This is a genomic window from Afipia birgiae 34632, assembly GCF_000308295.2.
GTDB lineage: Bacteria > Pseudomonadota > Alphaproteobacteria > Rhizobiales > Xanthobacteraceae > Afipia > Afipia birgiae.
Map to the genome: position 1 here is coordinate 1 of NZ_HG326654.1, position 57,671 is coordinate 57,671.

The window sequence follows — 57,671 nt, forward strand, 5'->3', positions numbered from 1 at the left end:
ACAGTATCTGTCGAATGGCCGACACAATAATCCACGCCTGCCACTCGCCAATTGGGGCGAAATCTATATCGCTTCAAAAGAAAGGGATGCTGAATCATACAAGCGGACGTTTGGGATGAACCGTCGTTGGTGTATGAATCTGCGGAAGCAGCAGTCTCGGTTCGTTGAACTATAGAGCTCGCTTCGAAAGTCGTTCCAACGGTCATTTCGGCTGCGCCAGCACTCATACGGCCAGTATTATCGGATTGAAAGCCGTTAGTGCGTCCCACATAGAGCCTGTCAACGCCGAGCACGTGACCAACAATTATCAATGAAACGAGTAGTGCCCCGAAAAATGAACTTACGCGGCGGAGCTTCACGGCGAGTACCTGTCAGAGCGCTGCACCTGGTGGCCCGCCGCTTGAGGTGAAACTCTCCGAGCTGCTTGTCCAAAACGGAGAGCGCGAGCTTTGCTTCGACGATCGGGAACCAGACTTCTTTGTGACCTAAAATACTCCTCTTGAAGCGAGGCGCGGATTCCTATGCATATTCCCCAGAATATCCAAACATTGTTCCAATAGTGAACCGTAATTCCGATGAACATGAACATGACAACCACCAATGTAAATCCCGTACGCATATTGTTCATGTAGGTGTCGTTACGTCGAACGCTTACGCCCCCTCCGGACCAGCAAAATGACGTGATACTCGCCAGAATTACAAAGATGACCAAGGGCACTCCGAAGCGGAGCGCCAACACTAGCCAGACGCTATCCACCGAGGCACGGCCAAAAAAGTCGTCTTCAGCCGCGTAGGCAGCGAAGCCGTAGCCAAAAAGAGGAGACAAGCCGATATATTGAAAGGCATTATCCCATGTCGCCACACGGAAATATCCCGTGGCAGGATCAAGCGTCAGATTTGCGATCATCCATGAGATCGGCTTGTTCGCTACGACAAAAACGGCAACGAGAAAGGCGGCTAAGCTCGCCATCAAGGCCTGCCACCTCCAAGGGTATCGTTGCATGGCACAATCATAACAATAGATCGCTATCACAATCATAAATGACATCAGCGGCCCGGACGACATCGCCATCAGACATCCCAAAAAACATAGTCCTCCATACAAAAAAGTGCGTTCGGAGTATAAGAAAATGGCGCCGGCAATGACGCAGAACGTCCCGTACAAGATGGGATGAGGAAATGTTGAGAATGCCCGTAGCATCCCATACCTATATTCGGGGTGCTCGTTCGGCAAACCCCAAAGCGCTCCGATAGTATTGATGGTAACAATCTGTTGAGTGAGGTGATCGATGGCGGCAAGAACAACGATTGCAACCACTATGACCTTAAACACCCGAACAAATGTCTGTAGCGCAGGGCGCCCGAAGAAATATGCGCGCGCGACTATGTAGCCACCACAAAATTCGAGCACCAAGGCGACCGTGGAAGACCAGGATTGATCCGCCGATTGGGATATCGCTGCAAGCATCCAAACCGATACAGCGCAAACAAAGAAATCAGTTGCGCCCAAACGGCGCCCTCTTCGAAATAACTCAAAGAAGGCAGGGATAAGAAGTAGACATATTACAATACGAGCCGGGATAAATTTTATCCCGGCCAGGAAAATAGTCATGGACGAAGGCATGGCGATCCCGATCAGTACCAGCCAGGCCACGAAACCGTTTGAAGGAGCTGCAGGACTTCCGCCGACAGGAATCACGCTGCCATCCGCTGCCTGGCGGCGCGCAGTCCCAACCCTGCCAAGGCTGTCTACTGACAATTCGTGCTCCCGGACAGACATACCAAATTCGAACGGGAAGAAAACGATAGTTATATTAAATGATTAATGTTGCCGCGCAATTTAATACTTGCGCGTGAGCGCATTATCGAGCAATCCTTAAAGTCTATTTTAATTAATGATCGTCGGCCAGTTAAATCAATTAAGGTGCGGGCGATGGCATGCTCGATACAGGTATACTGCGTCGCCAACCACCAACCGACGCTCACCCACAACCTACAACGATCCCCCGAGATTGCCGATGGCGACGTTCAGACTTCGATTATCTGGGGCGCATCGGCAGCATCGGCGGCCTACTGCAGCGCCACTAGCGGCGCTGATGCGGATATCCTCGTATTCGCTCACCAGGACGTCTATTTTCCCGACGGCTGGTTTGCGAGACTGCAGACCATCTGTCAGAAACTGAGTTCGATTGACCCGTCGTGGGCTGTTGCTGGCCTTTGCGGTAGAACGCGCGACGGGCAATTTGTTGGACATTTGTGGGATTCTGGAGTGGGCGCCGTATGCGGCGGACGATTTGACCCGCCTCGCGATGCAGCGACTCTTGACGAAGTTGTTTTGATCGTACGCCGAGCTTCAGGGATCAAATTTGATCCGGCTTTACCGTCGTTCCATTTATACGGAACAGACATTGTGCTTGAAGCACGAAAAGCGGGCATGAATTCTTATGTGATTGACTTGCCGATCATTCACAATAGCAAGGCGGATGTTCGCCTCGACCACACTTATCTTGCTGCTTACAGATATATGATTCGCAAATGGAAGGCTGTACTCCCGTGGCCGACAGTGATCGTTGAATTGACCAACAATCCTTTGCCGTTACTGCTGCGCCGCATGCGGATGAAATACAAATCCGTCTTGCGGCAGTCTACGTTACACCCCCCAGTCAAATGCCCTGAAATGAAGGCTAATGAACTCGGATTTTTGAAAGAGAGCGAAAACGCGCACGTGAGTGCAGGCGGCGCCTTTTGCGATGATAGCAGCAAAATTCCCGCTACACCGCCTTCGATGACAGTCGTCGTCTGTGTCGAATCTGGGCTTCTGGAGCCGCTCACCGTACGGATGGTTGATAGCCTTCGGCGCTTCGGTGGCCGCTTCGCAAATTTAGAAGTTGTTGCAGTGACACCGCGGATGACCCCCCCACTCGCGCGAGAAACGCGGCGCCGGATGGCGGAACTGGGGATCAAACATCTCCAAGTGTCCCCAAATAACCCCTATTCTTGGCACCATTATATGAACAAGGCGGAGGCGATAGCAGCCGTAGAAGACCGAGTCACCACGGAAGCAATCGCGTGGGTCGACAGCGACATTCTTTTCACGCGCGAGCCAAACGGTCTTGAACTATTGCCCGGAGTCGATTTCCTCGCGAGCGCACCCGACGCCGGCGTGATTGGCTCGAGGGGGGTCACCGACCCGAACGATCCGTTCTGGCAGCGATCTGCTGAGCTCATCGGGAAAGATGCTGACGATCTTCCATGGCTACAGACAGGTGACGGGCATCGGATACGATTCTACTGGAATGCCGGCCTCTATGTGTACCGGCGTAAAGCTCGGTTCGGTAGGGAGTTTCTCGCAGATTTCAAAACCTTTCTTGATCGGCGGGTGGCTAGAACACACTCCCAAGTGCATTTCATGGACCAAGTCGTATTGGGCCTGACTGTGGTCAGGCTCGGATTGGCCTGGAGAGCATTGCCGGATTCGAGTAATTTTCCCGTGTGTAGTTTTCTGCCTGAAAACTATGATGGCGCCAAAGTCGCAGATGTGAGTGTACTTCACTTTCATGACTCGATGAATCCGGAGCTTTGGGACAAACTTCTCAGCACCCTCGCTCCCGCACATCCGCTGGTCCATCAATGGCTCGCACCGCAAGGTCCTGTGGTCCCGCACCCGTCGGTTATATCGTCGCTCGCGCGTGAAAGTCTTCGAATAGCTCGTGGCTTAGAAAGGAGATTTTACTACGCACAATCCGGCTTCACCAAGACACGGAATCCACTTCCGCGATGATCCTTCTCCAACGGTAAGGCCAGTATGAACTGCTACTTTCACCACGAGCGTCGCGAAATACGGCCACTCTTGCCGAAGACCGCGACCAACATTCTCGAGATCGGCGCCGCATCTGGGCAAACACTGCGCTGGATGAAGACAATTTATCCGAATGCCGGCACGACCGGAGTGGAAATAAATGAAGCCATAGCTGCTGAGCTGGGCCGGAACGTCGATGTGGCAATCATTGGCAACATCAGCGAGTGCCTGCCTCGACTCAAAAAGTACGACCTCATACTGTTACTCGATGTCCTTGAACATCTCGTCGATTCGACGGATGTTCTTCGAAACGTCCGACAGCTCCTTGTGCCCGGCGGTCACGTCGTAGTCTCGCTACCGAACATTGCGCATCTTAGCGTTACAATCCCCCTCCTCCTCAAACGGCAGTTTCGATACCAAGACGCCGGCATTCTCGATCGCACACACGTGAGGTTTTTTGTCGAAGATACAGCTATCTCGCTTATGAACGACGCACATTTCAAAGTTTCAAAAGGGCTTATTTCCGGCATACAGGGCCCCAAAGCAAGAATGCTTGATCGTCTTTCATTGGGTCTGCTGCGGCATCATTTAACCAAGCAGTACATTATGCTCGGAGAGCCGGCTGACGAGGAAATTCGGCAACAGCCGGTCAAGTGGGCGATCGCTGAGTGAACTTAGTCGTTCGCAAAGAAAGGCTAAGCGCGCTCAATCAAGAGCCCATGGCGCTGCAGTAATTGCGCAGTCCTCCGGATCACGGCGAAGGGCAAGTCGGCGCGTTCGGCAATGTCGAGCAACGAGTGCGTTCCATCCGAAAGATTGAGTATCCAAAGCATGGCCATGTTAGACGCTGCGGTGTCCTTGTCTCCACCAACCATCCCATAAAGTCCGCGACGTCCTAACTGAGGTTCGCATTTCGGCATCGTGTTGCGATACACTGCGTCATTTTCCACCAGGTCCATCGTCTCGGCAATCAAACGATAAGAAGCGGTCAGATGCTTCGGATGGATGAAATCGAGATTATCGGCCGACGTATGATACTGGGGAATCTCGCCGAACTTGCTGCGCTGGAACAAGCCCACCGGCAGGTCAAAGCCCGGCGAGCAATACTGGCGCTCATCGTAACCGTATGGAGTAAAATCGAGGATCGATGGTGCTAACCCCGAATGGCGGAGGGTATGGACCATCGCCCGATCGACCTTGGTATCGCCGCGTCGGCTTTTCTTATAAGTCGGGCCGCCACAATCGCCAACCATGGAAACGACAAGTCCATACTTGATGCGCTGACTGCGATGCTCATTTTGGGCCAGCCATGTGATCGCGCCGATCGTGCCGGGTGCAAACAAAAAGCGATAGCTGTACCGCGTCTGCACGCCAGCCATTCGCTTCGCAAGGTGCGTCAGCAGCGCCACGCCCGAACAGTTATCGTTAGCAAGCGAGGGGTGGCAGACGTGAGCCGAGAGCAGAAACTCTTCCTCGGTTTCACCTTTGTGCAGATACTCGCCATACGTTAGGTACCCGTCCGCAAGGCTCGAGTCGATGACCACTTCATAGGTTTCGTCCCGGAGGCTTTCGAGCAGGCGATGAGGCAGGCAGAACGCCCAATTCTCAGCATAATAAGATGTTCGATACGGAATCAGATCGGGCTGGTCGGGCAGCGTGTAGACGTGCTTCTTGAGTTGGGCCAGCGACATATGCTGTCGCACCGGTACACTATAACTCATCACGTGCAGATTTGATTGAGCGAAGTCGACGATCTTCTCGCCACTTCTGTTCTTGATGTACGCTTCACGAATATTCCACTCTCGCGGGATGAACCAATCGAAGACGGCTGTCCCCGTCGGAACCTCGTGAATCTTTAGATCGATGTGCGCACCAATCGCATGCAACGTCTGCCGTACGCCCTGACCAGTGATGCTGCGGCAAATTGGATATATCTGGGAAGCAAAGGCAAATATCGCCTCGCCGATATCCTCCGTCACCACCCGATCGCGAAGATCCCATTTCACATTCATGACATCGCTTGGAGTTGGGGCTGGGAATGTCGCAATTCGGGGTCCAGAATTCCTTCCGCCAACAGCTTTTTTATATGGCCGATACGTTGATATCTCGGTCCCTCGAATTCTTCCAACGTGAGGCCCGACGAGCGATAGGCCAGATAAAGCTGTTCAGCGCCCTTACGAGCGTCCCACTGCGGCTTGAACTCAGGCAATTTGCGGCGGATTTTCTCGAAGCTCACGCGATACGATCGCTTGTCTGGGCCGGCGTCGTCTGCGAATTCGATGGTGCATTTTGGCACAACACCAGCGACGATTTCTGCCAAATCTCGAATGCGATAGTTGTGTGCCGTCTGACCGACGTTGAAGGCTTCATTGAATACTTGATCGGCAGGCGCCTCAAGCGCAGCAATGAACGCGCTGGAAATATCCTCGATATGCACGATCGGGCGCCATGGCGTGCCGTCTGACTTCAGATGGATCTTCCCTGTCGTGATGGCCCAGGCGACAAGATTGTTCAGAACAATGTCGAATCGCAATCGCGGCGACAATCCATAGGCTGTTGCCGGTCGCAAATAGACCGGACAAAAATTGTCGTCAGCCAGGCGCGCTATATCACGCTCGGACATCACCTTCGACTCGCCGTAGGCTGTTACGGGGTTAAGCGCACCGGTTTCATCAATCATGCCCTCGCCAGCCTGTCCGTAATTGCTGCAAGATGAGGCAAATACAAACCGACGGACACCCGCTAGCTTGGCCAGTTCGGCGATCCGCACGCTAGCTAGGTGATTGATCTCATCGGTGAGGCCCGGTTTAAGATCACCGAGCGGATCGTTCGATAGAGCCGCCAGATGCAGAACCGCATCGAATCCAGCAAAGTCACCTACCCTCACGTCGCGCACGTCCTTGCGGATTGCAGCAACCTCGCTGACTTTTCCACCAGCTGCATATGTGCAGCGGGAATACAAATCACTATCAAGCCCGGTCACCTTGTGACCTGCCCGAACCAGCATCGGCACAAGAACGGTGCCAATGTAACCGAGGTGCCCTGTCACAAGAACGCGCATGAATACTCTCCCGTTAGATGGTCACACGCGTGGGCCGCCTGGATCGGTGGTCTGCGGAGAATCTCCCCAAACGACATTGGCGAGTGTGACCTAAACATCAACGCAAAATCGGCCCGGTACATGGATTATATTATAGCTCACTATGTTGCCGGCAAAGCCGGAAAGCCGCCGCCGGAACCGGTAGATATAGTCCCGTCGAACCTCATGTTCGAACCGGCATGTCTTGCCAAATGCCGCGCGTATCTATCACATCGAGGTGACGGCGCTCCGCCAATGGCGTCATTTTGAATTCGTCGTGGTCGACAAGGAGAATCGCTATTTCGCAGGCATGAAGGGCCTGATCGATGCTCATCATCTCCGCGCCGTGTCTTTCCAGTTCAGACGGAAGTTGGCGTATATTCGGCTCAACAATCTTGATGCGCGATCCATATTTTTCCGCAAGGTGCAGCGCGATTTCCAGCGCAGGACTTTCTCGCAAGTCATCGACGTTCGCTTTAAACGCGAGACCGCAACAGGCAACATTTGCATAAGGATGATCATCGATCAGTGCGATAGCGCGCTCGACGATCAGCGCTGTCTTGCGATTGTTCACCTCGCGGCTGGTTTTCATGACTCTCGCGAGATCCGGCACAGCATCGATGATGAACCACGGGTCGACAGCGATGCAATGGCCTCCGACGCCGGGCCCTGGTCGTAACACGTTTACACGCGGATGGCGGTTGGCGAGATCGATGACCTCCCACACGTTGATTTCATAATGATCGCAGATGATGGAAAGCTCGTTTGCAAACGCGATGTTGGTGTCGCGATATGCGTTTTCGGTCAGCTTCACCAACTCGGCGGCTCGGGCTGTCGTCGCCACACATGCTCCGCGGACAAACATCTTGTAGAAGCGCTGGGCGCGCCTGGCGCACATCGTGGTGATGCCACCGATGCAGCGGTCGTTGTTGACCAATTCGGAGAGAATGCGCCCTGGCAGCACCCGCTCCGGACAATAGGTGACCGAGATCGACGCGCCGCCATTAGGTGGCCCAACGCTTAGATCCGGACGCCGCTCCATGATCTTCTTTGCTATTCTTTCCGTTGTACCAACCGGCGATGTCGACTCAAGAATGATCAGATTTCCGGGGGCAAGGAGATCGGCGATACGTTCGACCGCAGCCATCACGCAGCTCAAATCCGGCCGGTTCGCGGAATCGATCGGGGTCGGCACCGCGATCATAAACACGTCTGCCTTCTCAGGCTCCATCGTGACGATCAGCGAACCGTTGGATACAACTTTTTGCACCAGGCCATCGAGATCCGGTTCGGCAATGTGGATGGCACCGGACGCAACCGTCTTGACGATATCCGGGTTTGTATCGACGCCAACAACCTGCATGCCGCGGCTGGCAATAAGCGCCGCGGTAGGCAGGCCGATGTATCCCAAACCGATGACCACCACCTTCTGAAACTCAGGCATTGAGAACTGCCCTCACGATACGTTCGCTCGCGTGACCGTCTCCGAAAGGGTTGTGGGCATGGGACATCGCCAGATAGTGGTCGTCGTCGTCGAGCAATCGGGCTGTCTCATCAACGATTCTGCCGGTGTTTGCCCCGACAAGGCGGGCAGTGCCCGCTTCAACGCCTTCAGGCCTTTCCGTGGTATCGCGCATCACAAGAACGGGCTTGCCAAGCGTCGGCGCCTCCTCCTGAACACCGCCGGAGTCCGTCAGCACAAGATAGGAAAGCGACAGCAGGCTGACGAAATCCGTGTATTCCTGAGGGGATATCAGTTCAACGCGGGGGTGATCGGAAAGGCGAGCCGACAGCACATCATGGACGTTCGGATTGGGATGAACGGGAAGAACAACTGCGACGTCTTCCCGACGGAGAATTTCCAGTATCGCGTCAACAATGTTGAGTAACCCGGATCCGAAATTTTCGCGGCGATGGCATGTCACCAGAATGATGCGCCGATTTCCATGCTTTAACCTGATGCTGTTCCAGCGCGATGCCAGATGCGGGTCGGATTCGACAATGGATTTGGCGGCCAGCAACGCATCAACGACGGTGTTTCCGGTGACATGAATGCGCTCCTTCGGCACATTCTCACGCCGGAGCGCCTGTGCAGCTCGCTCAGTTGGCGCGAAGTGCTGATCGGCAATTGTTGCGACAATCTTGCGATTCACTTCCTCGGGCCAGGGCGCGTAGATATCGCCGCTCCTTAGCCCCGCTTCAACATGCGACACCGGAATCCGGCGATAGTAGCAGGCAAGAGCTCCCGCCATCGCGGTCGTCGTGTCGCCCTGAACAATGACCCGGCTCGGGCGCATCTTGTCGAGAACGTCACCAATTCCTTCCAGCAACCGTGCCGTAAGCCGATCCAGCGATTGATTGACCGTCATAACGTTGAGGTCAACGTCGGGCACAATGTGCGTTAACTTGAGAACCTGATCGAGCATATGGCGATGCTGCGCCGTCGCGCACACGGTTACGATCGCGCCCTCTTCGGCCTTCAGGCGGTTGATGACCGGGAAGAGCTTGATCGCTTCCGGGCGCGTCCCCAACACAACGAAGAAGTGTCTCATCCCTACCCCCGTAGTCGGGTAGAGTTCGAGTGCGCACTGCGCTGCCCGAGCATGACCTGAACCTGTTGCTGAACGAGCGCGCGCAACAATATCGCGGCGAACAGCGTGTTTGTTCGCGCATATCGCCACCACATCCGCCCTGGCTCCTGATAGACGCGATATAGCCATTCCAGCCCCAGCGCCTGCATGCGAACTGGCGCGCGCGCGATCTGGCCGGCGAGAACATCGAAGGAGCCACCTACTCCCATGATAAACGGAACTTTCAAATCGTCACGGTGTGCCGCAAGGAAGCGCTCCTTGCGAGGTGTAGGCATGCCGATAAACAGGCAATCCGCAGCGCTGTTCCGGATGTCGCTGACGACCTCAGCCTCCTGTTCCGGCGAAAAATAGCCGTCTCTTAGCCCGGCAAAACGGAGATCCGGATACTGCTGATGCAGCTGCGCTGCTGACCGCTGTAGCGTCTCACGTGTCGCACCAAGAAAGTACGGCTTGAAGCCCTCTTTGGCGCACACCGCAAGAAGCCCGATCAGCAGATCGATCCCGGCTACTCGTTCCTTCACAGGCAGGCCGACAAGTCGTGCAGCCCAGACAATCCCCATCCCGTCAATCCCCACCACATCGCTGCTGGCGACATCGCTTGACAGAACAGGATCCCGGCGCGTGTTGACGAGCTTGGCTACATTTAGCGCGACATGCTGCAACCTGCTGCGATTACGCATGGCCTCGCGTGCAAGGTCGACGGTCTCAGCCATCGTGAGAATATCAATGGGGCAACCTAGAAAACTCTCCCGCATTTTCTCGCCTCAAAAGCACGAGCAAATTAATAATTAATACAGACCACAAAAACCGCGCTACTCTGGACCTCGTCGTTATTAACTGACACAATATAACACGAAATATTTAATTACAAGAAATCTTGATTTAATTCTATTATTTAAAACGCTGCATCAAAATCACCTTTTGGTACAGGATTGGAAGGGAGCTCGGCACCACACCATTTCTGCCAGCTGTTTCAGTCTCTGGGCAATGTCGGGCGGCTCCGCGGCTTACCCAGCCAAATTCAGCGGCCTGGCATAGGAGGCCCGCCATGGATTTAAGTTAAATATGTCGCTCCTTTCCGTCATCATTCCTCACCTCAATCAAGCTGCAGAGCTTGAGGCCTGCCTTTCCAGCCTCGACGCACAGCATCTGGATCATGCGCTCTACGAAATCATTGTGATTGATAACGGCTCGACCGTTCCACCAAGTGCTATCGTTGCGCGTCACCCCGGCGCACGCTTGCTGTATGAATCGCGGCCCGGTCCTGGTCCGGCGCGCAATGCAGGAATTCAGGATGCCAAAGGCGAAGTTCTTGCGTTTATCGATGCCGACTGTCGCGCGCACGCCGACTGGCTCCGAAGTGCTTTGCAAGCTCTGCCATCACCGCCAAATGGAACTATTCTCGGGGGTGACGTTCGTATTTGGCACGACGACGGAAGCCGCGTAACGGCAATCGAAGCCTACGAAGTCGTCTTTGCATATCGTTTCAAGCTGTACATTGAACAGCACGGCTTTTCCGGCACAGGCAACCTTGTCGTGAGGCGCTCTGATTTTGCAAAGATTGGCCCGTTTGCCGATATCAACGTCGCGGAGGATGTCGATTGGGGGCAGCGCGCCTGTCGTGCGGGATTCAAGTTCCGATACGTCCCCGAGATGATCGTCTTTCATCCACCTCGCCGAACATTGCACGAGCTATGTGTGAAATGGGACCGTCAGATACAGCACGCCCTCAATAAAGCGCGAGAGAAACCTGGATGGCAGATTCGATGGATCGCTCGCGCCCTGGCGGTTCTGGCTTCGCCAACCCTCGATTTCATGAAGGTTTTTAGCAGCAATCGGATCCATGGCGCCACCGCCCGTATTAAGGCGATTTTGGTCCTCGTAGCGATCCGCACTCACCGCGCGCGAAAAATGCTCAGTCTAATGGGTGAAAGCCAAACGATTGTCTGGAATCGTGACACATCGGTCTAGCGCACGGCCGAACCAGCCTGACTGTCAGCCCTGGGATGCAGAGCCTACAAATATCTGATTGTGCGTCAATTCAGAAAGATCGGATCGGCAGCCAAAAGACCAAAGGATCCAACCAAGTTCGTAACTTCGGCATTCGAGACGAAGCCCTACATTGCCGGGATCGATCAAGCCCGCCACTCGCGGCAAACAGACGTTCTGAATGGCGCGCAACATGCGCCGTCTATTGGTGTGATGTTCGCCTTTCCGAATATGCGAGCGAATGGATAGTTGCAGCTCAGGCAACAACGTCGGCTTCCGCAACTGGTTGCGGCCGAGCACCCAGTTAAAACCCTTGATAAGGGCGTCGCGCGCCTCACGAACATCATGACGCTCCGCGCACTCGAGGAACGCGGGTGCCATACCATACTGGTGGACGGAGTAGACTTCATAAAAATCAAGCACCCGCCCCTGCTCCGCATCAAAGAACCAGGGCCACTCGCCTTGCGGCCCCTGCAATCTGATCAGCTTGCGTGTGCACTCCACAGCCATGCGGATTGCGCCGAGATCTCCATAAAACTCGCCATACTGATAACAGGCAAGCGTCAGATATGTTTGGCTCGCGAAGGATGCAAATCGCCGACGCAACCCCGACGGGGTATCAAAAAAAGTCCGGATTGACTGTGGAATTTTTCGGCGAGGAATTCAAAGAGCGCGTTCGCATGTCGAAGCCATCGCTCATGACCTGCCTTGGCCTGAGCGATGATTCCGGACAGAAGCATCCCGAGATCCTGCGCTCTAAAATTTTTCCAATTTCTCTTGTCCGAGAGCAATAACTCGATGTGCCGCGCAACGTCAGCGGGAATATCCAGTTTCAGTTCTGCTGCCGTCCATAGCGCCATCCCGTATGCGTATACGGGGACGGGCAATCCCGTTAGTTGAAGTACGTTCCGCTGGAAAATTGCCGGTGCATCGACAGTCTCGGGGATGCCCTTCAGTCGCGAGAGACCGAGCAGCACATTGAGGGTGTAGAATACATCACTGTGGGGGACGGACTCATTTGGTTGAGGGCGACCATCCAGATGATAGATGTGCGACCATCGGCCATGTTCTGGCATCCAGCATCTCTGAAGACCGCTCAGAGCAAAATCCACCAGTGGTGAATTGAGAGATGGCTGCTTGCTTGAGTGCATCACATTCGTCCGACTCTCGGTATCCGGCCGATGTTCGTCAAGGATGCACTTCATAGCAAGAAAAGCCAGTTGTAATGAAGGCCGCCGAATGCCGCACCAACAAGGTGATTACACCGGAGGCAGGAGAAAACGACGGCCGGTGCCGAATATTGAAATTTAGGCAGTTAAACCCTGCTTGCATTTCAAATAGACTCTGCAAGATCAATTAAATAGCGGCCATAGCCGCTTTTCTCCAATGGCTTTGCCAGATTCATCAGCTGGTCGCGATCGATGAACCCTTGCCGGAATGCGATCTCCTCAAGGCACGCGACCTTCATGCCTTGTCTGGTTTCAAGCGTTTGCACGAAGCTCGCCGCATCAATGAGGGATTCGAAAGTTCCGGTGTCGAGCCATGCGAACCCGCGCCCCATGCGTTCGACCTGCAGCGTCCCCGCCGCCAGATAGCGTGATTGCACATCCGTGATCTCCAGTTCGCCCCGCCCTGACGGTTTGACCTCGGACGCATAGCGCACGACGTCGTTGTCGAAAAAATAAAGGCCGGTCACGGCCCAGTTCGAACGGGGATTCGCAGGCTTCTCTTCAATGTCGACCGGGTTGCCATTTTCATCAAAGTTCACGACACCATACCGCGCGGGGTCGCGGACGTGATAAGCGAAGACCGTAGCGCCCGATTGCCGCTTGGCGGCTGTGGTCAACATCCGGGCCAGCCCGCTGCCGAAGAAAATGTTGTCCCCAAGCACCATCGCGACGCGATCACGTCCAATGAAGTCAGCTCCTATAATGAATGCCTCCGCCAGTCCGGCCGGCTTTGATTGCTCGGCATAACAAAGGCGAAGACCCCACTGACTTCCGTCGCCGAGCAACCGTTCGAACTGGTGGCGATCCTCCGGCGTGGTGATGATGAGAATCTTGCGAATGCCGGCAAGCATGAGGGTCGACAGCGGGTAGTAAATCATCGGCTTGTCGTAGACCGGCAGCAACTGCTTACTTACGCTACGCGTGATCGGATAAAGCCTCGTTCCACTGCCACCCGCTAGAACAATTCCCTTCAGCATGCGGGCGATTCCATTTGCATTGCGAGGTGATCAAGGCATCTTTCGAGCGAGGCCTGCCAGGGCGCAAGGCGAACACCAAAGACGCGTCCTGCGTTGCCGGAATCGAGGCAGGAATTTTGCGGGCGCCTGGCTGGGGTCGGATATTCGTCGGTTGTGATGTCCTGAAGCCTGGGCACAGGCTGACCGCGACGGGCAAGATTCGCGAAGATTGCCTCCGCAAAGCCATACCATGTGGTCTCGCCCTGACCGGCCAGGTGATAGATGCCGGCTGTATCGCCGCCACGATCCACATCGAGCTGCTGGACAATATCCAGCAGACCGTTCGCCAGATCCGACGCTGACGTCGGCGTGCCCCGCTGATCATTGACGACCCGAACACTCGTCCGCGTGGTGGACAATCGAAGCATGGTCCGCACGAAATTGTGTCCGTACGGGCTGTAAAGCCATGAAGTCCGTATCACCACCGCGCGCGGATATGCATCAAGCACCGCGATTTCACCTTCGCGCTTTGATCGGCCATAGGCATTCAGCGGCGCTGGGATATCTGCTTCTTGATAGGGCGATAGCTTGTCGCCACTGAAAACGTAGTCGGTCGAGATGTGAACGAACGGGATTGCTCGCCTTTTCGCAGCAGAAGCAAGGCGAGCTGCGCCGTCGCGATTGATCATGGACGCGGATTCCGGCTCTGCCTCAGCTCGGTCGACTGCCGTGTAAGCAGCGGCATTGATAATTGCCGTTGGTGCAATTGCGGCAACCAGGTCATCGATGCCTGCGCTGCTTTCCAGATCAAGATCGGGGCGGCCAACGGTCGCCAGCCAAACATTGCGTTGTGTGGCCGCATCTCTCAGGCAGCGAGCCAGTTGCCCACTCTTCCCGGCGACGAGAATGGACCTGTCGGCAACTGCTGCAGTACTAGGCTTCCGCGAGGCCAAGGCGCTCTCCCTTGTATACCTTCGCGCGCGAAGGTTCCCACCACGCACGGTTTTCGAGATACCAATCGATGGTTCGTTTGATGCCATCTTCGAAGGTTTTCTGCGGCGCCCATCCCAGCTCACGGTGCGCTTTGGATGCATCGATCGCATAGCGCTGATCGTGTCCCGGTCGGTCCGTCACAAACCGGATCAGTGATCGTCTCAAGTCCGGCCGGGGGACGATGCGGTCCAAAATATCGCAGATCAGTTCTACGACAGAGAGATTGGTTCGCTCGCAATCGCCGCCAAAATTATACTTCTCTCCGGGTCGCCCTCGCCGCAAAAGCGCGATGAGCCCTTCGGCATGATCGTCGACGTAGAGCCAGTCGCGAACATTTGACCCCTGCCCATAAACCGGCAGCGGCTTGCCCTCGATCGCATTGAGGATAACCAGCGGGATCAGCTTTTCCGGGAATTGATAAGGCCCGTAATTATTGGAGCAGTTCGAAACCATCACCGGAAGACCGTAGGTCCTGAACCATGCATGCGCGAGGTGATCGGAGGCGGCCTTGCTGGCCGAATACGGCGAACTCGGCTGGTAGGGCGTGTCTTCGAAAAATCGGCCCTCCCCTCCTAGCGAGCCATAAACTTCATCCGTGGAAACGTGCACAAATCGAAACTGGGTGCGGCGATCCGGCGCTAGCCGACCGTAGTAGTGGCGCGCGGCCTCGAGCAGTTGATATGTTCCAACGACGTTCGTGTTAATGAAAGCCGCCGCACCGGTGATCGAGCGATCGACGTGGCTTTCGGCTGCAAGATGCACCACCGCCATAGGACTATACTTGGAAAATATCGCATCGAGGACGGCACGGTCGCAAACGTCCGCCCGTTCGAACGCATAGTTCGGATCGCTGGAGACGGCATCGAGCGAACGCGGATTAGCCGCATATGTCAGCTTGTCGACATTGACAACGGCCATGCCATGGACACGGAGCAAGCGACGGCACACCGCCGACCCTATGAACCCTGATCCGCCGGTCACCATAACGCGCATTCGAAATGCTCCGTCGGGTTAGTCGAACACAGGAGAGAGATCGCGAAGCATGGGCAGTTTCCGATCCTTGTCCGAAAGGATCGCATCCTCGGGCGCAACCGGCCATTTGATCGCCAGCCCAGGATCAGCCCAATTTATTCCGTGGTCGTGCGTCGGCGAATAGGCCGCATCGACCTTGTAGAGGACGGCCGTATTCGGCTCCAAGGTGCAGAAGCCATGCGCGAAGCCGCGCGGCACGAAAAGCTGCTCGCCACCGGTTGCGCTCAGTTCAACCGACAGATGCTTTCCAAAGCTTGGCGATGAAGGCCGAATGTCGACCACGACATCAATGATCTTGCCGCGAAGCACGCGAACGAGCTTGGCTTGGGCAAAGGGCGGCTTTTGATAATGAAGACCGCGCACGGTTCCGACCCGATCGGAACTCGATTCGTTGTCCTGCATGAAGTCGTGATCGAGACCGTGAGCGGCAAAGTCCGATCGCACATAAGCCTCGCAGAAGTAGCCACGGGCATCTGCCATTCGCGAAGTCATTATCAGCTTCACGTCGGCGATCGGCAGCGGGCGAACATTTAATTGCATGTCAGGCCTCGCGCACGCACTCGAAAACACAGCCGAATCTTGCGATGGTTAATTTAAACAATATTAATTCCACTATCGCTTATTTATATTATTGGATATAATTCGATTAAATGCAATGATCGCTCTCGTGATAGTATTAAAATCGCTCCGCCAGCCGGAAGCTCAGCGGTAATGGACCATCCTAGATGCTTCAAATGCTTCAAAGCGAAAGATCGCGCGTCGCACTAGAGAATGAGCTGGCGGGCGACCGCGAGGGGCAAGGCGGCCCGGGCGATCTCATAAATTTCGCACAGGGTTTTTTACGCAGACAATATGTACTCATCCTGTTTGTCACCGCACTCGCGGTCGTCATCAGTCTGATTTATCTGCGTGTAACGCCGCCAACCTACACAGCGCAGGTCAAGGTTCTCTTTGGAGGTGCGAAGGCTCAGTTCGTTCAGCAACAGTCCATGCTGGCGGAATCCCCGCTCGACGTTGCTCAACTGGAAAGCCAGATCGAAATCATTAAGTCGAAGGCCATTGCGACCTCCGTGATCAATCAAATCAATCTTGCGGATGATCCCGACTTCAATGCATCGGTTCGACCACTGCAGAAGCTGCTCAGCATCTTCAGGGGCTCGTCCGGTGCTGAACCGGCTAAGCGCCACGACAAAACAAGCGCCGAAGCAAAGGACGGCCTCGTCGCTGCATTTCAGGGCAACCTGAAGGTCTTCCGGGTCGGCGTGAGCAATGTAATCGAGATCAGTTATAGTTCCAGAAATCCTCAGCACGCGGCCCAGGTCGCCAACGCAATCGCAAATACCTACATTGCCGATCAACTTAACGCCAAATTCGAGGCCAATCGCACCGCCACGTCCTGGCTCCAGGATAGACTACGCGAATTGGGACAACAGGCGCTGACGGCTGAACGCGCCGTCAATGCCTTCAAGGTCCAGAACAACATCGTAGCTGCTGGCGGACGGCTGATGGACGAACAGCAGGTGACTGATCTGAATGGCCGCTTGGTCGCCGCACGCGCACAGACATCTGACGCACTGGCACGTCTGGACAGATTTCAGATTATTCTTCGCCAGAACGAAGCAAATAACGCAAATGCCAGCCTTGATGCCTCAGTTTCGGATGCATTGAGCAGCCCCATCATCAACAATCTGCGACAACAATATCTGGAACTTTCAAGACGCGAGACAGACTGGTCTGCCCGCTTCGGCCACAATCACCTGGCGGTCGTGAACCTGCGTACCAGAATGCGGGATCTGCGTACGTCCATTCTGGATGAGGTGCGCCGGCTCTCCGAAACCGCCAGGAGCGACTACGAGGTGGCAAAGCAACGGCAGGAGGAAATTGAAAAGCAGCTTACGCAGGCAGTAACGCAATCCCGGACGACAAATTCAGCTGAAGCGACCATGCGAGAGCTCGAGACGAGCGCCAAAGGCTATCGTAGCCTCTATGAGAGCTTTCTGCAGCGTTACATGGGGGCGGTTCAGCAAGAGTCCTTCCCCATTACCGAAGCGCGAGTAATTTCACCCGCATCGCCACCAGAAATTAAAAGCAAACCCAAGACGACCCTCATTCTCGCATTTGGTTTCCTCGGCGGCCTGGCTCTGGGAACAGGGCTGGCGCTCCTTCGCGACATGCTGGATCGGGTTTTCCGCACCAGTGCACAAGTCGAGGCAACGTTGCATATGCCTTGCATTTCCCTGGTGCCGCTCTTGAAGGATGTCGAACCCAAGCAATTGCAGAGTCGACGTGAACCCGCTGACAGGGCATCTGACCAGGGAATGATCGTGCGCCATTCCGGGGTGTATTGGGCCGCGTCCGAAATGCCGTTATCCCGCTTTGCCGAGTCAATTCGCTCGATCAAGCTGGCAATCGATCTGAATGTGACAAATTCATCCAACAAGGTCGTTGGCATCACTTCCTCACTCCCGAATGAGGGCAAATCGACGATCGCTGCCGCTTTGGCCCAACTCATGGCCCATGCGGGCGCGCGCGTTATCGTCGTCGACTGCGATCTCAGAAACCCGTCGCTGTCCCGCAGCCTAGCCCCTCACGCAAGCGTCGGGCTCATTGAGGTGATTTCCGGCAAATGCCCGCTGGATCAAGCAATCTGCAAGGATCCCAAGACGAACCTCGCCTTCCTGCCGACGGTTAAAAAGCAGCCGCTATTCCACACCAGCGAGATGCTCTCGGCCGCAACCACCAAACAGTTGTTCGATCACCTGCGGGCGACCTACGATTATGTCGTGGTCGATCTTCCACCACTGGCTCCGATTATTGACGTGCGAGCGACAGCGCCGCTGATCGATTCCCTCGTTTTGGTAATTGAATGGGGACGCACGAAGACAGATGTCGTGCAGCACGCTCTCCATACCGCCCCAAGTCTGCATACCGCCCTCATCGGCGCCGTGCTCAACAAGACGGACATGCAGGCCATGAGGCGTTACGACAATTATCACAACGATTATTACAGCAATAAGCACTTTGCCCGGTACGGCTACACAGCGTAACCGGCGTTATTGTCCTCATTAAATCAGAGGCCGGCGCACCAATCTCCCGAATTAATTAGTAAATTCGGTCCAAGCTGGGTGTGGCAGACAGGCAACAAGGTTTGGTTTCTCGCTCCGCGATGGCCATGAAGCACTGGCCTGAATCGGTCTGGAATGCCAAGCTGTTGCTGGGTACCGCTAACGCAGGGGATTTGACTCTGTCCGGCACGAAGCCTCGGTGGGCTAGAATCAGAAAGATCAGCATGGTTGTCGCCGCGCTTTCTTGCGGCGGTTGCACAATTATGCCCACCAGCGGCCCGCAGAGCATGGACATCCGCATGTCCCAGGCGGGCGAGCCTGAAAGCCTTCCCTATGCGCTTGTGAAGCTGTCGCCGGAGGTTGTTCGGGTTCTGGGTCAATTTACGCCAAGGCTGTCCAGCGCATTCGCAAACCGAACTCCTCCCAAGGCATTTCGCTTCGGGATCGGCGATACGGTCAGCGTGACGATTTTTGAGGCTGCCGCGGGCGGCCTGTTCATTCCCGTCGAAGCCGGCGTTCGTCCGGGTAATTTTGTTACGATTCCTAACCAGGCGGTCGATAACAACGGCAATATCTCAGTGCCCTACGCGGGGGCCATTCGCGCAAAGGACAAGACACCCGTCGAGGTTCAGCAGGCGATCGTCGCAGCCCTTAGCAACCGCGCCATCGAGCCTCAGGCGGTGGTGTCGCTTGTCGATCAGCGGACGTCGCTGATCAGCGTGCTGGGCGATGTTCGTTCCGCCGGGCGTTTCCCTGCAAGCGCCTCAGGCGAACGCGTTCTGGATGTAATCACGCGAGCGGGCGGCCCCAGCACGCAAGGTTATGACACATGGGTAACACTTGAACGCGCGGGACACCGCGCAAGCGTCCCATTCGGCGCGCTGGTCTATGAGCCGTCGAACAATATCTTCGTTCTTCCCAACGATACGATCTATCTTTACAGTCAGCCGCAGACCTTCGTCGCGTTCGGCGCCGCCGGGACGCAGGGACAATACAAGTTCGATGCGTGGCGGATTTCATTCGCAGAAGCCGTCGGAAAACATGGCGGCCTCAGCGATTCGCTTGCCGATCCGGCCTCAGTATTTCTCTATCGCGGTGAAACGCGGGAGGTCGCCGAGCGACTTGGGGTTGATTGCTCGAAATTTCAGGGCCCGATTATTCCGATCATTTACAACGTGAACTTCCGGGATCCTTCTGGATACTTCCTGGCTCAGACATTCGACATTCGGAACAAGGACGTGATCTACACGTCGAATTCCGCTTCGGTGGAAACGACGAAGTTCCTGAATTTCCTGAGAACGATTATGGCCACCGCCAACGACCCGATCATCTACGCAACGAATGCCTATGCGTTGAAGGCGGCGATCAGGGGGGTTGCTCCAACAACGATCATCAATCCGCCGACACCCGTCAATCCTTGAGGGCTTCGGATGCGCCACCCCGCTGGGTGGCCATGAATCTCACGTCTGGCGACTTGATTTCCCAACAAGCTGACGACTTGCCCATTTCAAACGTCAAAAGTCGCCGCCGACTGTGACTTGTGGGAGTTCGATTTTTTCGGCATGCTGCTATTCCGCCAATGATAGCGGTGATGCCAGTGATAGCTGTCTTCACAATTCTGATCTCGCTGATCGTGATCACCCCAGTGCTCGCGATCGTTGGCAGCCTCTTCCTGGAGGGTTTTGTTCTGGCGATCGCCGCCACGGCAATCGCACTGGTCGCCCTTGCCTTACACAAGGGTGATGCCCACAGGCTCACGACGCTCTTGAAGCCGATAACCCCCTTCTTGTTGCTTCCCTGCGTTTGGATGTTGTTTCAAGTCGTTCCGGTTGCAAGCCAATGGCTAGCCCACCCTGCCTGGATGAGTGCATCGGCAGCTTTGGGAAAGCCGTTTCTCGGCACCGTCAGTCTGGACATCGGTGCCACCCTGCTTTGCATCGCACGGTACTCTCTGATGCTGGCCATTGCAGTCGTGACCACGGCAACGGCGCTCGATCGGCAACGCGCAGAAGTCATTCTTTTTTTGCTGACAACGGCCGCGGTCTTGATAGCCGCAGGTTTGATTGGCTTGAGCTACTTCCCCGCCAGCGGTTTCGACCTCATTGCCGAACGCGCGCAAATGGCGACCATCGCCGTAATCGGCGCAATCCTGTCGTGCGCGACGGCAATCCGGGCCTACGAGAGCAACGAAATGCAGCGTGTAAGGAGCCGGAAATCCAGCGGCCAACCGGCCTACGCAATTGCATTTTCGATAGCAAGCTTCGCGATCTGTCTGCTAGCGATCATGACCGCCCCGGACTCCGCGTTGCTTCTCGCCGCCGCTTGCGGCGGCGGCGTCTTGATAAGCGTGACTGCGATCCGCCGATTGCGGCTTGGACCGTGGGGACGATCGGGGATCGTCGCGGCCGCCATCGTTGGCCTGATCGGATTTTTTGCTGCTAACCCGATAGCCAGGGATGCCGATCTAACACTTGCGCTCGCAGGCCCATCCCAGACCCCGACCGCCGAACGGATTCTGGCTGATGCAAGATGGGCCGGAACCGGCGCTGGCACCTTTAGAGTCCTTTCCCCGATATATCGCGATGCCAAGGACGCAGATTCATATGCGGCGCCCACTGCCGCTGCTGCAATCGCGGTAGAGATGGGTCGACCATTTCTTTGGGCTCTCGTTATTCTGGCATTGATCAGCGCATGGATGCTCTTCAAACGCGCGCTGACGCGCGGGCGCGACTACTTCTATGCCGGCGCTGGCGCCGGCTGCATCGTTGCCATTCTTATCTCCTCGTTCGCAAGCGCAGGCGCGTTCGGCCTGGTCACACCTCTTTTCATCAGTGTAGTTTGCGGATTGGCCCTTGCGCAAAGCAAGAGCTGGAGCAACTCGGATCAAGCAACCTCGGGCGTGAAAATCCCTTCGGAGATGCGGGGAAGCCAAGCGGATAGAGGACTCCGCATTGGACTACTTGCGTTCGCCTCCATCTTGGCCGTGCAAGCAACCTGGATCATTCTGGCTGAATATTATCACCAGCACCGCATCCATCTCCCGGTCGATCCGCAGGCAAGCCGCATCGCCAATCACGAGCATGAAGGTGCACGACGAGCAGCAGCACTCGCAATGTTCCGGGGAGATTTGTGGGCTGAAACCGCATTTACCCATTCGGATCTGCTTTGGAAAGAGCCGACGACTGCATCAGAGGTCAACGAGAACGCCCGCAAAGAGTGCAAGATGGATATTGAGCGTGCGCTGAGGTATTCGCCGCATCGCGGAGACGTCTGGCTGATGCTCGCTGCGATGGCCGATCGGTACAACTGGCAGGAGTACCAACCGAACGCCTTGCTCAAAATGTCATACTTTACAGCGCCAAGTGAACTCTCGCTGTTTCCGCTCCGCATCAAGGCGTCGCTTCGCCCCCGTGCTATACAAGACCCCGAGATTCAAGACATGATCAGACGCGACATCCGCGTGATTGTCACCAAATCGCCTGCGCTCAAGCCAGCTCTTGCGACCGCCTATAGAGCGAGCTCCGTCGAAGGCAAGGCGTTCCTCGACCACACGATTTCGGAGATCGACCCAGTCTATCTCGCGGTCATACGCGCCGGCTTGCGATGACTCCCCTCAACGGGCGCTTGATGTTCCTTTAGCTGCCGGTATCAATCAGCAAGCGGCCGTCGTTGTGGCTACCGGGTGCGCCTGACCTGGGTCTCCGGTTCGCTGAGAAGGCCGACCTTCTCAAGAACGCTGCGAGCGTAGACCCCGCCAAGATATCCCATCTGGATAGCCACCAAACTCGTCAACGACCACAACCCGGCCTGAACGCCGGATATGGCCGCGGCGGCAACGCACTCGATCAGAACGATGATTACCAGGCCCAACAAGGCTCTGACGCGGAAGATGGACCCCGTCAAAAACCCGGCCAGAAGATGTATGGCGACAAGAAATGGCAAAGCGCCCAGCCAAAAATGGAACTGCGACAGGCGCAGCTTAGGCGGCCAAAGGTTAACGGGAATTTAATCCAGCGACATACCTCAAAATCATTAAATATTATTCTCTTGCTAAATTAAATGCCGCTGGCATATTTAATTTTATTAAATAAATCGGAGCCGGTCCCCTTCCCGAGGACCCACCAAATGAATTTTGTAAAGCGTGACATAAACGTAGTTGATAGTGCTGTTGTTAGCGAACTGACGGAGCAGTCGGTTTCGGCGCAAAAATGGCCCATCCGTTACGATTCTATCGAGTTCATTTCCATTGCGGCTGATGTTGCTGTCATTTTTTCGGCGAGCACGCTCGCTGGAGTGATCTATCATATTCAGGCTTACGGCACGCCGGGTGATATCGTCCAGTATTTCGGTTCGGCCGCGCTTGTCTCCGCCCTCTTCGTTTCGCTGATGATCAGCCGCGGAATGTACAAGCCAGCAGCCTTGCTGGCCCTCCGCAACCAGCTCCGCACCATTTTCCTGCTTTGGATAGCCGTGTTCTTTCTGCTCGCCGGAACGGTCTTTGCGCTGAAGGTTGGCACCGAGGTTTCGCGAGGCGCCAGCCTGCTCTTTGCGGCGTTCGGCCTGACCACGCTGACCGTCCTTCGCATTTTTTGGCGGAGCATCCTGACCAAAGGTATGACGAACAGGCGGCTTTCCGGCCGCAGGATCGTATTGATCACCGATTGCGGTCATCGCGCGGAAACGGACCTTGCGCAGACCCTGACGAGTCTCGGTTTCAGGTTGGAGCGGCATTTTACCCTGCCGCCTCCGGAACGAGGCGGTCGTCGTCGCGCGGACGTCATTTCAACTGCGATCGAGTGTGTCCGCGGGTCCGAAGTGGAAGAAATCATTGTGGGTGCCGACCTGAAGCACTGGACCGAATTGCGCCGCCTGATCGCGAAGCTTCGGATACTGCCGTTCCCGGTCAACGTGATCCCTGTCGGCACCGCCTCGGAGATATTCAACCACCCCTCTCACGGGCTTGGAAACTCCGTCTGTGTGGAGGTCCAGCGCGGGCCGCTGACGCCCATGGAGTATGCGGCGAAGCGATGCATTGACGTTGTAGCCGCCGGAGCAGGCCTGCTGGTACTGTTCCCCCTGCTTGCGGTCGTCGCGATCACAATCAAACTGGACTCACCAGGGCCCGTTCTTTTCCGGCAAAGACGGTGCGGGTTTAACGGGAGGTGCTTCCAGATCTACAAATTCCGGACAATGTCTGTGCTTGAAGACGGCCCGACGATCGCGCAGGCGCAATGCTCGGACAGCAGAGTTACACCCTTGGGAAAATGGCTGCGCCGCACCAGCATTGATGAACTACCACAACTGCTCAACGTGCTGGAGGGCAGCATGTCGCTTGTCGGCCCCCGTCCCCACGCATTGGCGCACGACACCCATTTTGACAAGGTTGTTCGAAATTATGCGTTTCGACATCGCGTCAAGCCGGGACTGACGGGCTGGGCTCAGGTGAACGGCTGTCGGGGGCCGACTCCGACGCCGGAAGATATCGAGCGGCGCGTCGAGCATGATCTCTGGTACATCGACAACTGGAGCTTCGGACTCGATCTCGCCATCCTGCTTCAAACTATCGTCGAAGTCATGCGCAGCCGCAACGCATACTAAGATAGCTGAGCGTACAGTCGCTTCGTCGTCGCAGCCTGCCCGCCGCGCTGGCGTTGCCCGAAGAGACTATCCCCGCCGGGTGCCGGCTTGATCGGGGGGCATTGCATCCATCCGCAGCGCATCTTCGATGTGCTTCAGCAAATCGATTTCGGACGGCTCGGACGCCTCGCGATCCTTCCTGGGCTTCGGAGCAGACGTGGCGTTCAACTCCGCCCCGACAAGATTCCAGTCAACTTTACTCATCACACTCTCCGCGCTGCGTCGCGACCTCCGATTAAATACAGCGACTTTCCCGCAGGCGATTGAAACGACGGCTTATGGTTAAAAACCTCCTGCCCAGTGATGACTCGGGTTAACCGGCGAGTGTCGAACGATCGACAAAACGGGCGCTCCGTTTGCCCACACGATCTTGGCTAACCTGGCTGAAGTTCGATGCGAGCGCAGCAGCCTCAGGTCGCCGGGGACCGGAGCAAGGGAACATCGCAAGAGATGAGCATTATCGCGCGCCCGTCAGCTTGAATCCTGTGATCAGACAAACACTCACTGGATTGGAAAATCCGCCCCATCCGGAACACCCCGGAAGCTTTCGGGCGCACTATCGATACAATTTATTGAAATGACCGCGCATTTGCGGGGCGGGTTCACGCCCTCTGGCGCGCCTTGGAGCTTCCGGTCGCCCCAATCTTGAAATCGTCAATCTTGCGACCGGACTTGATGGCCGCAACCAGCCATCGCGGCTGCTTTCCTCGTCCGGACCAGGTCTCCGACGGGCTCGACGGGTTGCGATACTTCGGCAGAACCCGTGGATATTTACGACGGGGTTTGCCCTCGACGACGCCGCGAGTTGTTAACTCAGCCTCGCGTGCAATCGCGGCCGAGCCGCTATTGAGGTAAGCCAGACGCCTTTCAAGCTCGCGCTTTTCCGACGCTATTCGTATCGACAGAACCTTGCTGACTCTTTCATGAAGCGTCCAGAGGTCGTCAATCGACATCGTTTCCAGATCGGTTTTCTTCATCACCGTGCGGCCCCGTATTACTGATTCCGCAATAAGATGTAGGCGACAAATAGGTTCCTTTCAATGCGCTGGTGGGTCGCATCAAAATCTGGATGCCCATGGTCTTCTATACCGGAGACGCGCCGAGAATTTCTATCAAGGCAGCTCGGTCGGATTAACTGACTGGAATCGCTGTGCGATTTTCACCTTTCGATCAGGGGACCTGGCCGAGGTCAATCTTGTTCTATGCAAAATCGAATGGCGCAAGCGGCGGCGATCTGAACACCGATCCGCGTGATACCCGCGTCCGCCGCCCCTGAAATCCTTAAGCCGCGAGCGGACGAGTTCAATGTCCTCCAATAATCGAGCACGCAACTCTATCTGAAATTCGAGCGCGCAACGTGAGAGGTCCACAGATGGAGCGACAAGCTGCTTACCACTCGCTCCTATGCGGGCGAGCGAAGGGGCGACAAAATTAAGCGCGCTATCGAAGGTTTTCATTTTAATCTCCGAACAATTAATCTCGAATGAATTAATCAGCGCCCCCGGTATGCTGGCTCAACAATCTCCATGACTAGCGACAGATATTACAGCCGGAATTTTTGTTTAATACTTCACGATCCAATTTAATATCTCATAAGAATCGCCACAACTACGTCGCCCCCCGGTCGATTTAGACATAATCATCATCATTATTATGGATGTTTTCGGTTTTGGCTTTTAAACTTGCCTTACTGCGTCATATCGTCCCTATTCTGGCACATTATCGACCAATTTCCAGCCACTATTTTGAGCAAATTAATTGAAAGACTGGTCACTTTCTGTGGACGGCCTCCTTTTGTCATAAATTAAATTCGTCACTTTAAATTGAATCGACGTATTATGTCGCTCGTTAAAGGCATCTCCGATGCCGATGACGAACTGGAAATGTATTTTGAAAACTGCATGTTGGAGAAATGACAAAGAGACAGCAACGAACGAGATAACCCTATGCGAAGAACAGATCTGGTTTCGATGCAGTTTAACGAGCTCTGGCGTCTCCACGAGGAAATCACGAAGGAATTGGCGGAAAGGATTGTCGCCGAAAAGCGTGAGCTTGAAAAACGTTTGGCTCAGCTCAATCGCAGCGATTTGGCGGGCAAAGTCGATGCTTCCGAGCTGTCGCCGGCCCTTGCAGGCAGCACTTCACGTCGGAAGTATCCGAGAGTACTGCCCAAGTACCGCAATCCTCTATCGCCTTCGGAGACGTGGTCAGGTCGTGGAAAAACGCCTCATTGGCTCGCTAACGCATTAAAAAAGGGCCGCAAGATAGACGATTTCAGAATCGTCCACGCCGACAAGAGCAGCGAGTAGCCGCTCGGCTATTGGCTATCTTGTTGAATAACTCGCGCTTCAAACGACGCTCCAGCCGTGCCCATTCCGTTTCGTTCCGGAACAGCGATGCTCAGTCGCATCCTCCGGAAACGATGTGTCGTGCCAAGGGATGCTGAAAGCCTGAACCGCGGCGGGACAAGTCTCTACTCCAATCGGCCGAGTGATTGGGCAAGTCCAAGATCGCCCGCCGGGGAAGTCACCAGTCGTTAGCGGCGTCATTTGTGTGGAGTACCGCCGATGGGCGAAGACAAACAACAACCGCGCGACATCTCCGGAAAGCTGAGCGAGTATCGGGAGCGGCACAACTTCGCTGGTCCTGGCCGGCTGAAACCGCGTGAACTATCCGCGCCGCCGCCTCCCCCTTCGGACGAACTGGCAACCTCAATCCAGGCCAGTGTCACTGAAGTCGCGGTCATGTGGATCCTGCACAACTGGTCACGCGCCAGAGAACATCGACTTGAACCTCTCGATCAGGAGATCAGACACTTCAGCACCACGGCTCTTGAGGCAATCGCCGCCCACGGCCCAATGCTCCGCAATGCAAAGCAGGAGCATCTATGGTTGATCTATCTTAAAGGCCTCCTGGCCGCAGACACTCATCCTCGCGAGCAGATGATAAAAGCCATCAAAGTCGTTGGTAAGCGAAGCTGGATTCATGCAGCGGAACAAGTGCCAGCTGACACGGCTGCGAAGCCGATGGATCACAATGTGAAGCCGGCGCGTGGCAATCTTTCAGATCTGGATGCTCTGGAGCACATCAGAGAAGCCTTGGCGGCAGATTAACCGCTGCGATGTCCAGACAAGGCGATCTTCAGCTTACTTCAAAAATTCGCCTATCCATTTTCAGTCGGGATCCATCGCCTTTTCCAAGGCGATGCACTCCGATGCGCGGGTGACACGCTTTGATCGATTTGGCGACTGGAGAGTCAACGACATCCCGCTGTTCCAGAATTTGAAATCCGTATGAGCACTGGCGACACGCAAAGCCTCATTCGCCGCCAGCCAGCGGTAGCTGGTTCCAGAATTAACTCGGTCCGGACACATTAAGCTTGATCCTTCAGCATAACAGCCGAGTTTCGTTGCGATGTGAAGGCAAGACAATAGCATTCCCTTACAGGAGCACCGTCTGCCGGACGGATCACATCGGCGTCGTCGGCATCAATGACCTGAAAACAGGGGTTCACGTCGAAATGACACAGAGCCGGGGAAATAAAAATAAGCGCAATGGCGGCAGCACGAGTGAGCCAGCCAGCGATCTCAATGCTAACATGGCAAAAATCAGAGCACGCCTGAAGCTGCTAGATTTTCGCCTTGAATCGCTCCAGAGGGACTTTGTCAGTCTGACTGTAAGCCGCCGGCACGTGGCGCTCGCTCGATCACAATATCGAACCCGATTGGACCTCAAGTCCGTGGATCGGAGATCCGGCAAAAAACGAGAGGCGGATTAATTCAAGATGGGATCACGGATGAAGGCGTAAACCCAAGCCAGCCGAAAACTCAGGCTCACCGTCAACGACCTCACCCGGGAATACCAGGCAATCACAGCAGCCCATCGCATGAATCAGACCGCGCCGGACATCGACCGATCAAACGTCTCCGCTTCCATTCAAACCGTTCAGGCAGCTGTCGCCATTGCACGCGCCGCGATCCGGTCATACGCAATTTGGATTGGATCCCGCACGTCGACGAAGCGAGAGGCTGCCAGCCGGAGCAAGCCACGCACCTCTGCGCGGCCCCCGGTGTAGCGGCAAACCGGCGCAAACGCCGGCATCACCCCAGGCTCGGTGCCGTAAAGGTCTTGGTAGTCGCCGAGATTATCCCAGGCGATCTGGCCACCCCAGCGTCGAAATGTTTCGACGGCCAGGCCTTCTGCGAAAATCACTTCATGCGTATCGAGCTCGACGCCAAAATACTCAATGGTTTCGGACATCTCTGCATCGTCGTCGAAGGCGATCGAGTGTCCATTAACAAGGTATTTGACCGGGATAAGAACCCCGTCGACAAAGAGACAGTGTTCCTGCGACAGATACAAATCCCGGTGCGGTGTTTGATCGTCAATCGCGAAGCGCGAAACGCGAACCGGCACAACGCTCGGATGCCAGGAAGCCGACGCATTTTTTCTCATGGCTTGTCGGCCTACCCATTTGACCGGCAATGCACCGTTGGTCGTCATGACCAAAGCACCAATCGCCAGGTTTTCTACAGGCACTTCGCCGTCCGCCGTCAGGATAAGCGTTCCGCGCGCAAAGCATTGGGGATTGGGACCATTGTGATCGTCGTGGGGAAATAAGCCCATTGCGTTGGCATCTTTGGTTTTGGTGATTGAAACCAAAGACGATGCAATTGCGATCGTCGACAGTCGACCCGCGCCGGCGGCAACGATACTCATAAAATGACGACGCGCAGGACTTGTGGGAGGAAGGCGATTCATGAGTATCACTCCGCAATATCTGACCTGAAAGGGCGCTCAACGAACCAGCTTTATTAAATGAAATTAAATACCTCATTTAATCGATATTCAACCGAAATTATATGGGCCTGTCGCAACGGTTGCGGCTCGCCACTCGTCCGGGATCGGATCGCCAGGCCGCGCGGGTTTCGCCCATCGCCATTCCACCCGTGAATACCGTCGTGATCACGCTCATGATGATGGACCGTTCGCCGCGCCCTGCATCTGTCGCGCGTCCCGTCCTACATCTTTCAGCACAGCGACTTGGCAACGACTGGCGCGGTAACAAACACCCCGACCGGCACCCGGCTGCGGATATATCGGGGCAAATGGTCGCGCGAACCTTGCGGAAGATACAACCCGTAATTTAGAATGGCTAAAAATTGGGCAGGCCATGACGCGCATAGCAAAAATATTGATCTCGCTTGTTCTCTTGGGTTCCGCAGCATGGTTTAGCCTCCGCGAGATCGACTATGCGTCGCTCGGCACGTCTGTTGCCAGCTTCAGCATCGAAACGCTGGCCTGGATTTGTGTAGCAATCGTCCTCAGTTCGCTGATCGCGGCCCAGCGGCTGCGCACCATCGCAGCCGACTACGGCTATCCGTTGGGGATGCGAGATGCGGTCGCAGCGCTGTCCCTCGGGCAGGTCGGTGGCGCGCTGTTGTTTCAACTCGTCGGTCAATTGATGGCGCGAGGGTCGTACCTCAAGCAGCACAATATTCCCGTCGCCGGCACAGTGCTGATTACCGTGCAGGAGCGCGCCGCAGCCGCAATCGTTTCGCTCGCGCTGGCCGCGGCCGGCGCGCTGTATCTGTTCAATCGCATCACGTTCGATGTTGTCGGCGGCGGGCGCGACCTGATGGTCCTGCTGCTGGGAATTAGCGTTGCCACGGGCGCGGGTGCGGTCGTGTGGCGAGACAAGCTGCAGGCCGTCATGGCTCATGTCACGCCCAGCGCTGTTCTAAGATTTCTGCGCGCCGTTTTTTTTTCGCTCGGCGTGCAGCTGGCGATGATGGCTGCTTACGTCTACGCCGGCTCGATCATCGAGCCCGGCATCAGACTGCCGCAACTGGCCGGTGCCGCCGCGCTGGTGATGTTCGCGGCCAGCATACCGATCAGCTTCGCAGGCTGGGGCATGCGCGAAATGAGCGCCGTTGCGGCCATGAGCACGATAGGCATGCCGGCGGATCGTGCGTTGACGATTGCCTTATTGATCGGCCTGCTGTCGCTTGCCATAGCCGCCGTGCTCGCGCTCCTGTCTGCAAGGCGAACGGTAACAGCGCCGAAGGAAGAACCCGCTGCGCAGCTTTCGCGGCGCGATCTCGACAGCAGTTTGATGGCAGTGCTGCCCGTGCTTGTTGCGATGCTGGTTTTCTTTCAGGTGCATCTGCCGACAAAGGCGGGCGGGCTGAGCGTCAATCTTGCGGATCCGCTGGCGCTGCTCGCCGGCGCTATGTTTGTCCTGCACTTGCTTCGTCGGGGCCGGCCCGTGTGGAGAGTGCACAATCTCGGCTGGATGATCGCGGGCTGCACTGGAGCAATGACTATCGCTCTCCTGATCGGCGCGACGTCGTTTGGCTGGACCCAATGGGCCCTTACAAACAAATATCTCGGCTGGTTTGTACTGCTGGCATACGGCGCGACCGGCGCGCTCGCAACGCGCGCCGGGATCGAGCGGGTGCTGCAGACATTCGTTGCCGCAGGCTGCGCCATCATTGTGCTATGCGCCGTTCTCAATCTTGTCGGCTACGTCTGGCCCCTGGAGGACGGCAAATATCCGGGCTTTGCTCAAAACTCGAATGCGTTCGCTTTTCAGTGCCTGATGGTGCTGGCGGCCGCGCTCGCCCTGCCCTCACGGCAGGTGATCTCCATTCTGATCGCGCTGATTGGTGTATGGCTGACTGGATCCCGCGCGGGCCTGGGGGCCGCGCTGGTTGTACTCGTGGTCGCCGTCATTTTTGCAGGCCGCGGAACCGCGATCTATCGTTCCGCAACTCGTCTTGTCGTCGCGGCTCAACTGATCGTCGCCGCGGCGTTGACCATCTTCGCGGCATGCAGACTTGGAGACGCAACGACAAGTCCGTGGTGCGGCTATCTCGGCTACGCAAAATTAGCGATGTTGTCCTCCAATTCCGAGCATCTGCTGTCGTCGATCGCCGGCCTGCGGATGTTTTGGCAAGACCCGCTCTTTGGCGCAGGCCTCGGCGCGTTCATTCACGACAGCGCCGCAACCGGGCCGCGGCCGTTGGCGCTTCATTCAACCCTGATCTGGCTATTCGCCGAGTTCGGCGCGATCGGCGCAGCCTTCTTTGTGTGGCCCATTGCCGCTATCGGTATCAGTGAAATCCGCCGGTTTCGGGATAACGACACCGCCGGCCGCCTGCTGCTATTGGCGATCGCCGCGTTCGCGACAATGTCGCTGGTGCATGAACTGATGTATCAGCGCACGTTCTGGATTTTGCTCGGCGCGGGTGTGGCGACGGTCGCCACAGTGGAGAGATCAAATTCGCAACAGGCGCGCGGCCACATCACCGCGTGATCGTTGCCCGCTCGAGGCGGCCCTCAATCCGCTGTACGCTTTCCTTGACTGCGGCCCCCTCCCGCGCCGCGATCGAACGAATTGTCCTGCCGCGCCGGGTAGTTGCGATAAACGTGGCTCATGTGGCGCATCACCACGCGCATCAGCGGGCGATCCGCGACAAGGTCATCATACATCTGCGCTGCATGTCGCCAGCGATCGAACCGGCCGACAATAATGCCGTGATTCCGATCATCACTCAGGATCTCGACGAAGTAGTTTTTCGGACCCGGAATGTGCAGTTCATCGCTCATTCCTCCATGAGAACAGACGTGGAACAAACGTCAAGCCGTCGCACGCATGCGACGGTTCAGGGCCGCCAAACCGTCGCACGGAGCCCAATAAAAAACGCCCGCAGAAGATCATTTCTGCGAGCGTTTTCAATATGGTGGGGGAAGAAGGACTCGAACCTTCGAAGCCATACGGCGGCTGATTTACAGTCAGCAAGAATGGTATAACCGTCCGTCACGATCCGTCGCCCCTCGACGGAGGGCGACGGATTAAATTCCAATAATTTCAATTTCTTATAGATGGTTGCTATGATCTGCTACGTATCAGATCGTAGCAGTACCTAACAGCCATTTACCCGTCCCCCAGCCCGTCCCCCAGAGAAATGCCGGAGACAATCAGGTGCCCGAAAAATTGACGGCCATCACCGTGACTAACGCTCAGAGGAAGTCGGGGCGTTACGAGATCGCGGACAGCGAGCAGCCGGGGTTGCGCCTGATAATCCAGCCATCCGGCGTGAAAAGCTGGGCCTTCCGGTATGAACGATCTGACGGTACGACCAAGCGCGTGAGTCTTGGGCGCGCAGCCGGTCCCGGTGCCCTCACCTTGGTACAGGCGCGTAATGCGGCGAATGATGCCAACCGCCAGCGCACCACGGGTGGGGACCCTGCGGATGCCAAGCGGGCAGAGCGCGCCGCACAGGCCGCGCGGATCAAAACCGCCGAACTGGAAGCGCGCCGAAAGGATGACACTGTCGAAAAGGTGTTGGCCCGCTACTACACTGACCACGTGGACGGCCTGAAATCTGGCGATGAGGTCAAGCGCGTCCTCAACCGAGAAATGAAGAGCTGGGCGAAGCGCCGAGTCGATGACATTCAGCGCCGGGACGCAATTAAGCTGCTCGACACTCTGAAGGCACGCGCGCCGGTCCAGTCGAATAGGCTTCGCGCATATGGCAGGCACTTCTTTGGTTGGTGCATCTCCAAGGAACTGGCCTCGATCAATCCGTTTGACGGCACCAAAGCCGCAAAAGAGATATCCCGAGATCGCGTCCTTACCGATGACGAATTGCGCCTTCTGCTTCGGGCAATCGACCGGCTGGACTGGCCGCGCAAACATTTTGTCCACATGCTCCTGCTTTCGGCTCAAAGGCTGACAGAAGTTAAGGAAATGGATTGGCGTGAACTTGATCTTACCAGCGCCACCCCCATGTGGACGCTGCCCCGGTCTCGCTCAAAAAACGGACGGGCGCACACAGTCCCGCTTGCACCGGTGGCTGTCAGCCTACTGGCGGGGATGGACCGCCTTACAGATTCGACGCGCGTGTTTGCGCCGTTTTCGGAATCCCATGCGAAGCTGGGTGTCGATGCTGCGATGCTCGATATCGCACGCGAGGACGCCGCCGCGCGGAGCGCGTACGACCCGGACTCCGTGATGCTCGTGCCATGGGGTTTCCATGATCTGCGCCGGACTGCCGCGACGACGATGGCCCGTCTTGGCGTCGATGTGGTGATCGTTGAGCGCATCCTCGGGCACACCATGCGCGGCGTAATGGCCGTTTATCAGCGCCACACCTTCGATGAGGAAAAAAGGCGCGGCCTGACGGTATGGGCGGGATTTCTTGACGGTCTGACTTCTGAGCGTGAGTCGAATGTCGTTTCGATCAATGCGGGGACAGCATGATGATGTGGGCCGAGCGGGCAGACCAGAAACCGGAAGGCAATATTCGGCGCTCGGTGATGCGCGGCGACTTGAACGCGCTCTCTTCGTTCTTCGAGGAGACCGGAAACAGCGCGGCGGCTTGGTTATGCTGGCACCTCGCCCAGAAATGGCAGATGCCCGCCCCTGCGGCGGTCGCTGATGAGATTAATCGGTTCGCGGGGCAGATCGCCGCTTTGGCAATCGAGGCATTGGACGGCAACGCTCGCACGGTGATTGATGGCGATGCCGTCGCCGCCCTTTGGGCTGTATCTCCGGGGCGAGCAAAGGACGGAACGCGGCGCGGCTCTACCGGACTCGCGGAGCAACTGCGAATCTGGGACCGGGACATCGCAGTCGCGATCCGCGTTCACGAATTACGGAGCGCTGGCGCGACCAAGGAAGCGGCCCTCGAAACCGTAAATGAAGAAATGGGCGTCGGCGTTCACAACGCCGACCGCATAGCAAAAAAGTATCGGAACGAATTTCTCGCGGCGGAAGCGGAGGCGAAGGAAGAGGACAGGTAGCGAGAACGTCGATTCAATGACCGCGACAACAATAATCACCTTCGATAACTTTGAGCATCACTTCAAAGCACAAGAGATAGCTTGATATGTCCAAACGCCTCATGAACTCAAAAAACGTCCGCGAGCGCCTCGGTGGTTTGTCTCCCATGACGATCTGGCGCTATCAGAATGACGAAAAGCTGGGCTTTCCCAAACCGATTACGATTCGGAATCGTAACTTCTGGGACGCCGACGAAATCGAAGCGTTCATTTCACGGCGCGCGCCTGCGAACGACAATCAGGCAGTGTGACGCGGCCTGACTAACCCGGCCCCGCCCCGGCGCGGCCAACACCCAACAATAGAATCCATCACCAACGCGCCGAACGGTTCGGCACGAACAATGGCCTGCGGCCAAAAGGACTGACAATGGACATCAAGAAAATCCAGCGCGATATCTTCTCCAACACCGCCAAGCAAGCGCGCAACCTCGCCGCTGCAATCGCCGACAATGATGAAAATACCCTTGGCCCCACCGACACCGGTTTGTGTGTAGACGCCCTGAACGCATACGCGGCTCAAGTCGAAGCCGGTTTTGCCTTGGTGGCACCGCCTGTCGCAGATCAGATCGACGCCGGACAGGCCTGACTCTTCCGGCTCGCCTTCGGGCGGGCCACCCTACCCCGTCGCCTAGCGCCACATTCCTCACAAAAACCTAAACGGAAGACGTGCGGCAACGCGCGAACGGCGAGTTGTGCCCGTTTTATAAGGGGTTCTTGAGGGCTACCGGAACGACCCCACCCCAAGTGATAAAATCTGCTCAAATTCTGACACCCGAAGCAAACGAGGCAATCTAATGGGCAATGATGATTTTATGTTTTCCGAATCCGAGTTCGCCGCGTTCGTCGGCAAGTCCCATGCATGGGCTCGCCGTGAACGGCGGTTTGGTCGTTCACCGGCATTCGTCCTTATTGGACGCACGCCGAAATATAGTCGTGAAGATGTATTTGCCTGGATGCAGGCCAATCGTGTCACGCCCGGCGGCAAATGAGTCGCATAACGACAAAGCCGTCACATTACGAGCGTGACGGCTTTGGAAGCACAGGAAGGAGCATCAGGCGATGCAAAACAAATCTAACGCTAGGTCTACGCGCGCGCAAGGCAGTCGCATCACCCACATCGATCGCGGATCACCGTTTGAAAGCCGAGTCCGATTTTACCATGGCGACTGCGGCGGCTTCTACGAATTGAGCGTGCGCGACGTAAATTTTTATCTCGACCTCATGTTTCGCGGAGGCAGGCCGCGTAGTCGCCTGATGCGACTCTACAGACACGCGCGTCGCGCGGATTGCTTGGTCACGCGATATGCGTGAGCGTTCTCCCTTCGCTCGGGGCGCTTCGCGGTTGATCGAGCAGGGTTACAGCCCGATCCCGATCATGCCGGGTAAGAAAATCCCCGGTGCGTCCACTTTTTTGAAAGGCTGGAATGACTTCTGCAATGTAGTCGCACCACCGGATAAGATCGCTGAGTGGTCCCAGCATCACAGCGCAGGCATCGGTGTCGCCTGCGGCTACAATAACCTGATCGGGGTCGATATTGACGACGACGACCTGATCGGGCCGGTTCGTGCTGTGTTGCCGCCTGTCATCGTCGCCAAGCGAGGAAAGCGCGGCGAGACTCTTTTCTTTCGTGGTTCGGAGAGATTCAAAAAGAAGAACTATAAGACCACCGCGAAGGAAGGGCTGATCGACTTTCTTGGGCACGGATCGCAGACGTTGATTCCGGGGACGATTCACCCTGACATCGCACGGCCCTATATCTGGCTAACCGAAAAGACGTTGCTCGACACGCCGCTCGCCGAGCTTCCGGTTTTCACGGGCGAGCATCTGGAGGCGCTGGAGAACGTCCTGCGTGATTATGGCTGGGATGACCCTTCCAAACGCGACCGCGCACCACGGGCATCCGCAGAGCCGGTGGTGCGGGGTGTGGCGACACGGCGCGACGGTGACCTTAACACTGCCGCGCTGTCGAACATTCACGCATGGGCACCGAGGCTTGGCCTGTCGAAGGGCCAATGGTTCGGAGACTCCTATCGGGGCATTGCAACGTGGCGCACGTCCGGTCGTAAACGCGGCACCGCGCAACGGTCAACTAATCTGTCGATCCATCCGGCTGGTATCGTCGATTTTGGCGGTGATGAGAAATTCACTCCGATCATGCTCGTGGCGCGCGTGCGCGAGATCGATGCCGACAGGGCTGCCGCATGGTTGCGCGAGTGCATCGGCCTACCCGAGACGCCAGAGCCACTTATTGTGCTTCGCGGCCCGCAGAGCAAACCTGATGTCGATGAGGCGGCTGCTGTTATCAACGATGTGCTGGATCGTTTCTTCTCTGAAGTGGTGCCGCAAGCCCGCGCGGATCGTATCCATTTCGATCTGGCGCGCGACCGATGGCTCGACGGCGCAGGCAAGCATCCGCTTTGGGTGCCATCAATACCGGCACAGCTTATCGCATGCGAAACCTCTCTCGGGAAATCCTACCTGAGTCGCATCAAAATCGCGGAGCAAGTACGCAGGCATCGGCAGATTGTGATGGCCGTACCGAACCATAGACTTGCTAAAGAAGCGGCCGGTGATCTTCGCGAGATGGGAATCGACGCTCGGATTTATCTCGGATACGACCAACCCGACCCGGGCGATCCGGAGCAGTATATGTGCCGGAACCGGGCTGCGCTGGCGGCAGCGCAAACCTTAGAATTGCCGGTCCAGTCGTCCGTCTGCGAGCGTCACGAGAACGGCGTACCGAAACGCTGTCCGCTGTTCGAAGCCTGCGGCACGCAGAAGCAGCGCAAGGCCACGCCGGATATGTGGATCGTGACCTCACCGTTGCTCGCGACCAAACGTCCGGACTTCATTGCGCCGCCCGATGCCATCGTGATCGATGAGAATTTTCACAACATCAGCGTCGGCAAAGCGCGCGCGATGACGATTGCGGACATTCCGAAACTCCAAATCGAAAGTTGCACGGCTGATGAGCGCGCGGAACTCGACGCTGCCCGCCATCGTCTTTTTTGGGCGTTAAGCGAAAATGGCCCCGGTGCCTTATCACGCGCCGTGCTTATCGAGAGCCGGATCGATGCCGATCACGCGACCTGGATGGCCTCGCTAGAACGGCGTCGGCTTTCCAAGACGATGCTAACCCCCGGCATGTCCCCGCACGCCCTCCGGGCCAACGTACTTCAGTATTCAGCAGGGAACGCCGCTGCCCGCACGATGAGCGCGCTCTGGTCTGAGATCGCAACACTACTGCTTGCCGAACACGACCGCTCGGGTCGGATCAAGGTCACGCAGAGCAGCGCGGACACCGCTGATCGGAAGGCAACCCATACCGTCGAGGTCACACCCTTCAGCCCCGTTCACGATTCATGGAGCGCGCCTGCGCTTCTTTTGGACGCGACACCGCCCTCAACCGATATTCTCGGTGCGGCGCTAGACGGATGGAACGTCGCGACGGCTGCGGAGGTCTCGGCCCGGTGGTCGGCCCACGTCCATGTTCGGCAGACTATCAATGCACCTGTCTCACGGGGCGCGCTCGGCCTTGCCGAGAAGTCATCGGCGGTAGGTTCGGTGGGTCGCGATAATCGCAGATACATTCTCCGTCTAATCCGACGCCGCGCCGCTTCCTGCCTGCCTGATAAAATGGGGTTGGTTGCCTATAAGAGCCTTCTGGAAGCGCTCGCAGGCGAACTGCCGGATAACGTGATCCCGATGGTTCACGGCGCTGTGGCGGGACTGAATGTGGCGAAAGATGTGGCTGGCCTCCTCGTGATCGGTCGCCAATGGATTCCGGTCGCTGCCGTCGAGCATCAGGCGTCGATCTTCTCGGGCCGGTGGGTTGCGCCAATCGGCCATTTTTACAAGAGCGAGAAAGCCATCATCCGGCTGGTCGCAGGAACGCCGGTGGAGACACTCGCCTCTCGGCACCCCGACCCTATCGCAGATAGCCTGCGGTGGCTTGGTTGCGAAGGCGGCTTGCTTCAGGCGGTTGGCCGGTTGCGGCCTCATCGTCGGACCAAGCCTTGCTGGTTGGAAATTGTTTCGGATGTCGCCATTCCCGGTGTCGCGGTTCACGAGGTTGCCGAGTGGGAGAAACCGACCGCCTCGGATGACATGCTGGCGGAGGGCGTAGTTCTGTTCAACCGGCGCGATGCATCGCTGGCCTTCGATATTAGCGAGCGGGCCGGTAATGAGGTCTCGGAGGGAAGGTTGGTATCAAATCCCTTTATATTATATTCTTTAAAGGGATTTGATACCAACCTCCCGGTCCGGACGTTCACCTACAAAAAGGCAGGCCCGGGCCAGAAGCAAAATTCCGGTCGCTATCTTCCCACCGTCCTAGCCGGTGGCGAGGCAACCCTGCGATCATGGATTGAGGAGAGACTCGGCACGCAGGCAGCCCTTGAGATCGACCGCGTAAAATCGAAGGATAGCGAGGCCGCGAGAGCCATGTTCGCCAAGATCGGGCGGGACGCGGAAGATCGTTTGAAGTTTGAAAACGAATTTGCATCGGTGCTGCGCTCGATCACGGCGTTCTTCGACGAACTTGAAAAGCAGAACGAGCGGAGATCGGGATGGACTTGAAAAAAAGAAATCGTGCGGATCGAGCAAAGGCAGGAAGAAGTTCGCAAGTTCGTCGCCGAGCAGCACAAGCTCATGCGTGAACACATTCGCGTATTCTTTCGTACAATTTAATGCTCGTCTCGAAGACGAGAAGCTCATTTTGTTTTTAGAGATTGTGGTAACGAAATGGAACTGATGCTACATCGACCGGACGGGCATTCGCAGCTGCCGATAAACTACAGAAAAGCGTTCAGAGACGCAGTCGAACTGTACATCGTTAGCGCGTACCTCACTGACTGGGATGAGGGCTTAAAGCTAAACTCGAAGTGCCGGCGGCTCAGAATCATCATTGGTAAGGACTTCGGCATCACGCGCAAGGATGCTTGTCGTAAAGTGTTGGCTTGGCTCCCGAAGGGGAAGAGAACGAATTGGTTCAAGGTGGCCGAGCAAATCGAAGGATTTCACCCCAAAGCGGTTTTCTGGATGAACGCAGATGGCAAACACTACGCAATTGTTGGCTCATCGAATCTCACGAAGGCAGCATTCGATAGCAATTACGAGGCGAATATCTTCTGCAAGATATCCCAAAAAGACTACATCGCCGCAAAGCGTTGGGTCAGGGATATCGAAAAGGCCTGCGTGCCTGTTTCCGAGGATTGGATCGAGACGTACAAGGAGGCAGCAAGGAAGCCAGACGGAAAAGCGGGAAGCACGACGACTAGCGTCATACCGCTGCGGCTTCCACGGCCGAATGGAGTGGGAAAGCTGCTTGATATACGGAGACAGCAACTCTCGCGTTACGAAAAGCATAAGGCTAATCTGATGAATCTTTTTCGGGATTGTGCTGCCGAACGAGTTACCAACAGCGGCTTTTATGAGCGATTGTCGGAATACTGGAGCGCTGACGCTGGTGACCGCCTACAAGGAAGCGGTTGGGAACGGACAGGCAAGGGTAGTAACTTCCAGCAACTTGCTCGAAGTTTCGTTGTCGTTGAAAGTTGCGATCCAGATGAGCGTGACGACGTGTTGGCCACAGAGATCGATCGTCTTAGCGTGTTGGGAGTTCATTCCAGAGGCGCATTCTTCTCAGAGATGTTATGCCTCAGATTTCCCAATCTCTATCCGGTTTTGAACAATCCCGTTTGGAAGTATCTGAGCGAGACCGGATTCAGGGCTCCTCGTGGAGCGACCGAGGGGGAGCGATACATCGATTTAGCACTAAAACTACGAGCCTCCTTACGCGGCAATCCTGGATATCCAGCCAAGAACATCGCAGAGCTCGACGCTATAATCTGGGCGACGTACAGCAACGCGTGATGGATGGCGGCCGCTGTGACCCCTTGACCCTTCCCGACGGCAACTCTTGGCGCATCTGCGACATCGCGCAACGCCCGCCATGGTGCCGCAGCGTAAGTCCCTGCTCACCTAACGCAAATTCCACTTGCAAATTTGCAACACTTGGGGTCCTCCCAAGGCCGCCCCCACTGCGGTAAACGCGCGACCGCGACACATCCGCAGATATGGGAAAAAATACCCAGGTTGTTGTTCTCGGATCGCCTTGTGGCCGTGATGTGAGGCTACGCGCAAGGGCTACTCGACCCGACTTACGTTTTGCACCCCCCGCGTGAATCCTCGGTCATCTCCATCGCCATACCGAGGTTTCACAAATGGCCGCAACTCCGCTTTATCCCGAGGGTTTTTCAACGCGCCGCCCCCGGCGCGATCTCCCGCCGCGTCGGAACGCGCGCGGAGTCACGATGCCAAAAACCCGCGTCGGCCCCTTCGCGCGGCTTGTGTTTGCAGAGCTTGGTCGGCAGCGCATGCGGTATCTCGACGCCTCCGAACTTTCTGGCGTGCAAATCCCGACGATCAAAGGGTGGAGAAAGAAAAATAACCCCGGTCTGGAATCCCTGTCCGCAATGCTGGCGACTCTTGGATATCAGCTTTGTCCGGTGCCTGAACTTGAAACCCTGCCACCCAAGATCGCGGGCGAACTCACTACCCTCGCCCTTAAGCTGCGCATGAACATCCCGCAAACGTGGACCGCACTGCTCGACATCGGTGTCGAGCAGGAGCTTCTCCGACTCCGCGCCGAGGAACGGGCCGCTATTCTCGCAGATCACGACGCGCGAATGGCGCGCGGCGCGAACGACAACACCCAGCGCCATGCGCCCGCGACTTAACGGTGACCGAAACGGTCTCTCCCATGGTCTCGATTTTCCCTAGGGTTGAACCGTCACTTGCTGCCTTCCATCAGCAAGTTTGACGGGTTGAATCTAAACTAGCTGGCGTGACGTTCGCTCTTCCGTCACGCCAGCGCTTTCCTCACGAGATACAAATGTCCCGAACTTTTCTCAGTCGAACGCAGGCCGCAACGCGCGTTGGCCGCTGCGCGAAGACCATGCGCAACCTTGCAGCCCGCGACATGGGTCCGCCCTTCCTCATGATCGGGGATCGCCCCGCGTACCCTGCTGACGAACTCGCAGTGTGGCTCGCGGCGAACACCTTTGGGGGTGCCCAATGAGCCGCGCCCGCTTTCTGGAAGACTTGAAATCAGCAACCACCGACCTTACCGCCGCGCGGCAATCGCTTGAAGATGCGAGATTCCTGGCTCGCAACGGCATGGCGAACAATCTCACGTTCGCGACGACTGTCGAACACACCACCTATCACCGATGGCTGCGCGCAAGCGCCGCACTTGTTGGCGCACGCTGAAGGACACCCCCATGAGCTTGATCGAACGATTTTTCCCGGCAAAAGCTGCCATCACCTCCGCAATGATCCGCGATGAAATCGCGCGCTCCGAAAGGGAGATCAATGCACTCCGAACCAAGCTCGGCAGCGCACTTGGTGGCGTGGCTGCAATGTCGGACTCCGAGCACGTCAAGATTCAGAGCGAGATCGCCGTGATCGAACGCGCTATCACTCGCCTTGAAGCGCGTGTCGCGTATTTGAACACGGAACTCCCCGCCGTGATCGCAGCGGAAGATGCCGCAGCCAAGACCGCCACCGACGACGTATTGCGCAAGCGTGCCGCTGCGGCCACGAAATCGACTGCGGACGAGTCGAAGAAGCTGTTGGAGCGGTACGGCTCTCTCGCCAAACAGATGGCAGAGATTTTCACCAGACTGGCCGAGATCGACGTTGAGACGAGCGAAGTCAACGAGCTTTTGCGCTACAATCCGGTTGCGCCGACTGTCTCCAACTATGCTCAGCTTCACCGCAAGGCACCTGACCGCGAGGCAAGCGCGACGAAAGAGTCACGGCCTGTTTGGACCTTCAGCGATGGTCAATCAGAACGCGCGCTCATCAGCGCTGATGGGAGTGTCCGCCAGCACGATCCGCATTGGGGATTCCAAGAGCAAAAATTTCTCGTTGGCACCCTTGTGCGCCAGGACACTGTTGTCAGCGAAACGCACTTCCGGCGCGGCGCGTATCTCGAAGGCTTCTCGGCCATCCAGTTGCCACCTGCTTTTTGGGGCGATGATGATTATTATTGGCCGCGCAAGTCATGAGCGCGTCTATGGAGGTTTGTCAGCAAGATTGTCACGCAATTCAACTTCGGCATGTCTTCCGTCGAGGAAGCCACGGCGAGCAGCCGTCGCGTGACCGATAATCTAGATTACGGCGCGGTGAAGACCGTCGCCGCAGCTTTGTTCTTCACAACTGCTTCAACAATTGCCGGACGTACATATGGCCCGCTGAGAACTTCAACTTCATCGCCTTCATTCGCTCCAAGCAAGGCTTTTGCAACGGGAGCTTCTTGATGGATGATGCCTTGGTTTGGATCGCTTCTTACCGCGCTAATCGTGATCAGAATCACATTGCAGTCGCCAGTTAGATATCGAACGCGCACAGTATCCCCGACAGCAACACTGTTGTCGCTTGCAATCAGCCGAACAGGCGCAGCTCGCTCAGACCGCGAGAAAAGCGTCGGCTCCTCCTCCAACATCGACTCCGGCAATCGAATTTCTTTCGAACTTTCTTCAGGCATAGGTCGCACTGAAAATTCCGCTTCTCGCACTCGGAGCGCGACCATGCGCTTAGCAATCACCTCGCGCAGACGCTCCGCTTCTTGACGCGGATTGTTGAACCAATCCGTCGACCAAATGCGGTGGAAGTTCCACCCCAATCGCTCCAAAACTTCTTGTCGCAGACGATCTCTGTCACGAGCCGATTTGGCAGAGTGGTAACTCGCACCGTCACATTCCACGCCAAGTATGAATCCATACGGCCATTCCGGATGTCGTATTCCGATATCGATAAAATAGCCTGCTACACCCACCTGCGGAATTGGCTCGCAGCCCATAGCTCGAATCTGATCCATGACGAATACTTCAAAATCCGAATCGGGCTCCTTGGGCGTGATCCTCCCACCATCAAGTACACCAACCGCAGCATACTCCAGCCAACGTTTAAGCATATATGCTCCGGCATTACCGTCAGCCTCAGCCACAATATCTGCGGCGGTCATAGAGGAGAAGGTTACAATTTTTTCCTTGGCCCGGGAAAACAACACATTGAGACGCCGCTTGCCTGCCAAGCCGTTGATCGGGCCAAACCGCTGCGCAACTTTAGCTCCGTTGCCTTCAGGACCATAAACGGTTCCAATAAAGATCACATCGCGTTCATCGCCCTGAACATTCTCAAGGTTCTTTATAAAAAACTCCTCCAACCCGTCGTTCTTTTCCTTCCAAGCTTCAATGTAGGCTTGCGCTTGGCGATCTTGTCCTAACGCATACTCAAATTCTTCTGTAATGAGATCGCGCTGTTTTTGGTTTAAAGTGACGATTCCGAGAGAACGATTTTGATCTGTGCGCATAAATTCCAACGCGGCGCTCACCATCTCTTGCGCTTCAACGGCATTGGCGCCCGATTTATAAAGACCTTCTACTTTACGAAACTCGACGCCCATCCGCGCCATGGATTCGTTTGCGGAAGGAAAAACTATCAAGTCATCGTTATAGACAAGACTGTTAGAAAATCTGATCAACGCTGAATGTCGTGAGCGATAGTGCCATCGAAGACGACGTGCTGGGCGAAATGTCGCGTTCGCCATTTCAAGAATAGACTCGTTCAACACAGCATCGTCTTCATCCGCCTCCTCATCGTCGATCATTTTTCGGAAGAAGCTAGAAGGCGGAAGCTGATTGGTGTCTCCAACCACCACTACTTGCTTACAACGGAGGAGAGCACCTATCGCAGCCTCGGGCGGCATCTGCGATGCTTCGTCAACAATGCAGAGATCAAATTCGAATGCATTCTTAGGGACATATTGCGCGACTGCGAGCGGCGACATCATCCAACATGGCTTCAACTCCAAAAGGGCCTGCCCTGCGCGTTGCGTGAGATCGCGCACCGAAATAAATCGCTGCTGTTTGCTAATCTCGTTCTCGATCAAAGCCATCTGTGTCCAAGTAGACTTTTTGCCCACCCCATTACCGCGTGGAGGTTTGGCGTCCGCGTGCAACTTCCAACGAATCTCCTTCTGCATCAGCCTAATTATTTCTTTGTCCTGACGTGCAAGAGTAGCGCGCAACTCATCAAGTCGAGTTCCAGGGTAACGCGAAAGTTTTTTGCCGTGCGCAGCAAATACAGCTCGCGCAAGCTTCCGAATGGCCAGAGCCTCGACTTGTCCGGCCAGTCCAGTCGGAACGCCCGATTCCAGACGATGAGCAACCAAACGACCAGTGCCAGTTTCTTTGAGCTCATCCACCGCCGTCGCCAACGCGGCGTGCGCAAAAAGGCCTTCAGAATCTTGAGAGGTTGCTTCTAAAGCATCTGCAATGGCCAACTCCTCACGACCTTCTGTGAAGGTAGATGATGCAATACGAGCCACCGCGCTGACATCAGAAAGCAGCGTTTCCGTCCGAGCTTGCAACTCGCCTACTCGCTCTATTTGAATGGCAGCCTCTTTAGAAAGACCACCTCGAATGATGGCCGCAACCGCCTCTGCTACTGGGGCCGCTCCCAACGCCCATTCACATGCAGCCCTTAGGGAGATGACTTCTGTGCGGTGGCCCAAAAAGCGATTTCTCAAAACCACTGCCGCTTTTGTATCGTCATCCAGAGCAGCGCGCTGAGAGAGCAAGGCACTGAGCTTACCCATCAGATTAGCTAATTCTTGCGGCTTGATGGACGCAGGTTCTCGAAACAATCCAAGGTATGGCCGCAATTCGGCCAGAGCCGATATCCTCGTCTCGATTTCGCATTCTGCTACGGATAGGTCTTTTTGCAATGTTGCCAGCGTATCAACGGGGGCGCCTAACGGAATCGCGGGCACAGCTTCCAACTCGTCCCACTCCGCATCGCGCAAAAAGTTACGCAGCCCCTTCATTGCGGGACCCGACAGAGATTGAACGCACTCAAGGTATGCGGCGAGGGCTTCAAACGGCACAAAGTCTGTGTCAACACCTCTAAAATGCAAGCCAAATATTGAAACGGCTTGGGCATTTTGCTGAAACGCTCGCTCTCTAATGCGATACGCAGCCAAAGCTTCAAGGCGCGCGAGCGCGCCGGGTTTTTCAAAACGGTCTGTCAGCAACAGAGAGAGCGCTACTCTCTTTGCATTCCTAAATTCGCTCGAAAAGATCGCGAAAAATCCGCCCGTGCGCAGGTTCGAAATCGTCTGACTAAGCGTTTCTACGGAAGCATCTACACTGAGTGAAACCAGCTTCGCGAGCTGGTCTCTCACCCCCTGCAAGACACGCCCTTCCGCGATCAATCTCTTTAAAACTGGTAGCGCAGCAGGGTCATTCGTGGCTGTATTTCGGCAAAGCAGGGCTTCCCGTCCTGCCTTCACTATTGCTTCTTGAGCCCCCCTTATAGCACTGAGATTCCACTGAGCGGCATCAGGCTCAATCGCGACCAAGGGAGCCATAGCGGATGCAAGCTCTCGTGATTGGGCAAATATCTCGCGTCTCGCGGCGAGATCATCTTGCAACTTCCGCCAATCCAGTGTTTCGGGATACAGGTTTTGGCAAATCGCATTACAATGCCGCAAGTCACTCAGCGTTTTGTCGTCTAGTGCAGTTGCAAAGAGAGTTTCAAGCTCTGCTTCGGCACTCTTATAGGACCCGCTTGCCGCTATGAACGACATGAGAGCGTTAGCTGCACCTCCGTAAGGAGATCAAAATGAAGTTGCGGATCATTTTCCGACAGAGTCTCGAGTCCGCGAAGAGCTGCAAGAAGAGCGGATAGAATTTGCTCGGATGCATCTCGAGTGATTTGGTATTGGGGAAGTTCACCCCTGGCCTCCGCGAGGCCACGAAAAGCGCGTGCAGTTTGTGCCGCTAGATTGCAAGCTTCTTCTACCGTGAACCGATCCGCGTGAATCAGGCGACTTGCGCTCCAATTCGGCTTAGCTTCGACGGCGACTTGCGCGGCTTTCTCGACGCCTTCACCCAAAGCCTTCAGCCGACCAATTCCCGGCTTGTGAAGTAGGGTTTCAGGGACATCCGATTGCGCGATAATTTCGGCTGGAATCATTTCCAAGCGAGAAGCAGTAGCGATGCTACTGCTCATGATATCGTGGATGGTCAGACCGCTGGTTCCAAAGGGCAGCGTCACAAGATCAATATAGTCGGCTAACTGTTTCCGGGTGCGGCGATATTGGGCCAGTTGCTCCTCATAGTCCTTAGCTGACCGAGGTTTACGCATCTCGACGCGATTGCGCACCGATTCGATGACCTGCTCCCGCGTCGAGCGCTCTGCCTGCAAGGGCAGAAGAAACTCTCCAAGACCAACCGCCTCTAAACGTGAGCGCACGACGTTTAGTGCAGCAAGCTTTTCGGCAACGAAAAGGACTTTTTTACCACCAGCTAACGCGGCTGCAATTGCGTTTACAATGGTCTGAGACTTTCCTGTACCTGGCGGACCTTCGACCGCAAGGTTTTTCCCGTTAGCTATATCGACAAGGGTGCTAAACTGAGAAGAATCGGCATCCATCACAACGTACGGAACGGCACTTTCAATCGCCGGTTCATCGACGTTATATTCCTCCGCAAACGGCGACGCGGCGTCCGTATTTGTGCCCCCAAGAAGGGAGCGAACGATTTCGCTGTTTGGGAACGCCGGATGGTCTGGGTCGATGTCATGATACATCGCCATGCGCGCTGACGGGAACACTCCGATAGCGACTTGCCGCCGAACCTTCCAAACAATTTGCCTTGGCGCAACTTCGGCGATCGCAGCCATATAGTCTTCAACCGACGCCCCGCTGAACGGAGGCAATTCAATGCCAAAATCAAGGCGCATTTTTTCAGCCAAAACGGCATTTATCTCGGCTTCGTCCCCTGTCCCTTTTAAATGAAACTCTACCCCTTCGCGCGTTCGCTTTTTGTCGATCTGAGCGCTACATAGAATTAACGGCGCATAAGACGTTTCTGTCTGGTTTGGCTCGGACCATTCCAAAAATCCATACGCAACGTGCAGGACGTTGATTCCGGTTTCCTGTATCCAAGTTCTACATTTCGAAGTGACGTTGTTAAGTTTGCGCTCCAGGTCCTTTGGCAGCAGTAAAGTCTGAATGTCGTCGTCGGCATGGTGCTCCTTTACATCATCGCCGTCCGGCGACGGAAGTTCGTAGGACGGAGTCACGCCGTTGTTTCGCGCATGCTGCATCAAATTGATATCGGCACGCTGAGGGCGTGGCGGCATGCCCAATTCCGCCCGAAGGTGATCCTTTAAGCTGCGCTCTATCGCACGTGTTCGATCTAGATAGTCGTCCGCATCCCGCTCAACGGCTTCTAACTCGCGTAGAAAGTTATCATCCGTCAGCCGCGCAGCAGATAGCGCATCTCGAAACTTTTTAGCCTCTTCGTCCTTGGGATCATCATCAATGTCAGGCAGCGGCACTAACCGCATGTCCTGCCCATTGTTCAATTTATAGAAGAGGATGTCCGGCAATTCATCGACGACACGGACGTGTGCGTTTGACCGGGGCGAAAGTTTGGTCGCTAGAAGCGGATTGCGACGACTCAAATCGAGGAGCTTTGGGCGAAGATTCTCGATCTTGTGTTTTACAAGCTCTTGCAGTTCCGTGTTTTTCATACCAGTCCCAGCCCCGGGAGTACTCATTCCGCCACCTCAACGCCACGAACCAGCATCAGAAGCCTTTGAAACTCGGCGTTATCGCTGTCGGCCTTCCAGAAATTGATGAACTGGCAGACGACTTGCAAATTGCCCTCTTCGTAGTGCCCTGCACTGTCGATGCGGTCGAGCGAGGGCAAGAGCTTCTTATCGACCTCCAAGCTGAGAAACTGAAACGGGATACCCGTCAAGGCGCAGCGGTTGTCCTGAAGATCGAGCAAGGAAGCGATGAGCTTCTCCAGATCGGCCGAGCTCATCCGTAGTTCCTTGTTCTTTAGGATGCGCTGAACGATTTGCCCGTTCGCATTCTTGACGGTGTTCTCGACCGAAAGGCGCATCGCGATGATGGACTTCTCGCGTCCGCCAAGGATACGTCCCTCATCCTTGCCGCCTGCCGCCTTCGCGATCGAGCCTTCCGCTTCCAGTTTCAGAAGCGTCGAGAAAATCCAACAGAAGGAATGCGCGTCGACAAGGCGGACATTTTTCAGGCCGGTAGACGCCTCGATGAACGGCTGCAACGCAGCAAGCGTCTGGTTGTAGGTTGAATAATTCTCCCAACTGCATTGGCGAAGGGTCGAAAAGTCGATGCCGAGGGTGCGGAAGGCGCGGTCGAACCCAGTTGGCTGGATCGGCATGAACCGATCCATATCCTTAAGGAAAAAGATGTATGCGAGGAGCGGATACTTGCCGCCTGTCAATTCGCTGAGCCGGTCGAACGTCCCGCCCTCATCGGCGTCGCCGCGAAAGAGGCCGAACAGCAGCCCCTCGACATCGCGACGCAGCTTCGGATTGGAAGCAGCCTCCAGCAAGGCACGATGATCGCGGTTGGCATGGCCATAGCGGTTCTGCCAGAAGACGAGATTGTTGGTGAGGTTGCTCCGGCTGTCTTGAATTTCGATCGCTTCGATCATGCGATTCAGGATCGCACCCGAACCGATATCGGCTTCCGACCACTCTCCGGCGCGTAGCAAGCCGAGCGCGTGGTCGCGCAAGCGCGGCTTGTAGCTCTCCCATACGGCCGCAAGCCCTTCCTGGAAGTCCGTGAAGGCATGGCCGGACCTCGCCGTGATGAGCGCCTGGAAGCGCGCGAACGCTTCGCGGAAAGCGCGCGGATCAATGGCGGCGGCGGAGAAGAACGTGCTGGCGACTTTTGCAGGACCGGCATACCAGTCGAGAAACCTGTTCAGAGCGTCGCCACTTTCCACCTCGACACGGAGCGTCGTCGGCGCACGGAGCGGCAATAGCGGCCCGTTAATATTGGAGTTCCCGTTTGACGGGCCCGCCATCGGGCGCACGCCGTCGAGGTTTGGCGGCGCGGGCGGCTGGAACCAGAGACGTGTCTCGTTGGCTTCACGATGGATGGCAAGCACCTTGTCCGATAACGTCTTGAAGCCGACCACATAGTCCGTGGGCGGCTTGGCCGGTTCGCCAAGTCGAGACCGGAGGATGGCTTCGGCCTCAGCGATTGCGAGAGTCATTCTGCCGCCTCCATTCCGCGATTCTCGATCGGCACTAGCGCCTCGGCCAGCAATGCGTCGAGCAGGCGGCGGCGGGTAGCAGCGGCGGCGGTGAGGCTCGCCTCCAGCCGGTCGCACAGGCCCATCAACTCATCGACCTTGGCAACGATACGATGCTGCTCGGCGAGCGGTGGGAGCGGAAACCGAACATCCTTGAGGTTTGAAGCGCTAATACCCCAGTTGCCGACCGTGGTTGCGCACGCAGCCTCCACCTCGGTTCGAACTAAGTCCGTGTCGCTCGCAAGCCTCAAAAACTCGGGCGTAGCAAGTTTTGGCGAAATACGAACGCGAATAAGTTTGTCGGGATATATTGGTTGGAGGCCGAGATAATCCTTGAAGATCGTAAATCTTCCGACAAACGCCTTGTTGCCATTAAATCTGCAAGCGAGAAGATCGCCGGACTTCAATCCATATTGAAGGCGTGCTCTGTGGTCGATCCCGCTAATTAATTTGTGCTCCTCCTCGGCAACAACGCCATCACGTCGCACAGTGCCCGCACTGATCCTTAGGATCGGGATTCCATTGTGTGCTTCATCCGGTTTGCGCGAATAACCGTTTTGGGTGTTTTCCGCCAACAGATTGACCAAGCGTGTGTAAAGCCACGTTGAAGGAATAGCCTCAGGCCCGTCGTCACAGTTTACTGGACTCAAATCTGCCGGTTCATCGTTTGGGTCTTGAGGCACGATCCTGCCGCGCACGGCTAGATTGACGACGGTCTGGCGCAGTTGCTTGATCTGGTCGGGTCGTGTGGTAAGCGACGGCAGCGCGTCGAGCGCGAAGCGGGCGTCCTCTCGAAAAATTTCGGGATCGGGCGCGTTGAGGCGGGCGAGGCTCGCCGCCGTCAGTCGGTCGCGCACCGCCTCGCGGCTTAACCGCGTCGCCTCCAATCGGTCGCACAAGCCCATCAACTCGTGGACCTTGGCGACGATGCGGTGTTGTTCGGCGAGCGGTGGGAGGGGAAAGGGCGAATACGCGAAATAATCGGTCGGAACGCGCTTTTGGCCAGCGGTTCCGGTCATCTTCGGAATCCCGGTTTCGATGAAGTGCGGGCTCTTGAGAAACAGCAGGATGTAATCTTGATTGACGAACAGCGGGCGGACGATGTGCAACTCGGTCGTGCCGCTGCCGATCCCGCCCATCAGATTTCGGAACACGGCCGATTTGCCATTCTCGAAGCACGGCGTGATCTTGGCGAGGCCAACATCGCCCTCGGCAAAGTGCGTATAGCCCTTCTTGATCTCGCCCCAAGGTCTGACTTCGTGCTGGTTTGCGACGCCATACTCGGCGGCAATCAACGGCATCGGAACGAATGAAGCTTCATAGGCATCGGGCGCTTCGTTGCGCGGGCTCAAAACACCGATTTCGGCAAGCTGCGACCAATGCCAATTCGACGGGATCGCAAACGGTGTTTCAGAAAGCGCAGGAATCGCTTTCGGCGTTCGGATCTCGCCCGCCTTCACCAGCCGCGCCTTCTCTTTTGCTATGCGCTTCAACAGCTCCGACGCCGGTTCGTCGTTCGGAGCCTGCGGCACCAGTTTGCCGCGCACAGCCAGATCGAGAATGAAGCGGCGCAGTCGCGCAATCGCGTCGGGCGCGTCGGCGATTTTCTCGTAGTGCGCTAGCAGGCGTTCGGCGTTCATCGGGCCAGCGCCTCGGCGAGGATCGCCTTCAACTGATCGCGATAACCCACCGCTTCGGCTTCGGCGCGGGTGAGATCAGCAAGCAGGGTTTTCGGGTCGCCGTGGTCGTCGGCCACGGCATGCGGGTTCTTGATGTCGAGATTGTAGCCGCGCGCCTTTACTTCTTCGGCGGTCACGCGCCATGCCTGCGGCGTCTCCTCGCGGCCCTTGCGATCCTTGCCGCCCCACCAGTCGATGCAATCCTGGAAATATTCCAGCCGGATCGGCTTGGTCATCGAGTAGGCCTTCTGGCCTTTGGGCACGCGGTGCTCGTAGAACCAAATTTCTTTCGTCGGCTCGCCTTTCTCGAAGAACAGGAGGTTGGTGCCAATCGAGGCATAGGGCTTGAACACGGAATTGGGCAGGCGAACGATGGTGTGGAGGTTGCACTCCTCCATCAAATGTTCTTTGAGCCGCGTCTTGACGCCTTCGCCGAACAGCGTGCCATCGGGCAGCACCACGGCAGCGCGGCCGTCTTTCTTGAGCAGCCGCACGATCAGCGCGAGGAACAGGTCGGCCGTTTCCTTGGTGCGAAAGGTCGGGAAATTGTTCTCGATGCCGTCTTCCTCGCGCCCACCGAAGGGCGGATTGGTGACGACTATATCGACGCGCTCGTCCTTGCTCCACGAAATCAGCGGCCGGGCGAGCGTGTTGTCGTGGCGCACGAAGCTCGGGTCCTCGATGCTATGCAGCAGCATGTTGGTGACGCAGAGCATGTGCGGAAGCTGCTTCTTTTCCACCGCGCGCAGGCTGCCCTCCATTTTCTCGCGCTGCTTCGGTGTGCGGACATAGCCCTCGTTCTCCATGTGGCGAATGGCGCAGGTGAGAAACCCGCCGGTGCCGCAGGCAGGATCGAACAGGATTTCGCCCGGATGCGGGTCGATGCGATCGACCATGAAAGCGGTGACGGCGCGGGGCGTGTAGTACTCACCCGCATTGCCGGCCGATTGCAGGTCGTTGAGCAATTGTTCGTAGAACTCTCCGAAGTGCCGCCGCTCGTCGAGGTTGTTGAAATCAACCTGATTGATCTTGTTGACCACCTGCCGGATAAGGTGGCCGGACTTCATGTAGTTGTAGGCGTCCTCGAACACGTCGCGCACGACGCGGCGGCGATCGCCGGGCTTGCCGGTGAGCTTCAAATCCTTCAGCGCCGGGAACAGCTCGTCGTTAACAAAATCAAGCAACCCCTGCCCGGTCATGCCCTCGGGGTCTCCCGCCCAAGCGCGCCATTGGAATTTCTTCGGGATCGGTGAGCGATAATTATCCTTGGTCAGTTCGAGTTCCTGATCCTGATCGTCGATGATCTTGAGAAAGAATAGCCAGGTGAGCTGGCTGATGCGCTGCGCATCGCCATCAACGCCGACGTCCTGACGCATGATGTCCTGAATGGATTTGACGGTGGTGCGAACGATCATGCGTTGCTGCCGCTCCTCGGGCTTTGCTGAATTGTCATTTTGGCCATGAAGTCGTCCCAAAGGCTCTTGGCGATTTCCAGTTCTTGCTTCTCCAGCGCCTTGTTCCGCAGAATGTCCAGCGGATACCAAGTGCCGTTGCGTTCCTGATAAAGGACGCGGGCGTAAATGTTTCCCGTGTGGGAAATCCGCCAGGTCTCAAAAATTTCGGACAGCTTCGTGTAGGCGTGGTTGAGGCTGGCAACCGGCTTGTCAGAAATATCGGGCGGCAACGCAACTGTCGTAGAGGCTAGACCAACGGCCTCGACTCCTTCTGTCATGAGCCAAAGGCCGCCCCGATCCGTGCCGAAAAGCCGAGCCTGCTTGGTGTCTGGGCCGGCGAGCTTCACTTCGACGAAGGCAATCGTTCCGGGATTCCAATAATCGAGGAATGTGGTCGCGATCGTACCCCGAAAGCTGGTGTACGATTTCAGAAGCGGCCTAAGCGTGTCTGAAGGCGGGCTTTCCGGCTTTATCGTCAAACACACCAGTAGGGGTGTCTCCTCATCAAGGACCTTGTGCCTTCCCTTGTGTTCCATCGTTTCAAGGAAGGTCTTGTCCGAAATCGAAGTGCGTTGAATTACAAGTTCGGCTTCAGCGCCATTCTTGACCGGGACCGCGCCACCCAAGGCACATTCCCAAATGCCGTCGAGGAAACGCACCGGTATGCGAAGGCGACGCGATGAAGCGGCTTTGGTCATGCGGTCTCCTGATAGAGGGCGTCCTGCATCTCGTGGACGGCCTTCTCGAAGCCCTCCTTTCCGCCGAACGCGTTGATGAGTTGCACGACGCTGCCCATAGCGGTGAAAGGCGTCACCTTCAGCACGTTGGCGTCGTCGAGATTGAGCACGCCCTCGTCGCGGTATTTCTCCAGCAGCCCATCTAGCACAGCGCGGGCCTGTGGCCCGTATTTGGTGAACACGTCGCGCTTCCTCGCGTTGTCAGCGCGCTCACGGCGCGTCAGCGGCTTCTTGTCAAAGGCGACGTGGCAGATCAGATCGAAAGGATCAAGGTTCTTGCCGAGTTCGTCGGCAACAGCATCGAGCGCCAGACCCTCAGCTTCCAGCTACTCAATGATCGCCTGCTTGCGTTCCGCAGATTTCCAGCGCTTGAGGAAGTCGTCGAGGCTGGCAAAGCGCTTCTTCAGCGCCGTCTTGGTGAAATCACGCAGCGATTCGGTGACAAGCTTTCCGTTTTCGTCCAGATATTCGACGCGCTCGGCAAGGATGCGCGCGCCGACGCCATCGACGTAGACCTTGCGTGGACCACCACCACCGCTGGACGGCAGCAGCACGCCCGGTTGATCGACCACGATTTCGTCCTCGCTCGGGGTTGGTGGGATCGCATCGTCGTCGCCCTGCGGCGTTTCGTCGGGCGGGGCGATCGGATCATCATCGCCCGGCTCGTAAATCTGCACCGGATCGCCATCGAACTCCGGGTCGGCGAAATGGCTAGTCGCGCCGCGAAAGTCGATCAGCGTGAAATAGAACTTCTTGGTGTCCTCGTGGACACGGGTGCCGCGCCCGACGATCTGCTTGAACTCCGTCATCGAGCCCACCGCGCGGTCGAGCACGATCAAGCGACAGGTCTGTGCATCGACGCCGGTTGATAACAGCCGCGAGGTCGTGACCAGCACCGGATACTTCGATTCTGGGTCGATGAAATTGCCAAGCTGATCCTGGCCTTCCTTGTCGCTGCCGGTGATGCGCATGACATAGCGCTGGCTTTCCGCGACCAGATCGGCGTTCTCGTTGATGAGTGCTTGCCGCATCCGCGCGGCGTGCTCCTCGTCGACGCAGAACACGATGGTTTTCTGGAAACGGTCGCCGCTTTCCTTGAGGAACTCGGTGATCTTCTTCGCGGTCAGCACCGTGCGGTCGTCGAGCACGATGTGCCGGTCGAAATCCTTGGCGTTGTAGATGCGGTCCTCGACCTCGTTGCCGTCACGGTCGAGCTGCCCGAGCTCGGGGCGATAGCCTTCCACGTCGCGGTCAATGTGAACCTTGATGACCTTGTAGGGCGCGAGGAAGCCGTCGCTGATCCCCTGCTTCAGCGAATAGGTAAAAACCGGCTCGCCGAAATAGTCGGTGTTGGAGACGTATTCGGTTTCCTTCGGCGTGGCGGTGAGGCCGATCTGCGTCGCGCCGGAGAAATGGTCAAGGATTTCCCGCCAGGCCGAATCCGCCGCCGCGCTGCCCCGATGGCATTCGTCGATTACGATCAGGTCGAAGAAGCCGGGCGAGAACTCGCGATATAGCTTCTGGCGATCTTCCGGGCCGGTGATCGCCTGATAGAGCCCAAGATAGATTTCAAAGGCGGTGTCGATGCGCCGCTTCTTGTCGAGTGCCAACGCCAGATCGACGGTGGTGCCGTCCTGCCGTTCGATGGTCTTGGCATTGGTCGAGAGTTTTGCCATCGCGGCACCGAACGGGCGAAAGTCATTCACCATCGTCTGGTCGATCAGCACGTTGCGGTCGGCGAGGAAGAGGATGCGCTTCTTGCGGCCGGCCTTCCACAGACGCCAGATGATCTGAAACGCGGTGTAGGTCTTGCCGGTGCCGGTGGCCATGACGAGCAGGACGCGGTCGCGGCCCTTGGCGATGGCCTCAATCGCGGCGTTGACGGCGTTCACCTGGTAATAGCGAGGAGCCTTGCCGCTGCCGTCGTCGAAATAATCCTGAAGCACGATCTGCTCGGATTCGGTGTCGAGGCCCCTCCAGGCACGATAGCGCGCCCACAGATCGGCGGGCGACGGGAAGGCGTCGAGGTCAAGGTTCGCCTCGCGCGGCGTGCTTGCGCCGGTGCGGTCATGGAACACAAATCCGTCGCCGTTCGAGGTGAACACGTAGGGGATATCTAGCGTGGCGGCGTAGTCGAGTGCCTGCTGCATGCCGTCGCCAACGCTGTGGGAATTATCCTTGGCCTCGATCAGCGCCAGCGGGATGTTTGGCTTGTAGTAGAGGACATAGTCGGCGCGCTTGGCCCGCCCACGCGTGACCAGCTTGCCGCGCACGATGATGCGGCCCTTGGTAAAGCCGACCTCCTCGCGGATTTGCACCATTTCGTCCCACCCAGCTTTGCGCAGCGCAGGCGTGATGAACTTCGTGCAAATATCCCGTTCGCTTAATAAGCGTTTGTGCATTGAATTGATGGCTCGTCACAAAATGGGAAAGACGCCAGGCTTCGTTCCGGCGTGAATCGCGACAAGCAAACGCAATTTCAGATGAATGCAGCTTACCCCGGACCCATCACGCCCCAACGCGCGAGAGTTGAGCATGAAACAACCAGATACTGAAGTCCCCGCCCTTCTCCAACAACCAGACAGCATTGACAGTGAAGCGACTCGCCTTGCCAGAGAGACGGTGCCGCTTAGAGAGATCGACTTTGAAGCAGACCGAAGACGCACCCCCGGCCGTACCCCACGCGCCCAAATCGCGCGCACCCAGAGCGGCGGGTTCCGCTTCGGATGAAGAATCACCTCCTCACCCCGACCCAGCGGCACATTTACCCGTCCCCCAGCCCGTCCCCTGAACGGTATCGTGTAATATTTGACTAAAAGAAAAACGCTCGCGAAAATCTAATTTCGCGAGCGTTTTCAATATGGTGGGGGAAGAAGGACTCGAACCTTCGAAGCCATACGGCGGCTGATTTACAGTCAGCTCCCTTTGCCACTCGGGACACTCCCCCGCTCGACGTCACCCGACACCCTCGCCCACCCGAACGGGGGTGGCTGAACGGCCATGGATGACGGTAAAAAGCGTGCCCGCTAACGGGCGCCCGGTCGGCGCGTTTATGGGCGAAGCGCCGGGGTAAAGTCAACCAAGGCGAGGACGAATATGACAGGTCGTTGCGATCCTGCCCAAAGCCGAAAATTGCCATTATTCCAGCCCCGTGGGACAAGGCCGCATGAGCGATCGAGACCGGACATCACGTTTCAAGGGGCCGAAAACAGGCGGACGCGGCAGCGACCGTCACCGGGAGCGTCCGGAACGGCATCAGGGGAAACCTCCGGGCGGACGCCCTCACTGGCGCGACCGCGACGCCAAGGGTGGCAAGGGACACGTCAAGGGCGAAGGCCCGGTCATCCTCTATGGCTGGCACCCGGTCACCATGGCGCTGGCCAATCCCGACCGGCGCATCCGCAAGCTGTTCGTGACCGAAAACGTGGCCAAGCGGCTTGCCGATGAGAAAATCGACACCCGCGTCCCGGCGGAACTGGTGCACCCTGGCGACATCGACCGCCGGCTCGGGCCGGATGCCGTACATCAGGGCCTGCTCGCGGAAGCCGATCCCCTGCCCGGCCTGCATCTCGACGAACTGCCGCAGGATGGCATCGTGCTGGTGCTCGACCAGATCACCGACCCGCACAATGTCGGCGCGATCCTGCGCTCGGCGGCAGCGTTCGGCGTCAAGGCGATCGTCACCACCGGACGGCACAGCCCGGAAGCGACCGGCGTGCTGGCCAAATCCGCGTCCGGTGCGCTCGAGCTTGTGCCGATGGTCGAAGTTCCCAACCTGCATCGCGCGCTCGGCGAAATGAACGAAGCAGGTTTCCTGACGGTCGGCCTTGACAGCGAAGGCCAGGGCGATCTCAGCGTTGTGCCGTTGCACGCGCCGCTGGCCCTGGTGTTGGGTGCGGAAGGCAAGGGGCTGCGTCAGCTCACGCGCGAAACCTGCAGCGTCGTCGCGCGCATGGACATGCCCGGCGCGATCAAGAGCCTCAACGTATCGAACGCCGCGGCGCTCGCGCTCTACATTGGATCGACCCGCCTCGGCCTGATGGGCTGAATCAAAACGCCCGCCTGCATGAAGCAAGCGGGCGTCCGGATCTCAGGTTGTCCTGAAATCAATACTTGTAGCGAAGCACGCGATGGCCGTGGTGATGATGGTGCGCGTGCCCACGACGGTAATACGCATGGCGATAGCCATGGCGATAGGGCCGACCATAGTAGCGCGAACCGATGACGGCGCGTTCCTGATAGGTCGGTACCGGAGCGAAGTTGCCCGGACCGGTATAGGTCGGGCCCTGGTTGACCCAGTAATACTGCGGGCCAGCTGGATCCGGCAGGCGCTCGCGCACACCGCAACCATATCCGCATCCGTAGTTGTAGCCGTAATTGTAGCCGTAATAGCCGTAGTTGCCGCACGGGTCGGTCA

At 56.7% G+C, this 57,671-nt stretch carries 45 protein-coding genes, 1 tRNA gene and 1 pseudogene (1 of these 47 running past the window's edge); 21 read left to right on the forward strand and 26 right to left on the reverse strand.

From position 1 onward, the window contains the following. Window positions 1-355: 355 nt before the first annotated feature. Window positions 356-1,699: an O-antigen ligase family protein gene (locus tag BN32_RS18565; RefSeq protein WP_152343681.1), complete on the reverse strand. Its 1,344-nt coding sequence runs from the start codon at window positions 1,697-1,699 to the stop codon at window positions 356-358. 126 nt (window positions 1,700-1,825) lie between these two features. On the opposite strand from BN32_RS18565, the gene BN32_RS25650 reads away from it, so the two are divergent. Both BN32_RS25650 and BN32_RS18575 read left to right on the forward strand, forming a co-directional pair. Next, complete coding sequence (locus BN32_RS25650) at window positions 1,826-3,781, forward strand: glycosyltransferase family 2 protein (RefSeq protein ID WP_152343682.1); 1,956 nt, start codon at window positions 1,826-1,828, stop codon at window positions 3,779-3,781. A gap of 24 nt (window positions 3,782-3,805) precedes the next feature. After that, window positions 3,806-4,471 carry a class I SAM-dependent methyltransferase gene (locus BN32_RS18575; protein WP_019196517.1) on the forward strand — a complete coding sequence of 222 codons (666 nt, stop codon included), beginning with the start codon at window positions 3,806-3,808 and terminating at the stop codon, window positions 4,469-4,471. 23 nt (window positions 4,472-4,494) lie between these two features. Here the strand turns inward: BN32_RS18575 and BN32_RS18580 are convergent, their stop codons facing one another. From BN32_RS18580 to BN32_RS18600, 5 genes are all read right to left on the reverse strand, one after another. Next, the gene (locus BN32_RS18580) at window positions 4,495-5,811 is read right to left on the reverse strand and encodes a DUF4910 domain-containing protein (RefSeq protein ID WP_019196516.1); all 1,317 of its coding nucleotides are present in this window, start codon (window positions 5,809-5,811) and stop codon (window positions 4,495-4,497) included. After that, window positions 5,808-6,860: an NAD-dependent epimerase/dehydratase family protein gene (locus BN32_RS18585; protein ID WP_019196515.1), complete on the reverse strand. Its 1,053-nt coding sequence runs from the start codon at window positions 6,858-6,860 to the stop codon at window positions 5,808-5,810. The genes BN32_RS18580 and BN32_RS18585 overlap by 4 nt, the downstream gene beginning before the upstream one ends. A 202-nt stretch (window positions 6,861-7,062) precedes the next feature. Beyond that, window positions 7,063-8,322: a UDP-N-acetyl-D-mannosamine dehydrogenase gene (gene wecC / locus BN32_RS18590; protein ID WP_019196514.1), complete on the reverse strand. Its 1,260-nt coding sequence runs from the start codon at window positions 8,320-8,322 to the stop codon at window positions 7,063-7,065. Continuing rightward, window positions 8,315-9,430, reverse strand: coding sequence for a non-hydrolyzing UDP-N-acetylglucosamine 2-epimerase (wecB, locus tag BN32_RS18595; RefSeq protein ID WP_040427009.1), 1,116 nt, complete (start codon window positions 9,428-9,430; stop codon window positions 8,315-8,317). The genes wecC and wecB overlap by 8 nt, the downstream gene beginning before the upstream one ends. A gap of 2 nt (window positions 9,431-9,432) precedes the next feature. Continuing rightward, window positions 9,433-10,224 carry a WecB/TagA/CpsF family glycosyltransferase gene (locus BN32_RS18600; RefSeq protein WP_040427011.1) on the reverse strand — a complete coding sequence of 264 codons (792 nt, stop codon included), beginning with the start codon at window positions 10,222-10,224 and terminating at the stop codon, window positions 9,433-9,435. A gap of 310 nt (window positions 10,225-10,534) precedes the next feature. On the opposite strand from BN32_RS18600, the gene BN32_RS18605 reads away from it, so the two are divergent. Beyond that, window positions 10,535-11,440 carry a glycosyltransferase family 2 protein gene (locus BN32_RS18605; RefSeq protein WP_019196511.1) on the forward strand — a complete coding sequence of 302 codons (906 nt, stop codon included), beginning with the start codon at window positions 10,535-10,537 and terminating at the stop codon, window positions 11,438-11,440. Between the two features lie 24 nt (window positions 11,441-11,464). Here BN32_RS18605 and BN32_RS27835 read toward each other — a convergent pair whose 3' ends face one another. The 6 genes from BN32_RS27835 to rfbC form a co-directional block, all read right to left on the reverse strand. Further along, window positions 11,465-11,968, reverse strand: a complete 504-nt coding sequence (locus tag BN32_RS27835; RefSeq protein WP_019196510.1) for a hypothetical protein — start codon at window positions 11,966-11,968, stop codon at window positions 11,465-11,467. 53 nt (window positions 11,969-12,021) lie between these two features. Next, window positions 12,022-12,609 (reverse strand): hypothetical protein, encoded by a 588-nt coding sequence (locus BN32_RS27840; RefSeq protein ID WP_244438209.1) that lies wholly within the window; start codon window positions 12,607-12,609, stop codon window positions 12,022-12,024. A gap of 182 nt (window positions 12,610-12,791) precedes the next feature. Beyond that, window positions 12,792-13,664 (reverse strand): glucose-1-phosphate thymidylyltransferase RfbA, encoded by an 873-nt coding sequence (gene rfbA / locus BN32_RS18620; RefSeq protein ID WP_019196507.1) that lies wholly within the window; start codon window positions 13,662-13,664, stop codon window positions 12,792-12,794. After that, window positions 13,658-14,683, reverse strand: coding sequence for a dTDP-4-dehydrorhamnose reductase (gene rfbD / locus BN32_RS18625; protein ID WP_244438210.1), 1,026 nt, complete (start codon window positions 14,681-14,683; stop codon window positions 13,658-13,660). The genes rfbA and rfbD overlap by 7 nt, the downstream gene beginning before the upstream one ends. After that, window positions 14,577-15,629: a dTDP-glucose 4,6-dehydratase gene (gene rfbB / locus BN32_RS18630; protein ID WP_040427013.1), complete on the reverse strand. Its 1,053-nt coding sequence runs from the start codon at window positions 15,627-15,629 to the stop codon at window positions 14,577-14,579. The genes rfbD and rfbB overlap by 107 nt, the downstream gene beginning before the upstream one ends. A gap of 18 nt (window positions 15,630-15,647) precedes the next feature. Next, window positions 15,648-16,208 (reverse strand): dTDP-4-dehydrorhamnose 3,5-epimerase, encoded by a 561-nt coding sequence (gene rfbC, locus BN32_RS18635; RefSeq protein WP_019196504.1) that lies wholly within the window; start codon window positions 16,206-16,208, stop codon window positions 15,648-15,650. A gap of 185 nt (window positions 16,209-16,393) precedes the next feature. Between rfbC and BN32_RS18640 the strand changes: the two genes are divergently transcribed. The 3 genes from BN32_RS18640 (at window position 16,394) to BN32_RS18650 (ending at window position 22,340) form a co-directional block, all read left to right on the forward strand. Then, a complete protein-coding gene (locus BN32_RS18640) occupies window positions 16,394-18,715 on the forward strand; it encodes a polysaccharide biosynthesis tyrosine autokinase (RefSeq protein ID WP_019196503.1) in 2,322 nt (773 codons plus the stop codon). A 242-nt stretch (window positions 18,716-18,957) separates the two neighbouring features. Then, the gene (locus tag BN32_RS18645) at window positions 18,958-20,154 is read left to right on the forward strand and encodes a polysaccharide biosynthesis/export family protein (protein ID WP_040427015.1); all 1,197 of its coding nucleotides are present in this window, start codon (window positions 18,958-18,960) and stop codon (window positions 20,152-20,154) included. Window positions 20,155-20,324: 170 nt separating this feature from the next. After that, complete coding sequence (locus tag BN32_RS18650) at window positions 20,325-22,340, forward strand: hypothetical protein (RefSeq protein ID WP_152343683.1); 2,016 nt, start codon at window positions 20,325-20,327, stop codon at window positions 22,338-22,340. 68 nt (window positions 22,341-22,408) lie between these two features. Here BN32_RS18650 and BN32_RS18655 read toward each other — a convergent pair whose 3' ends face one another. Beyond that, entirely contained in the window at window positions 22,409-22,603 is a 195-nt protein-coding gene (locus BN32_RS18655; protein ID WP_244438211.1) for a hypothetical protein, read from the reverse strand. Between the two features lie 255 nt (window positions 22,604-22,858). Between BN32_RS18655 and BN32_RS18660 the strand changes: the two genes are divergently transcribed. Next, the gene (locus BN32_RS18660) at window positions 22,859-24,331 is read left to right on the forward strand and encodes an undecaprenyl-phosphate glucose phosphotransferase (protein ID WP_019196498.1); all 1,473 of its coding nucleotides are present in this window, start codon (window positions 22,859-22,861) and stop codon (window positions 24,329-24,331) included. A gap of 66 nt (window positions 24,332-24,397) precedes the next feature. Here the strand turns inward: BN32_RS18660 and BN32_RS26925 are convergent, their stop codons facing one another. Both BN32_RS26925 and BN32_RS18665 read right to left on the reverse strand, forming a co-directional pair. Then, window positions 24,398-24,574 carry a hypothetical protein gene (locus BN32_RS26925; RefSeq protein WP_156449286.1) on the reverse strand — a complete coding sequence of 59 codons (177 nt, stop codon included), beginning with the start codon at window positions 24,572-24,574 and terminating at the stop codon, window positions 24,398-24,400. A gap of 398 nt (window positions 24,575-24,972) precedes the next feature. After that, window positions 24,973-25,347, reverse strand: a complete 375-nt coding sequence (locus BN32_RS18665) for an H-NS histone family protein (RefSeq protein ID WP_019196496.1) — start codon at window positions 25,345-25,347, stop codon at window positions 24,973-24,975. Window positions 25,348-26,316: 969 nt separating this feature from the next. Between BN32_RS18665 and BN32_RS18670 the strand changes: the two genes are divergently transcribed. Together BN32_RS18670 and BN32_RS25655 are read left to right on the forward strand one after the other, a co-directional pair. Further along, window positions 26,317-26,679 carry an H-NS histone family protein gene (locus tag BN32_RS18670; RefSeq protein ID WP_040427017.1) on the forward strand — a complete coding sequence of 121 codons (363 nt, stop codon included), beginning with the start codon at window positions 26,317-26,319 and terminating at the stop codon, window positions 26,677-26,679. A gap of 258 nt (window positions 26,680-26,937) precedes the next feature. Then, window positions 26,938-27,483, forward strand: coding sequence for a hypothetical protein (locus BN32_RS25655; protein ID WP_019196494.1), 546 nt, complete (start codon window positions 26,938-26,940; stop codon window positions 27,481-27,483). 832 nt (window positions 27,484-28,315) lie between these two features. Here BN32_RS25655 and BN32_RS18680 read toward each other — a convergent pair. Next, window positions 28,316-29,131: a Hint domain-containing protein gene (locus BN32_RS18680; protein ID WP_040427019.1), complete on the reverse strand. Its 816-nt coding sequence runs from the start codon at window positions 29,129-29,131 to the stop codon at window positions 28,316-28,318. 412 nt (window positions 29,132-29,543) lie between these two features. Between BN32_RS18680 and BN32_RS18685 the strand changes: the two genes are divergently transcribed. Beyond that, the gene (locus BN32_RS18685; protein WP_040427021.1) at window positions 29,544-31,688 is read left to right on the forward strand and encodes a lysylphosphatidylglycerol synthase domain-containing protein; all 2,145 of its coding nucleotides are present in this window, start codon (window positions 29,544-29,546) and stop codon (window positions 31,686-31,688) included. A 23-nt stretch (window positions 31,689-31,711) separates the two neighbouring features. On the opposite strand, the gene BN32_RS18690 is transcribed toward BN32_RS18685, so the two are convergent. Continuing rightward, complete coding sequence (locus BN32_RS18690) at window positions 31,712-31,981, reverse strand: hypothetical protein (RefSeq protein WP_019196491.1); 270 nt, start codon at window positions 31,979-31,981, stop codon at window positions 31,712-31,714. 376 nt (window positions 31,982-32,357) lie between these two features. Between BN32_RS18690 and BN32_RS25660 the strand changes: the two genes are divergently transcribed. The 10 genes from BN32_RS25660 to BN32_RS18745 all read left to right on the forward strand — a co-directional run bounded on the left by BN32_RS25660 (window position 32,358) and on the right by BN32_RS18745 (window position 42,292). Continuing rightward, a complete protein-coding gene (locus BN32_RS25660) occupies window positions 32,358-33,638 on the forward strand; it encodes a tyrosine-type recombinase/integrase (protein WP_019196490.1) in 1,281 nt (426 codons plus the stop codon). Next, on the forward strand, window positions 33,638-34,180 hold the full coding sequence (locus tag BN32_RS18700; protein ID WP_210164658.1) for a hypothetical protein: 543 nt from the start codon (window positions 33,638-33,640) through the stop codon (window positions 34,178-34,180). Before BN32_RS25660 ends, BN32_RS18700 begins: the two co-directional genes overlap by 1 nt. 86 nt (window positions 34,181-34,266) lie before the next feature. Next, window positions 34,267-34,470, forward strand: a complete 204-nt coding sequence (locus BN32_RS18705) for a helix-turn-helix transcriptional regulator (protein WP_019196488.1) — start codon at window positions 34,267-34,269, stop codon at window positions 34,468-34,470. Between the two features lie 116 nt (window positions 34,471-34,586). After that, a complete protein-coding gene (locus BN32_RS18710) occupies window positions 34,587-34,805 on the forward strand; it encodes a hypothetical protein (protein ID WP_019196487.1) in 219 nt (72 codons plus the stop codon). Between the two features lie 208 nt (window positions 34,806-35,013). Next, the gene (locus tag BN32_RS18715; RefSeq protein WP_019196486.1) at window positions 35,014-35,208 is read left to right on the forward strand and encodes a hypothetical protein; all 195 of its coding nucleotides are present in this window, start codon (window positions 35,014-35,016) and stop codon (window positions 35,206-35,208) included. A gap of 314 nt (window positions 35,209-35,522) precedes the next feature. Further along, complete coding sequence (locus BN32_RS25665; protein ID WP_082773445.1) at window positions 35,523-38,798, forward strand: bifunctional DNA primase/polymerase; 3,276 nt, start codon at window positions 35,523-35,525, stop codon at window positions 38,796-38,798. 165 nt (window positions 38,799-38,963) lie between these two features. Further along, the gene (locus tag BN32_RS18725) at window positions 38,964-40,094 is read left to right on the forward strand and encodes a phospholipase D family protein (protein WP_019196483.1); all 1,131 of its coding nucleotides are present in this window, start codon (window positions 38,964-38,966) and stop codon (window positions 40,092-40,094) included. 503 nt (window positions 40,095-40,597) lie between these two features. Next, the gene (locus tag BN32_RS25670) at window positions 40,598-40,960 is read left to right on the forward strand and encodes a hypothetical protein (protein WP_156947000.1); all 363 of its coding nucleotides are present in this window, start codon (window positions 40,598-40,600) and stop codon (window positions 40,958-40,960) included. Window positions 40,961-41,297: 337 nt separating this feature from the next. Continuing rightward, window positions 41,298-41,492 (forward strand): hypothetical protein, encoded by a 195-nt coding sequence (locus BN32_RS18740; protein WP_019196480.1) that lies wholly within the window; start codon window positions 41,298-41,300, stop codon window positions 41,490-41,492. 11 nt (window positions 41,493-41,503) lie between these two features. Beyond that, window positions 41,504-42,292 carry a hypothetical protein gene (locus tag BN32_RS18745; protein ID WP_019196479.1) on the forward strand — a complete coding sequence of 263 codons (789 nt, stop codon included), beginning with the start codon at window positions 41,504-41,506 and terminating at the stop codon, window positions 42,290-42,292. Window positions 42,293-42,399: 107 nt separating this feature from the next. Here BN32_RS18745 and BN32_RS25675 read toward each other — a convergent pair whose 3' ends face one another. From BN32_RS25675 to BN32_RS18785, 8 genes and pseudogenes are all read right to left on the reverse strand, one after another. Beyond that, window positions 42,400-45,876, reverse strand: coding sequence for an AAA domain-containing protein (locus BN32_RS25675; protein ID WP_051488545.1), 3,477 nt, complete (start codon window positions 45,874-45,876; stop codon window positions 42,400-42,402). Continuing rightward, window positions 45,864-47,828 (reverse strand): DUF4011 domain-containing protein, encoded by a 1,965-nt coding sequence (locus tag BN32_RS18755; RefSeq protein ID WP_162161323.1) that lies wholly within the window; start codon window positions 47,826-47,828, stop codon window positions 45,864-45,866. Before BN32_RS18755 ends, BN32_RS25675 begins: the two co-directional genes overlap by 13 nt. Before the next feature lie 23 nt (window positions 47,829-47,851). Next, on the reverse strand, window positions 47,852-49,345 hold the full coding sequence (locus BN32_RS27390; RefSeq protein ID WP_019196478.1) for a hypothetical protein: 1,494 nt from the start codon (window positions 49,343-49,345) through the stop codon (window positions 47,852-47,854). Continuing rightward, the gene (locus BN32_RS18765) at window positions 49,342-51,024 is read right to left on the reverse strand and encodes a restriction endonuclease subunit S (protein WP_019196477.1); all 1,683 of its coding nucleotides are present in this window, start codon (window positions 51,022-51,024) and stop codon (window positions 49,342-49,344) included. Before BN32_RS18765 ends, BN32_RS27390 begins: the two co-directional genes overlap by 4 nt. Continuing rightward, window positions 51,021-52,478: a type I restriction-modification system subunit M gene (locus BN32_RS18770; RefSeq protein ID WP_019196476.1), complete on the reverse strand. Its 1,458-nt coding sequence runs from the start codon at window positions 52,476-52,478 to the stop codon at window positions 51,021-51,023. The genes BN32_RS18765 and BN32_RS18770 overlap by 4 nt, the downstream gene beginning before the upstream one ends. Further along, window positions 52,475-53,215 carry a hypothetical protein gene (locus BN32_RS18775; protein WP_019196475.1) on the reverse strand — a complete coding sequence of 247 codons (741 nt, stop codon included), beginning with the start codon at window positions 53,213-53,215 and terminating at the stop codon, window positions 52,475-52,477. Before BN32_RS18775 ends, BN32_RS18770 begins: the two co-directional genes overlap by 4 nt. Further along, window positions 53,212-55,656: pseudogene (gene hsdR, locus BN32_RS18780) on the reverse strand (EcoAI/FtnUII family type I restriction enzme subunit R). Before hsdR ends, BN32_RS18775 begins: the two are co-directional and overlap by 4 nt. Window positions 55,657-56,115: 459 nt before the next feature. Next, a tRNA-Tyr gene (locus tag BN32_RS18785) sits at window positions 56,116-56,201 on the reverse strand. 219 nt (window positions 56,202-56,420) lie between these two features. Between BN32_RS18785 and BN32_RS18790 the strand changes: the two genes are divergently transcribed. Beyond that, a complete protein-coding gene (locus BN32_RS18790) occupies window positions 56,421-57,302 on the forward strand; it encodes a TrmH family RNA methyltransferase (RefSeq protein WP_019196472.1) in 882 nt (293 codons plus the stop codon). 58 nt (window positions 57,303-57,360) lie between these two features. Here the strand turns inward: BN32_RS18790 and BN32_RS18795 are convergent, their stop codons facing one another. Beyond that, on the reverse strand, window positions 57,361-57,671 hold the 3' portion of the coding sequence (locus BN32_RS18795) for a hypothetical protein (RefSeq protein WP_019196471.1). It continues 85 nt past the right edge of the window; only the last 311 of its 396 coding nucleotides appear in the window; its start codon lies beyond the right edge, outside the window; its stop codon occupies window positions 57,361-57,363.

Bases quoted from the DNA above. Each gene is read 5' to 3' on its own strand.
- BN32_RS25650 (WP_152343682.1), top strand. From the start codon at position 1,826: ATGTTGCCGCGCAATTTAATACTTGCGCGTGAGCGCATTATCGAGCAA.
- BN32_RS18640 (WP_019196503.1), top strand. From the start codon at position 16,394: ATGCTTCAAATGCTTCAAAGCGAAAGATCGCGCGTCGCACTAGAGAAT.
- BN32_RS26925 (WP_156449286.1), bottom strand. From the start codon at position 24,574: ATGAGTAAAGTTGACTGGAATCTTGTCGGGGCGGAGTTGAACGCCACG.
- BN32_RS27835 (WP_019196510.1), bottom strand. From the start codon at position 11,968: ATGGCTGTGGAGTGCACACGCAAGCTGATCAGATTGCAGGGGCCGCAA.
- BN32_RS18650 (WP_152343683.1), top strand. From the start codon at position 20,325: ATGCCAGTGATAGCTGTCTTCACAATTCTGATCTCGCTGATCGTGATC.
- BN32_RS25675 (WP_051488545.1), bottom strand. From the start codon at position 45,876: ATGTCGTTCATAGCGGCAAGCGGGTCCTATAAGAGTGCCGAAGCAGAG.
- BN32_RS18665 (WP_019196496.1), bottom strand. From the start codon at position 25,347: ATGAAGAAAACCGATCTGGAAACGATGTCGATTGACGACCTCTGGACG.
- BN32_RS25670 (WP_156947000.1), top strand. From the start codon at position 40,598: ATGCGGTATCTCGACGCCTCCGAACTTTCTGGCGTGCAAATCCCGACG.
- BN32_RS18685 (WP_040427021.1), top strand. From the start codon at position 29,544: ATGACGCGCATAGCAAAAATATTGATCTCGCTTGTTCTCTTGGGTTCC.
- BN32_RS18770 (WP_019196476.1), bottom strand. From the start codon at position 52,478: ATGATCGTTCGCACCACCGTCAAATCCATTCAGGACATCATGCGTCAG.
- BN32_RS18775 (WP_019196475.1), bottom strand. From the start codon at position 53,215: ATGACCAAAGCCGCTTCATCGCGTCGCCTTCGCATACCGGTGCGTTTC.
- BN32_RS27840 (WP_244438209.1), bottom strand. From the start codon at position 12,609: ATGCACTCAAGCAAGCAGCCATCTCTCAATTCACCACTGGTGGATTTT.
- BN32_RS18575 (WP_019196517.1), top strand. From the start codon at position 3,806: ATGAACTGCTACTTTCACCACGAGCGTCGCGAAATACGGCCACTCTTG.
- BN32_RS18710 (WP_019196487.1), top strand. From the start codon at position 34,587: ATGGACATCAAGAAAATCCAGCGCGATATCTTCTCCAACACCGCCAAG.
- BN32_RS18690 (WP_019196491.1), bottom strand. From the start codon at position 31,981: ATGAGCGATGAACTGCACATTCCGGGTCCGAAAAACTACTTCGTCGAG.
- BN32_RS18580 (WP_019196516.1), bottom strand. From the start codon at position 5,811: ATGAATGTGAAATGGGATCTTCGCGATCGGGTGGTGACGGAGGATATC.
- BN32_RS18705 (WP_019196488.1), top strand. From the start codon at position 34,267: ATGTCCAAACGCCTCATGAACTCAAAAAACGTCCGCGAGCGCCTCGGT.
- rfbD (WP_244438210.1), bottom strand. From the start codon at position 14,683: ATGGCATCAAACGAACCATCGATTGGTATCTCGAAAACCGTGCGTGGT.
- rfbC (WP_019196504.1), bottom strand. From the start codon at position 16,208: ATGCAATTAAATGTTCGCCCGCTGCCGATCGCCGACGTGAAGCTGATA.
- wecB (WP_040427009.1), bottom strand. From the start codon at position 9,430: ATGAGACACTTCTTCGTTGTGTTGGGGACGCGCCCGGAAGCGATCAAG.
- BN32_RS18680 (WP_040427019.1), bottom strand. From the start codon at position 29,131: ATGAATCGCCTTCCTCCCACAAGTCCTGCGCGTCGTCATTTTATGAGT.
- BN32_RS18670 (WP_040427017.1), top strand. From the start codon at position 26,317: ATGCGAAGAACAGATCTGGTTTCGATGCAGTTTAACGAGCTCTGGCGT.
- BN32_RS27390 (WP_019196478.1), bottom strand. From the start codon at position 49,345: ATGACTCTCGCAATCGCTGAGGCCGAAGCCATCCTCCGGTCTCGACTT.
- BN32_RS18765 (WP_019196477.1), bottom strand. From the start codon at position 51,024: ATGAACGCCGAACGCCTGCTAGCGCACTACGAGAAAATCGCCGACGCG.
- BN32_RS25655 (WP_019196494.1), top strand. From the start codon at position 26,938: ATGGGCGAAGACAAACAACAACCGCGCGACATCTCCGGAAAGCTGAGC.
- BN32_RS18585 (WP_019196515.1), bottom strand. From the start codon at position 6,860: ATGCGCGTTCTTGTGACAGGGCACCTCGGTTACATTGGCACCGTTCTT.
- BN32_RS18790 (WP_019196472.1), top strand. From the start codon at position 56,421: ATGAGCGATCGAGACCGGACATCACGTTTCAAGGGGCCGAAAACAGGC.
- BN32_RS18725 (WP_019196483.1), top strand. From the start codon at position 38,964: ATGGAACTGATGCTACATCGACCGGACGGGCATTCGCAGCTGCCGATA.
- BN32_RS18600 (WP_040427011.1), bottom strand. From the start codon at position 10,224: ATGCGGGAGAGTTTTCTAGGTTGCCCCATTGATATTCTCACGATGGCT.
- rfbB (WP_040427013.1), bottom strand. From the start codon at position 15,629: ATGCGCGTTATGGTGACCGGCGGATCAGGGTTCATAGGGTCGGCGGTG.
- BN32_RS25665 (WP_082773445.1), top strand. From the start codon at position 35,523: ATGCGTGAGCGTTCTCCCTTCGCTCGGGGCGCTTCGCGGTTGATCGAG.
- rfbA (WP_019196507.1), bottom strand. From the start codon at position 13,664: ATGCTGAAGGGAATTGTTCTAGCGGGTGGCAGTGGAACGAGGCTTTAT.
- BN32_RS18645 (WP_040427015.1), top strand. From the start codon at position 18,958: ATGGTTGTCGCCGCGCTTTCTTGCGGCGGTTGCACAATTATGCCCACC.
- BN32_RS18700 (WP_210164658.1), top strand. From the start codon at position 33,638: ATGATGTGGGCCGAGCGGGCAGACCAGAAACCGGAAGGCAATATTCGG.
- BN32_RS18740 (WP_019196480.1), top strand. From the start codon at position 41,298: ATGAGCCGCGCCCGCTTTCTGGAAGACTTGAAATCAGCAACCACCGAC.
- BN32_RS18755 (WP_162161323.1), bottom strand. From the start codon at position 47,828: ATGAAAAACACGGAACTGCAAGAGCTTGTAAAACACAAGATCGAGAAT.
- BN32_RS18715 (WP_019196486.1), top strand. From the start codon at position 35,014: ATGGGCAATGATGATTTTATGTTTTCCGAATCCGAGTTCGCCGCGTTC.
- BN32_RS18745 (WP_019196479.1), top strand. From the start codon at position 41,504: ATGAGCTTGATCGAACGATTTTTCCCGGCAAAAGCTGCCATCACCTCC.
- BN32_RS18605 (WP_019196511.1), top strand. From the start codon at position 10,535: ATGTCGCTCCTTTCCGTCATCATTCCTCACCTCAATCAAGCTGCAGAG.
- BN32_RS18660 (WP_019196498.1), top strand. From the start codon at position 22,859: ATGAATTTTGTAAAGCGTGACATAAACGTAGTTGATAGTGCTGTTGTT.
- wecC (WP_019196514.1), bottom strand. From the start codon at position 8,322: ATGCCTGAGTTTCAGAAGGTGGTGGTCATCGGTTTGGGATACATCGGC.